Raw genomic sequence first — 57,671 nt, forward strand, 5'->3', positions numbered from 1 at the left:
AGGAAGATATCATTCGGGATATATTTTTCTCCCAGCGGAAGTGCATTTTCAATAATCGGGTGTCTGGCTTCTTTTAAGTCAATGGCATAGCCGTCATTCAAGACAGGCTTTGTATAACTCTCGGAAACAGCAAGCTCAGACAAACCGGAAGCTACATCAAGCTGAGCAATGATGTTGGAATTTCCTTGAATCTGATCAATATAAACCATCGTTTCCGCGCAAACATTTCTGTACAGTGAGGTTTCCAGAACGCCTATTTTTTCTTCAGCACCGAGGATCTGGTTTTCGTATTCTTTAAGCTCTTCCGTAATATATCTTTCAGCATTCACTAAGGTCTGCTTTCTTACCCAATCATCCGGAACTTTATCTTTATGGGTATTTCGAACTTCAATATAATATCCGAAAACGTTGTTAAAATCAATTTTAAGGCTGGTAATTCCTGTTCTTTCAATCTCTCTCTGGCACATTTCATCCAGGAAACCGCGTCCTTTGCTCTGAAGATTTCTCAATCTGTCAAGCTCTTCAGAAACGCCTTCTTTAATAACATTTCCTTTGGCAATATTTACCGGAAGCTCTTCATTAAGATGATTCTGCAGGAATTTAATCAGTTCTTCCAGATCAAATAAAGGATCTAACCAAGCCATCACATCTGCATGAGGATGCAGTAACGCTTTGATTTTATGAATATTAATTAAACTTTGGCGCAAATATCCCAGTTCTTTAGGTGAAATTTTCTCTGCTGCCAGTTTTCCCATTAATCGGTCAAGATCAGAAATTGATTTCAGAAGCTGGCTAATCTCATATTTAAGAGCATCATTTTCGTTTAAGAAATCAATCAGAGAAAGCCTTCTCATAATCTCATCCACCGATTTTAAAGGCAGAATAATTCTCCTTCTCAAAAGTCTTCCTCCCATCGGAGTAGACGTTTTATCAATGATATCCAGCAGTGATTTTCCCTGTGGATTGCTTGGGTAAACGATTTCCAGGTTCCTCAGGGTAAAATTATCCATCATCAGATAATCTTCCTGCGGAATGACCTGTAGTTTTGTAATATGGGCAAGCAGATTATGATGGGTATCTTCTACCAGATAGGCAAAAATAGCACCTGCTGCCGTGATTGCCGACGGAAGATTTTCCACTCCAAAACCTTTTAATGAATTGGTTTTAAAATGATTCGTCAGCTTTTCGTAAGCAAAATTATATTGGAAAGCCCAGTCTTCAAGTTTAAAGGCATTTTTATTTTTGATCTGTTCCGGAATCTGTGTGCTTCTCTGGAAAATAATCTCACTGGGATCAAAAGTATTGACGATGTGTAAAAGCTTTTCTAAATTTCCTTCGCTTACCAGAAACTCTCCCGTAGAGATGTCTACCAAAGCTATTCCATACTTCTCTTTTTCTTTATGTAATGAAAGAAGGAAGTTATTTTTTTTGGAATTTAACACCTGATCATTGAAGGTAACGCCGGGTGTTACCAACTCTGTAACACCTCTTTTCACAATTCCTTTCACCATCTTAGGATCTTCCAGCTGATCACAGATTGCCACCCTCATGCCTGCTCTTACCAATTTTGGAAGATAAGAATCTACAGAATGATGTGGAAACCCAGCAAGTTCTATATGCCCCTCACCATTGGCTCTTTTGGTAAGCACAATACCCAGAATCTGAGAAGTTCTGACAGCATCCTGCCCAAAAGTTTCATAAAAATCCCCAACCCTGAATAATAACAACGCATCAGGGTATTTCGCCTTGATGGTATTGTACTGCGTCATTAATGGGGTTTCTTTCTTCGCTGCTTTTGCCATAGTAAAAAATGAGCCCCAAATTTAGAAAAATAAATTCAGGGTAAGAGAATTGTTTGAGGGTTAATGTTCTATGTTTTTCTTTATCAGGAATTAATTGTATTTTCACCATCAAATCACATTATTCATGGAATTTCCTGTTTTAGAGACTGAAAGGCTTATTTTGCGTAAGCTTACTTTTAATGATACCCAAGACCTTTTTGAGTACTTTTCTTTGGATGAAGTGATGGAATATTATGACCTTGACACTTTCAAGACAGAAGAAGATTCCAGACACATTATCCAGCATTTCAACAGTGAATTCGAAAAAGGAAAAGGTTTCAGATGGGCTCTGGAACTGAAATCCACAGGAAAAGTCATTGGTACCTGTGGTTACCACAATTGGTACAGGGAGCATTTCCGGGCAGAAGTTGGCTATGAGCTCAATCCTAAATTCTGGCAGCAATCTTATATGAAAGAAGCCATTCTTCCTATTTTAACATATGGGTTTGAAACCATGAGACTTCACCGTGTAGATGCTTTCATAGATCCTTCCAATATTTCTTCCGAAAGACTGTTAACTTCTTTAAATTTCAGCAAAGAGGGAACATTGAAAGATTATTTTTTTGAAAAAGGAAAATTTGTTGATGCAACCATTTTCGGGCTGATTAATAAATAGGCAGGAAGTCTGAAGATGGGTGATGGAAGTTTATATTGGCCGTTTAATTACTGATCATCTTTAAATAAAAATGAAATCAAGTAATACTAAACTGTAAAGAGGCTTCCCTCTTCCAGCCTCCTTCTTCCTTCCCTTATTTTCCTGCTTTCATATGTTTTTTCAAAGCATTTGAGCTTTTCTTATAGGCCCATTTCTGCTTGTAATCCACCCATTTTGCTTTGAAAAGCTTACGCATCAGTTTATCTGTGTATCTCATAATGAAAACGTGATACAACATATTGGCAAAAACATTAGGTTTATTGGGCAACGCTCTCAGCGAAAGAGAAAAACCAGGTTCCAGATATCTATTGAAATGCCAGAAAGCACCTGGAATAAACAATGTGTCACCATGCTCCATGAAAATTTCATATCCTCTGGCATGTTTCAGGGCAGGAAATTTTTCGTAATCAGGGTTTTCATAATCTACCTCGTAAACGGTATGAACAGACAAAGGCACTTTATACAAAAACGGAGATTGCTTCTGGTCAAACAAAAGGATTCTTTTCTTTCCTTCGAAATGAATATGCATGAAATCACCCAGATCCACATCATAATGCATCAAAACATGAGCTTCACTTCCTCCGAAGAATAAAGTTGGCAGTCTTTTAAAGAATTTGATACCAAGATCCGGATAAGTGAAATTTTTCAGCAGCTCGGGAAGCCTGTCAGTAATGATATAGAAAAAGATACGAAGATCTGAAGGCTTACTTTTAATGGTATCAATATACTCCTTCATTTTCATATGGGTAACCGGAGCATCAGAGCTCTTCGCAGCATCAGCCGGTTTATTATCATACAGCGGAACTTCCTGATCTCCTGCTTTTTCGCGGATATAAGCCAGGTTCCATTTGTCAAAAGCATCCCATCGGCTGGCAAAATTCTTAATCAAAAGAGGTTTTTGCTTTTTAAAATAATTTTTCTGAAAATCTTCTTTACTGATATCATTTACAACATCTACGTTTTCGAGGATCATATACTTTGTATTTAATGCGAAATAAAAATAGTGTTTTTTTGAAACCCGAGAAAATTAAGATTAAAAGGGCTGGAAGCTGGAAGAGCGAAGCGGGAGTTAAGGTTGTCGCAAACACCTATACGTCATTCTATAAAAAGATTTTTATGGAAACTGACTTTTTCTTCGCCTTCAATACCACCCCTCTTCCAGCTTCAGACTTCCTCACTTTATTAGCAGAGCTCAGATGAAAAATTTATATTTGTGGTAATAAGCGAGTTTATGAGAGTCTACAATACCAAACATTTCATTAAAATTCTTTTTAGTTTACACAAAAGCGATACTCTAAAAATTCTTTTTCCAAGTATGATTCTTGTAGGGCTATATTCCTGGGGAATTCAATATCTGGAAGTGGAATATCTTCACCTTACGACTAAATCAGGAGTCAGCAATGTAGGAATGATTCACTCTCTGCTGGGCTTTGTCCTTTCCCTTTTATTGGTGTTCAGAACAAATACAGCCTATGACAGGTGGTGGGAAGGAAGAAAACTTTGGGGAAAATTGGTTAATGACACCCGAAACTTCGCCATAAAAATCAATACCATTTTGGGCGATAACCGTCAGGATGTTGACCAAATTGCAAGATATTTAAAATACTTTCCTCACTTTTTAGCCAAACATCTTTCAAAAGAATCTACAAGGCTCGCTTTGGATGAAGATTATTCTGAAATTGAAAGCTCTTTAAAACATCACGGGCCAAGCGAAATAATTATCCTGTTAAGCCATAAGCTGAATCAATTGAAAAAGGAAGGAAAAGTTTCTGAAGTTGAAATGTTATATTTAGACACCCAGCTTTCAGGGTTTCTGGATGTATGCGGAGGCTGCGAGAGAATCAAAAATACTCCGATCCCTTACTCTTACTCTTCTTTCATCAAGAAATTCATTATTTTGTATGTTTTTGCCCTGCCAATTGCATATGTTATTACGATAGGGCTTTTCATGATTCCACTAACGGTTTTTGTGTATTATGTACTGATGAGTCTTGAACTTATTGCAGAGGAAATTGAAGATCCGTTCAATAATGATGAAAATGACATTCCTATGGAAACCTTAGCTCAGAATATTGAGAAGAATGTTCATCAGATTATGAACAGAAAATAAAAAATCAAGCTGTTAAAGCTTGATTTCTTTGAGTTCGCCGTCCTGTTTTATTTCTACAAATTTGCTTTCCCTGTTGGCCGCAGAATATCCGTAGAAAAATGTACTGTATATAGGTGTTGAATACAGATAAGCTCCATATCCATTATAAGCATCTGAAGTTCCGGTCTGTTGCTGGTAGCTTGCTGTTGCTGTAAAATTAACGATGGTTTCAAGATAATATTTCCCAGGTTTCAGCTTTTCAAACTTAAACCTGCCGTGGTCATCCGTTAAAGCTTCTACTCTGTATTTAAAAGCTTCTTCAGACATATATACCGTTGTTTTTTTGTTTTCAAATTTCCTTCTCATATCATAAAATTCCTGAAAATAAGGAGTTACAGGAAAAAGCATGACAACGGTTCCTTTAGGTGCATAATGCTTCTCTCCAAGCAACGGCTTGATGCCCCAATTGTTTTTCTGTTTGGTAGAAGCCACTCCTTCAATGGTGGAATTTCCGAATCCGAGCATTTCTCTCGCCAGTTTTTTATCAAAAAAAGCTTGAGGATAATACGTATTCTGTGCACTCAGGTACATAAATCCCCATGTCAGTATGAATAATGTGAATAATTTTTTCATAGTATATTTTTGAGTCAAATATAAGTATTTTACTATTTTTGAAATAAAAATAGCTATGAAGTACATGTTTCTATTATTCTTTTCCACTTCTGCTCTGATCACGGCGCAGAAACCCTGTGGATATAAAGACGGATTACAGGAGGGATCCTGCAAAGAGTTTTATGATAACGGCCAGGTAAAAAATACGGTGGAATGGAAAAAAGGAAAACTGGACGGAGATGCCATTTTTTATCATGATAATGGAAAAGTACTGTCAAAAGGAGAATATAAAAAAGGATACAAAGTAAAAGAATGGTCCTATTTTGATAAAAACGGAGTGCTTACTTCCAAAGAAGCCTTCAGAAACGGAGAAAAGAATATTTATGACAATAGTCTTACGGCCACATTTTATTCTCCTGCGGGAAAAATAACTGAAATTTCCAATTATAAATTCAATAAATTACAGGGAGAAAGCAGAACCTTCCATGAAGACGGAAAATCAATAAAAGAAATAGGCCAGTATGATAATGGGCTTGCCACCGGAAAATGGAAAGTGCTTTATCCATCAGGAAAACTACAGCGCGAAACGGAATTCGCAAACGATAAAAGAAACGGAAGCAGGGTTCATTACCGTGAAGACGGGAGCATAGAAAAGACAGAGGTCTATAAAGACGGAAAATTAATCTCAACAAAATAATACAATTGGTACAGAAACTAAAACTGGAAGAGCTTAACAGAATAGATGTAGAAACATTTAAGAAGGTTGAAAAAATTCCGTTGGTCATCATTTTAGATAATATCAGAAGTATGCACAATGTAGGTGCAGCTTTCAGAACGGCAGATGCCTTTTTAATTGAAAAAATAATCCTTTGCGGAATTACCCCGCAGCCCCCCACCGTGAAATTCATAAAGCGGCATTGGGAGCAACGGAAAGCGTAGACTGGTCTCATGAAACAGAAACCAACGCTGCTATTGCCGATTTGAAAAGCAAAGGATACGAAATCATCGGAATTGAGCAGACTACCGGAAGCCAGCTTATCACGGATTTCACGATTGACCGATTAAAAAAATATGCTTTGATTTTAGGAAACGAAGTAGAAGGAATAAGCGATGAAGTTCTTCCTAATATTGATGTATTTTTAGAAATTCCACAGCTTGGAACCAAGCATTCTCTTAATGTAAGTGTGTGCGCCGGAATTGTAATGTGGGAATTTGCAAAAGCATTAAAATAAAAAAACTGCATATGTCCTTAGTAGACAGTGCAGTTTGAAATAAATCTAATAAAAAGTAAAAATGAAAGGCGACAAAGGTACTTTATTTTTCCTTACAAACAAATTTTGACAGCATTTTTTTTGATTCACATTAAAAAAAATAGGGTTTTCAGAAAAAGTTTCATTTAATTTTTTATAAATTAGCACAATGTTTATCAAGGACTATATCTCAAAAGACTTTCCGTGTTTTAGCCTGTCTGACTCCATCGAGTCAGCCAGAAATATGTTGGAGGATTTTGGATATTCCCATGTTTTCATCAAAAAATCCCATCACTTCTACGGAGCTCTTGCAATGGATTTTCTGTATGAGGAAGATGGAGGAACACTGAAGGATCTGGAACACCAGATTGAGCGCTTTGCCATTCTGGAAGACAATAATATTATGGACAGTATCCGTCTGTTTTATACTTTCACTTCCAATGTGATTCCGGTGATTAATAAAAATGAAAAATATCTGGGGTATATTACCTGTGAAGATGTTTTTCAGGATCTTTCCCGTTATCCTTTATTTTCAGAAACAGGAGCTATTCTTACAGTAGAAACTCCAGCCAGAAAATACTCTATGACGGAAATTACCAATATCGTAGAAAGCAATAACTCTAAATTTTACGGAGGATTTATAAGCTTTATGTCTGAAGAGGTAGTACAGGTCACCATAAAGATCAGCAATGAAAACCTTGCCTCAATAGACGCTACATTTGACCGGTACGACTACAGAATTGTTGAAAAATACTATTCTGATGAGAAATCCGATCTGTTTAAAGACCGTTTTGGGTTTTTACAAAAATTCATAGAAATATAACATGAAGGCAGCCATATATTCTCAGAAAAAAGATCTTGATACTTTTTTATATTTAAGCAAGTTTATCTCTGAACTTGAAAGCAGAGGGGTAAAATCTGTTCTGTATGATGAAATGGCTGAAGCACTTCAGTTTTCAAAAATATTCGAAACTTTCAATTGTAAGCAGGATCTTCTGGATAAAGAAGTGGATCTGTTCTTCACTTTCGGTGGAGACGGAACCATTGTAAACTCTTTAACTTTCATTGAAGATCTTGAAATTCCTGTTGTAGGAGTCAATACCGGAAGACTTGGTTTTTTGGCTTTCTTTACTAAAGAAGAAGCCTTTAAAGAACTGGATTCTATTTTGAAAGGAGAAGTTAAAACAAGCCGCCGCTCTGTTATTGAAGTGGTTTCTCCAAAACTGGAAGGAGCATTTCCTTATGCTTTGAACGACGTTACGGTTTCCAGAAAAGAAACAACTTCCATGATTACTGTGGATTCCTACATCAATGATGAATTTTTGAATGTTTTCTGGGGTGATGGTGTCATCATTTCAACCCCTACAGGTTCTACCGCTTACTCTCTGAGCTGTGGGGGACCTATCATTTCGCCAAACAACGAAAACTTTGTGATCACTCCAATTGCTCCTCACAATCTGAACGTGAGACCTCTTGTAGTGAATGATAAAGTAGAAATAAAATTCCGGGTGGAAAGCCGTGTACCTCAATATTCACTTTCCTTAGACTCCCGACTGATTCATATAGAAACCGACAAGGAAATCATCATTAAAAAAGCAAAATTTCAGCTTCTTCTGGTGCAGCCGAACAGTTTAAGTTTCTATGAAACCATCCGTCAGAAGCTGCTTTGGGGCAGAGACAAAAGAAATTAGTGATTTCTTAAAAATGATTACCTTTACACGAAATTAAAAACACCTAATAAATTTATAACAAAAAGTAAAACATGAGCAGAATTTTTCCGGCAGGAGTTGCCACAGGTCAGTTAGTTACTGATATTTTTCAGCATGCTAAAGAAAATAAATTTGCATTACCTGCAGTAAACGTAATTGGATCAAGCAACATTAACGCTGTGATGGAAACTGCAGCGAAATTGAACGCTCCTGTCATTATCCAGTTTTCAAACGGTGGAGCTATGTTCAACGCAGGAAAAGGATTAAACAACGACGGACAAAGAGCTGCCGTTTTAGGATCTATCGCCGGAGCAAAACATATCCACACTCTTGCTGAAGCTTACGGAGCAACAGTAATTTTACACACAGACCACTGTGCAAAGAAATTACTTCCTTGGATTGACGGATTAATGGATGCTAACGAAGATTTCTACAAGCAGACAGGAAAATCTCTTTATTCTTCTCACATGTTAGATCTTTCTGAAGAATCTTTAGAAGAAAACCTTGAGATTTCAGCTCAGTATTTCGAAAGAATGGCTAAGCTTCAGATGACTCTTGAAGTAGAAATCGGGGTAACTGGTGGTGAAGAAGATGGTGTTGACAACTCAGACGTTGATAACTCTAAATTATATACTCAGCCAGAAGATATCGCTTATACTTATGAGAAATTAAAAGCAATTTCTGATAACTTCACAATTGCTGCCGCTTTCGGTAACGTACACGGAGTTTACAAGCCAGGAAACGTAGTTCTTACTCCAAAAATCCTTGACAATTCTCAGAAATATGTTCAGGAGAAATTCGGAACAGCTGCTAAGCCTATCAACTTTGTATTCCACGGAGGTTCAGGATCTACTTTGGAAGAGATCAGAGAAGCTATCGACTACGGAGTAATCAAAATGAATATCGACACTGACCTTCAGTTTGCCTACACAGAAGGAGTAAGAGATTATATGGTAAACAACATCGACTATTTAAGAGCTCAAATCGGAAACCCTGAAGGAGAAGAAAAACCTAACAAGAAATTCTATGACCCAAGAGTTTGGGTAAGAAAAGGTGAGGAAACATTCTCTACAAGATTAGTGAAAGCATTTGAAGATTTAAATAACGTAGATACTTTAAAATAAGAACTGTACATTTGTATCAATGTAAAAAGTATTCATAGAAATACATTTACATTGGTACATTTTACATTTATACATTAATACACGCAAAAATGGCATTCGACTGGTTTAAAAGAAAAGCAAAAAACATTACCACTTCTACTGATGAGAAAAAGGACGTTCCCAAAGGGCTTTGGCATCAGACTCCATCCGGAAAAGTAGTGGAACATGATGAACTGAAGAGAAATAACTATGTTTCTCCTGAAGACGGATTTCATGTAAGAATAGGAAGTGCAGAATTTTTTGACATCCTTTTTGACGGTGGTAAATTTACCGAACTGGATGCCAATGTTGAAAGTATTGATATCTTAAATTTCAAAGATACAAAGCCTTACAAAGACCGTTTGAAAGAAGTAAAAGCTAAAACAAAGCTTACAGATTCTATCAGAAATGCGGTAGGAACTGTAAAAGGAACTGAAATGGTAGTTTCTTGTATGGATTTTGCTTTCATTGGTGGATCTTTGGGCTCTGTAATGGGGGAAAAGATCAGAAGAGCAGTAGATTACTGTATCGCAAACAAACTTCCGTATATGATTATCTGTCAGTCCGGAGGAGCGAGAATGCAGGAAGCTACGTACTCTTTGATGCAGCTGGCAAAAGTTCAGGCTAAATTAGCTCAGCTTTCTGAAGCCGGACTTTTATACATCGCTTATCTTTGTGACCCTACATTTGGAGGAATTACCGCTTCTTTTGCTATGACTGCCGATATCATTATGGCAGAGCCGGGCGCACTGATCGGTTTTGCAGGACCAAGAGTAATCCGTGAAACAATTGGTAGAGATCTACCGGAAGGATTCCAGACATCTGAATTTTTACAGGAAAAAGGATTTGTAGATTTCATTGTAAAAAGAACTGAAATTCAGGATACTGTAGCAAAAACAGTTAATTTATTAGCTGTAAAAGCATAGTATCTGTAACAAAAACAATACAATCTCTCTCTAATTAGGGAGAGATTTTTATTTATGAGGACTTTTAAGATATTTTTCAATACCATCCGAAGTATGAGTTTTAAAAAGATTATGCGTCTTTTATCACTCGTTCTTCCCCATCCTCTTTTCTCTCTATTAAGTTTCTATGCTACGGTGAAAGCTTTTACCATAGCACAAAAAAGATTCCCTAAAACAGCCTCTACTAACGGAATTGGAAATGCTTTCAGACATGCTTTGTGGTGCTGCTTCATTATGATGTACTGCTGCAAAATTTCTTCTCCTAAAAAAGCGCTGGATTTCTGCAAAAGAATTACGGATATGCATGAAGAACTGTTCCCGAATGAACCTTTAGAAACCAAAATGGATCTCCACAACAACAAAATCGGAATGGATTATTTCATGGAGCTTTTACCGGGTATTCATCGTCAGTTTTTTGAAAAAAGCTTTTTTGTAGACGCATTAATCAAAAAAATGGAGGAAGCCAAAGTTCTGAAGAATCTGGATGACAATTTTGATGGTTATCTTGTTTATCTGGAAGAGTAAATTATTTTATTTTAAACGCTAAATATGGCAAGGAAAATTTAAAAACTTAATGCATATTTCCGCCCACAAAGGCATTTCATTCAGCAATTTTCCATAATTGAAATTCTCGTTGTTTAGTGATAACGCCTTCGCGAACGAAAAATCACACATAATTACATTGCGCCAAAAATATATCTAAAGCCAGCAATCCATCATTAGTTTTCTTTCACAGCAGAATTACAAAAGACTTTAGTTATTTTTGTGGTTTAAAGTATTTTTGATAAGTTTAAACAATTAAATCAATCAGATGGTTCTCAGCAGAATTTGGTCGGCCTTCATTATTATCGCCATTGCCATTGCCAGTATAAAATATATTTCATCAGGTCACTACAAAACCATTTTCAATGATATGGTGGTGGGAAAAGGCGGTGATACGGTAAAGATTGCATCTCAGCCTATGAACAGCCTCTCTCCCATTGTCAGAGACAGTCTGATGAAAAAAAATGATTTTGCGGACAACAGAATTCATTATAAAACAGATTCTTTAAAACAAAATGTAAACGTTTACCGTGTTCAGGAAGCTGATGGAGTCATCGGAACCTCTGAAACTGCCGTGAAGATATGTTTGGGCCTAATCGGGATCATGACTTTGTTTATGGGATTCATGAGCATTGCTGAAAAAGCAGGTGGAATTAACCTTTTAAGCCGTTTGATCCAACCTTTCTTTTCCAAATTATTTCCGGATATTCCTAAGAACCACCCTGCATTTGGCCATATGCTGATGAACTTCAGTGCCAACCTTCTGGGATTAGATAATGCTGCGACTCCTTTTGGTTTAAAAGCCATGGAAAGTCTTCAAAGTTTAAATCCCAATAAAGATACCGCAAGCAATTCGCAGATTATGTTTCTGTGTCTTCATGCCGGCGGTATGACCTTAATTCCCGTTTCCATTATCGCTATCAGAGCGTCTATGGGCTCCAAAACACCTACAGACATTTTCTTGCCATGCATGATTGCTACTTTTGCCGCAACTTTAGCAGCGATGATCATTGTTTCTTTATATCAGAAAATCAATCTTCTTCGTCCTGTAGTGATTGCTTATGTAGGCGGAATTTCGGCGGTTATCGCTTTATTGGTGCTGTATCTTGTACAATTGGGTAAAGATGAACTGGATGACTTCAGTAAAGTACTGAGCAACGGTTTAATCCTTTTTATTTTCCTAGCGATTGTATTGGGTGCTGTTTATAAAAAAATCAACGTTTTTGATGCCTTTATTGAAGGAGCAAAAGAAGGTTTCACAACCTGTGTAAAGATTATTCCCTATCTGGTTGGGATGCTGATTGCGATTTCATTATTGAGAACTTCCGGTGTTTTTGATGTGATCATTGACGGAATGAAATGGGTAGCCAATGTTGCCAATATGGATCCGAGATTCGTGGACGGCCTTCCGACAGCATTAATCAAACCTTTATCCGGTTCCGGAGCAAGAGGAATGATGGTTGACACGATGTCGACATTCGGAGCAGATAGTTTTCAGGGGAAATTAGCAGCAGTTCTTCAAGGAAGCTCAGATACAACATTCTACGTGATCGCAGTCTATTTTGGCGCCGTAGCCGTTAAGAATACTAGATACACGGTAATTGCTATGCTTCTGGCCGATTTAGTAGGTGTTATTACTGCAATTGCATTAGCTTATCTATTCTTTGCTTAATAAAAGTGCTGGTTCAACCAATTGCGATTAACTTTAAACATTAAACTCAAAACCTTACATCTATTATGATTACAGATAAAGAATTCACCCTAAGGCTCATCCGCCAACTGACCCAGGCACTGGAAAAACTGATTCTGGACAAGCCTGAAGAAAGTTTAATGCAGAAAGAACTGGATTTTGATACGCTGATGAGAGATATTTTCAAGATGAGCTTCACCGAAGTTTCTTCCAAAACTAGGCAAGAAATAATTGCCATAGTCAATGAAAGACAGGAAAGGGATCATAAAGATTACTATGAAATGCTTGGAAATCTTTTTTATTTCAACAGCAGACATGATCAGAATAAAGATTTTCAGGATAAAGCAAAGACATTTTATGAGCTGTATCTTCAGACCAGCGGAATCTTTGCCCTACCGGTAATCAACAGAATAAATGAATTAAAAAAAGCACTTGAATAAAGTGCTTTTGTATTTTTAGAAGGTAATTTTATAGGTTCCGGTGGAAGAAGTGCTGGCTTTCTCTGCTTTAACATATTTCTTTACCCAGGCTACTGATGTAGAAGATACACAAGGATCTGAAACTCCTCCCGATCTCCTTGCAGATACCACGTTTCCTGCTTTATCTACGGTATAGGCAATGGTAATGGATCCGCTTGCGGTACAGCTGTGGGAAGGCTGTGCTCCACCTCTCCCCATTGTCCCGGGGATATAGCCTACCAATTTTCTGTCTATTCCTACTTTGCTGTCTCCATTTCCGTCTCCGCCTAAAGGATCTCCTGCATTTCCGATTCCATCACCAGTCCCCTGGCTTCCGGCTTTTGTTCCTCTTCCTTTGATCAGATTTCCGATCGCTGCATTTCCTTTTCCGTCTCCGTTTCCTGTTTTTGAATTGGATATTGCCGCTCCTGACTTCTTAGTATTTTTGGAAGCACTTGTACTTGTAGCTTCTTTCTTTTCAGCTTTTTTTGATTCTTCCTTTTTAGGAACTGTTGTTTTTGAATTATTTCCTGTGATAACTTTCTCCTTAACGTCTGCCTTCTTAGCCTCCGGAGTGGGTTCCGGCTTCACAATAGTCTTTGTTTCCGGAACCGGTGTTTCTGCCGGCTCAGGTGTAACTTCTTCTGTTGCAGCGGCAAGGCTTCCCGGCTGTTCGGCAGGTTCTTCAATACCTTTTCCGTTTCTGTTGTCTCCGAAGTTCACCAGCATGGTAGTAACCACTTCAGGATCTTTATCTAGTTCCGGTTTTAATTTATACAAAAAAACAAAAAGCAGAATAGCAGCCCAAATAAGAATAGAAAGCAGGGCGCTCTTTACTCTATCTTTGTTTTCCTCGTTTCTGTTTGCTGTATAGCTTCTCATCTTAAAAAGTAATTCTTTCCGTTATTTATCTTTAACCGTTGCAATCGCAATATTAAATTTATGTTTTTCAGCAATTTCCATCACAAAAACAACGTCCTTATGCAATGTATTTTCGTCCGCTCTTATCGTAAATGATTTGTTAGTCTGGTTTGCTAATTTATCTACAATAATCTGTTCCAGTTCTCCTTTATTTGCCGGATTATCATCTACAAAGAATGATCCGTCTGGCTTGATACTTACCGTTAAAGGATTAGGTATATTGTCATCAACAGCTCCGGCTTTCGGCAGATTCACATCAATAGCACTTTGATTGGCTGCAGAAGAGGTGATCATAAAGAAAATCAGCATCAACAGGATAACGTCTGTCATCGCTGCTAAACTGAACTCCGGGTTCGCTTTATTTCTTCTTTGAATTTTCATCGTAAGAAAGATTTATAAAGGTTTGTTGATAAGGTCTAAAAATTCTCCTGACATATTCTGTGCCTTCAGTACAAATTTATCAATCCTTGTCAAAAGAATGTTGTAACAGAAATTCGCAGGAATTGCCACGGCCAAACCTACAGCGGTCTGTCCCAAAGCGGTATAAATACCTTCAGAAAGTGTTTTCGGAGAGAAAGATCCTGTAGCATGGGATAGGTTGAAGAAAGCGATAATCATCCCGATTACCGTTCCTAAAAGTCCTAACATGGGTGCAATACTTGGTACTACGGCCAAAAGGTTCAGGTTTTTCTCCATATTGGCTACCTCTACCTGTGCCTGTGATTCCATAGCACTTACAATATCTGAAACGGGACGTCCCAGTCTTGAAATTCCTTTTTCTAAAATTCTTCCTTCCGGAGAGTTTTGTGTTTTGCAGTAATCTGCTGCTGCCTCTATTTTTCCAGCTTTAATAAAGTCTTCAATATTATTCATAAAGTTGGAATCTGTCTTTGAAGTGAGTCTTTTGATAAAGAAAAATCTTTCAAAAAACAGATATAGAGAAAATACGCCCAACAGCAATACGGTGACCATCACTATTTTAGCGAAAGCCCCTCCGTGGAACATGATCTTCCAGAAGGAAAACTCTAAATTGTCTGTAGCAACTGCGGGTGTAGCGATTTGTGCAAATAAAATCTGAGAAAGTTCCGTTAACAGCATTAAATGTGAATTTTATTAAATTTTCAACGACAAATGTAGTAGAATATTATGAGTTAGACTCTTAAAAATTGCTTAAAAACTACTTAAAATTTGTTACAATTGTATCAATAGCAAATTTCTTTCCAAAAAATAATCTTGAAAAGAAACTTTGTAAAAAAAGATAGAAGCTTTTTGTTAGTCTTCGTCTACCTCAATATCATCCTGCCTGAATTCGCATTTTAATCTAAAAGGAATCGGAGTATCTGATCCGGTATAGAAATCATCAATGGTTCCTTTCCAGACCACCTGAAGCTCTCCTTCTTCATTTTTTTCGAAAAGAAGCTCGTTATCATAGATATAAGCATCTTCATCATCGAAAAGATCTACTTCTGTATAGGTATCTTCCTCAGAATCATTGATTTTTATAGTTTTTCCTTCAATCTCCGCTGATTCGATAGGAAAATCGAACACCTCAAGTGAAAGTTGCGGAAAGTTGTACTGTAATGAATCATCATCTACGTGATCCAAACTGTCATCCGTAATAACTTCAACCTCTAAAAAATGCTGCTGGTTGCTGTAAACTGCCTTACAATAAGTATTTCTGATATTGTATTTTAGCGTTTCCTCCGGATGGTAAATTTTTAAAATCCCTTTCATTTTTTCTTAAAAAAGAACTGTAATAATATGATTGTTAAACGTTTTAGACAAAGATAAAAAATTGATTCAAAGTTGAAAGGATTTTGAAAATAATTTTTTAAAATCAGCTTCTACAATACTACTGAATATCCCAATAATACTTACTTTTGTTTTCATAAAGATTCTGAAAATGAAAAACATCTTATCAAAGGGTATTCTGGGATTGGGGCTGATAATTGGTCTTGCTTCATGCAAAAAATCGGACTCTCCCCTTACAAAAGTAACCCCCAGCAACCTGGATTCTATTGCTTCCAACTATTATGAGCAATACCTTAAGCTCTACCCGTTAGATGCTACCTCTCAGGGAGATACAAGGTACAACGACCAGCTTCCTATCAATATTGATAAAGATTTTATCTCAGGAGAAATAGCATTCTATAATTCTGTACAGAAGCAGTTGGATCATGTAGATTACAAAAGCCTTTCTGATGAAGACAAAGTGGTGTACGATGTACTGGATTATACTTTAAAAGATAAAATTGAGGCTTATGCCTATCATCCGGAATATATTCCTTTTACCCAATTCGGTGGTCTTCCGCTTACTTTTCCACTGTATGGAAGCGGACAAGGCAGCCAGCCTTTCAAAACGGAAAAAGACTATAGCGACTGGCTGAAAAGAATGGAAAAATTCCCTGAATGGATGGATGCTGCCACAGACAACTTCCGTGAGGGAATCAATAATAAGATGGTGCTACCTAAGAAACTTGTGGTCAAAATGATTCCTCAAATGAAAGCGGAAGAAATCACGACTTCTGACATGGAAAAAAATATTTTTTATGGCCCAATAAGAAATTTTCCGAAAAGCTTCACTCAGAACCAGAAAGACAAATTTTCAGCACTTTATAAGGATGCCATTATTAAAAAAATTATTCCTGCCTATACTAAAATGGGTGCTTTTCTTGAAAAAGATTACCTTCCAAAGGCAAGAGATACAGACGGATATAACAGCCTTCCTAACGGAAATGAAATTTACAGCTATTATGTAAAAAGCTGGACTACCACAAAGAAATCTCCTGAAGAGATTAATAAAATCGGACTACAGCAGGTGGCTATGCTTCGTGCAGAAATGGAAAAAGTAAAGCAACAGGTTGGCTTCTCCGGAACGCTGGAAGAATTCATCACTTTTGTAAAAACAGATCCAAAAGCAATGCCTTATAAGACTTCTAAAGAGGTTTTGAATGCATTTAATGGTATTTTAACGAAAATCACTCCAAAGCTGAAAACGATGTTTAATGTAACTCCAAAAACAAAGTTTGAGATCAGACAGACGGAGAAATTCAGAGAAGCGAGTGCCAGCGCAGAGTACATTCCGGGAACTCCGGATGGCAAAAGAGCAGGGATATTTTATGTTCCGCTTCCGGATCCTACCAAATTCAATGTTACTTCAGGAATGGAGTCTCTTTTCCTTCATGAAGCGATTCCGGGACACCATTACCAGGTTTCTCTGCAACAAGAGAATACTAAGCTTCCTAAGTTCATGAGATTCGGATGGTTTGGAGCATATGGAGAAGGATGGGCCCATTATTGTGAGACATTAGGTCCTGAGTTCGGTTTATATACAGATCCTTATCAGAAAATGGGATATTTGAGTGATCAGATGCTAAGAGCAGTAAGATTGGTAGTAGACACAGGACTTCATACCGGAAAAATGTCTCGTGAAGATGCTATTAAATATTTCCTAAGCAATATTTCTTATGACGAGGCTTCTGCCACAGCAGAAGTAGAAAGGTATATGGCCATGCCGGGACAGGCTTTAGGCTACAAAATAGGATCTTTAAGAATCCGTGAGCTGAGAGAGAAGTATCAGAAAGAGCTTGGAAACAAATTCAATCTGGCAAGCTTCCATGATGAAGTATTAAGTCAGGGATGCCTTCCTTTGGATGTTCTGAACAGAAAAATGGAGCTTTGGGCGAAAAAACAAAAATAAAATTATAGTAATAAAAAGGGTACTTCATTCAATCAGTACCCTTTTTTATTTCGTTCTTCTAAATAAACAAAATTGATATGATCACAGAAAGTATAAGATCTCTTTTCAACAGGGATTTAAATAAATTAAAAACAGAGATAGCAGCCTATAAGAATGAAGAAAACCTTTGGAGAATTGATAAAAGTATTGCCAATTCTGCCGGCAATCTTTGTCTTCATCTAGTCGGAAACATCAACCACTTTATAGGAGCACAACTAGGAAATACAGGTTATATTAGAAATCGTGAGCTGGAGTTTTCTTTAAAAGATGTTCCAAGAACGGAGCTTATTGAAAAAATTGAAGCTACTATAGCCATGATAGATTCTGTTCTGCCCCAATTATCTGAGGAAGACCTTAAAAGAGAATATCCTCTGGTTGTTTTTGAAAGTAAAATGACTACAGATTACTTCCTGATTCATCTGGTTGCCCATCTGGATTATCATTTGGGACAGATCAATTATCACAGAAGATTATTAGATAATTAATTTTTTTGCTTGAATATTACTATGTCAAGGTTTTGAAACTTTACATGGCAATAAAATCTTAGCGTACATAGCGCTAAAATAACTGAATTATTTCTCAAACATCATTTTCGTAATAAAGTCTTTCTCTCCTTTTCCTCTCGCCGGAGAATATTCTCTTCCATAGAAAATGATCTGAAGATGAAGCTTATTCCATACTTCTTCAGGAAATAAACTCTTTGCATCACGCTCCGTTTCCACTACATTTTTTCCTGAGGTAAGCTTCCACTGGGTCATCAGACGATGAATGTGGGTATCTACCGGAAAAGCAGGAAATCCAAATCCCTGGCTCATGACTACTGAAGCCGTTTTGTGTCCTACCCCCGGAAGAGCTTCCAATTCCTCATAAGTCTGGGGAACAATACCCTCATGTCTTTCCAGTAGAAGTTCGGCCATTCTTTTCAGGTTTTTGGCTTTTGTATTGGAAAGTCCTATTTCTTTAATCAATTCTTTGATTTCAAATTCTTCCAACTTGGCCATTCTTTGCGGAGTTCCTGCTACCGCAAAAAGATCGGGAGTAACCTGGTTTACTTTTTTATCGGTAGTCTGCGCAGAAAGGGCTACAGCAACCATCAATGTATAGGGATCAGTATGATCTAACGGAATGGGTGTGGTGGGATATAATTTATCCAGTTCTACCTGAACGAGCTCGGCTCTTTGTTTTTTTGTCATGTATGCCTTAAATTTGAACAAAATTAAATCATTATGCTGAAAGTTGGAGATAAATTACCTGAATTTGAAGGATTCAATCAAGACGGAGAAACAGTAACCTCATCAAAATTAATTGGAAAAAAACTGGTGGTCTTCTTCTATCCACAGGCCAATACACCAACATGTACAGTAGAAGCCTGCAACCTGAGTGATAATTATGCTAAGCTTAAAAAGGCTGGATTTCAATTATTGGGTGTAAGCGGCGATTCTGTAAAGAAACAGAAAAATTTCCACAGTAAATTTGCTTTTCCTTATGATCTTATTGCAGATGAAAATCGTAATATCATTGAAAAATTTGGGGTATGGCAGGAAAAAAAGACGTTTGGAAAAACGTATATGGGAATTGTAAGAACCACTTTTATTTTTGATGAAACTGGAGTTTGTACAAGAGTGATTGAAAAAGTAAATTCGAAAACTGCTGCAGAACAGATTCTGGAAGGATAATTATTTTTAATACAAAGATCACAAATGCTTTCACAATTAACACGATTAAAAAACTAACGTTATTTGTGAAAGCATTTTTATATGTTTTACTCTGTTTCGTAGTAATTTAATTCTTCCGTTTCACCAGGAAGTATAACGTGCTTTTTAAACTTCAGACCTAGTTTTTCGATGAGTTTTTGGGAAGAAATATTATCTTTTGAAATAATCGCGGATATCTTTGTTAACCCAAAATCATCCATTCCAATAGATTTAACCTTTTGAGCGGCTTCAAAAGCATACCCTTTCCCTTCAAACTCTTCCAATAGAGAATATCCAATATCTACAATATCAAGCCCTTCTCTTTCAAAGATTCCTACTGCTCCTACTTTTTCATTTCCTTCTTTGGTTACCAGAAGATAGTTTCCAAATCCCAGCCTTTCAATCTGTGGAGTAAATCTGTTGAGAATATAGTTTTCTGCATCTTCAATGCTGTTCACATTGCGGTTGCCGATATGTTGAATAAATTTCGGTCTGTTGTAAAGTTCAAAGACAAAATCTCTGTCTTCACGGGACATTGGACGAAGAATTAATCGCTCTGTCTCATAAATATTATCTGCGCTTGGGTGTTTTTTTAGGCTCATCTTTCTTGGGTTCTTCTTTCTTTTCGATTTTTAACAATCTTGGGTTATTAGCACACTTTTTATTATAAAGCTCAATGTAGGTTCCATTATCCTTTACATTGCCTACTGCTCCTGTAGATTTATTTACAGTCACTGTATAATGTGTTTTTTGATAGGGGCATTCCTTTGAAGTCAACTTTCCAAGATCCAGATAATAATTTAATTTATCTTCATGATAATTCCCTGCAAGATCCTTGAACTCCTCATCTACCATATACCCATCAGCAGCCAGCACAATAGCTGCTTCCTGAGCATTATCAATTCGATCCACAAACTTCTTAAGCCCCTCCAGATCGGTAACGTAGTTTACCTTACCTCCTTCCGAATAAGCAATGTAGTAAAAACTGTCTTCACTAGGAAAAAGATTGAATCCTGAAAACTGAGGGGTATAATCTACATTTCCCGAAATCTTTATTTCTTGCCCTTTTCCATAACTGTTGTATACCAATACCCAAGAGTTTACCTTACTGCTTGGTTCAATCTGTTGCAAAATATTGGGGATGTTTGAAAATTTTTTCTTCTCCTGAGAATATCCTAAGATTCCCAAAAGTAAAAATATAAGAATTGTAATTCGGGTTGCAGTTTTAATCATAATTTTAAAAATCAGCAGAAAATATACCAAATATTACATAAATTTCTCTCCTTTCTTAAAGCCTTTTAAGTCAAGAACATAGTCTTTAATGAGCTGGTCGTTATCTCGCGGGCAGATAAGAAGTGCTTTATCCGTATCTACAATAATATAGTCTTCAAGGCCATCAATGATAACGGCTTTATTATTATTTTTTAAACGAATGATATTTCCTTTTGAATTATAAGAAAGTAAATGTTTTAATTTTACTGCATTTCCGTTTTTGTCTTTTTCTGTATTTTCATATACGGACGTCCAGGTTCCCAGATCACTCCATCCTAAATCTGCAGGAATCACATATACATTTTTTGCTTTCTCTAAAATTCCGTTATCAATAGAGATTTTCTGAACCTTTGGATAAATGGTTTCGATACAGCTGTTTTCTTTTGCAGAATTGTATTCACACGCCATAAAATGCTGAGTCATTTCGGGAAGATAAAGGTCAAAAGCATGATGAATACTCTTTACATTCCACACAAATATCCCGGCATTCCATAGAAAATCACCACTTTCTAAAAAGCTCTGTGCAATCTCAAGAATAGGTTTTTCTGTAAATGTTTTAACTTTAAAATATTCGGAATCTTTCTTTTCTACAAACTGAATATATCCGTAGCCCGTATCAGGTCTTGTGGGAGTAATTCCCAATGTTATCAGATAATCATGCTTTGAAGCTAATTCAAATGCAAGCTCTACTTTTTCCAGAAACACATCTTCTTTAAGAATCAGATGATCTGCAGGGAGTACAATCATTGTTGCATCCGGATTAATTTCAGCAATCTTGTTAGCCATATACAGATTACAGGCCGCTGTATTTTTCATCAGAGGTTCACCCACAATGTTTTCTTCAGGAATTTCCGGAAGCTGCTGATGGGAAACGGCCACATATTCTTTATTCGTAATCACAAATATCTGCTCTCTGGGAATCAGCTTACTGATTCTGTCATAGGTCTGCTGAATCATGGTACGTCCAGTTCCTAAAATATCCTGAAACTGTTTGGGAAATTTCTGTGTGCTCATTGGCCAGAACCGGCTACCGATTCCTCCCGCCATTATAACGCAGTATCTATCTGATTTTAACATTCTTAGCTACATTTTTCTACCCTAGCCAAAGGCTTGAAAGAATACTTCCTTCCAGTAGCCAGGTTCTTACAAAGATAGTTTTTTTTAACCAGACCTTCTAATAAATACTTTTCGTTGCGATAGATAAAAAACTCACCTTTCTGAAGTTCCTCAATAAAATAGAGAGTATCATCTTGTTTTTCAGTGTGAAAATACCTCACCAAATCCGGGCTGGCCATGAAGTTTGCCTTAGGTGATTTTGAGAATTTTACAATGATCGGCTTTAGGTCTTCATCATAAATTTCAAGGCTTTCAAGGAGCATATTTCTGAAAGTTTCTTTCCATTCATTACCATGAGGAGAGATTCTTCTTCCGTATTTTTCAAAAGCGATCAGATGTGCCAGTTCGTGGGTCAGCACAAAGAAAAAAAGCTGTGGGGTAAGCGTAGAGTTTACCGTTATTTCATGAGAATTGTCCGGAAGTTTTCTGTAATCTCCCAGTTTTGAATTCCTGTTTCTTGTAACTTTTATATGTATATAGTAATCTGAAAACCAGATTCTTAAATATTTAAGTGTATTTTGAGGTAAATATTTTTCTAATGATTGGATAGACATTTTACAAACTTAATGGAATTCCTGCATAGAAATTCAATAGTTTAAGACTAAAAAGATAATTATATTTTGCCTGCGCTACTGATCCCTGTGCATTTGCATAATTATTTCTTGCCACATTTACGTCATAGATGGTGGTTCTTCCCGCAGCATAGCTTTTATCCGCAAAATCAAGTGCCAGCTTGGAACTTTTTTCTGCTTCCACGGCAGCCAGATAATTTTCATAATTGGCATCTGCATCAAACTGAGCTTTCTGTACATTCTGTCTTACCGTCTGCTTCTGCTGTTCCAACGCATTTTTGGCGAGGCTTTCGTTTAATTTGGATTGTTCTACCTGTAATTTAGTTTTTCCTTTATTGAATATAGGTACATTAAGTGATAATCCTACATTTTGTCCAAACTGATCTTTATATTGCTCAAAAAAAGTTCCCTGCACAACACCTGGCAGAACATTAAATTGTTTATTATAGAAAGTATTAAGTCCGGCACTGGCTGTTAATGTAGGCCAGTATGCTGTTTTACTTACTTCAGTTTGTGCTTCGGCAGACCTTATGCGGCTTTCCGCAGCTTTTATCTGAGGCTGTATCTCATATGCCGTTGCAAGCACCTCATCCACTGTAGCAAGCTGTAAATCAAGTTTTTCCGGAATATTCACATCTTCCACATCAAAACCCTTATAATCTGAAAGCTGTAAAAGCTGAACGATGGCAAACAAAGCACGGCCAACGTTTACTTCTGCTGTTTTAAGATTTTGTTTTTCTCTTGCCAATGCTGCTTCTGCCTCTGCCAGCACCGTCTGGGCAGTTGTTCCAACTTGAGTTGTAATTTTAGCTCTGTCATACTGTTTCTGGGCATTTCCTACTGCACTTTGAGAAATTTTTACAATCTCTTTATTCAACAAAGTAGTCAGATATTGTTGAGCAATCTGAAGAGAAATATCATTTTTAATGGTTTCAATATCATATTGGCTTGCTTCTACATCAAACTCAGCCTTTCTTACACTCTTCTCTAATCTCCCATTATTATAGACCAACATATCAGCACCCAGACCCACACTGTTATTGAATCTATCATTTCTATAACTTCCTGCTCCTAATGACCCTTGTCCGAAACTCACCCCACTCGTAACACTCCCAGATACGGAAGGCAAATATTCTTTATGGGCTGCTTTAAGATTGTATTCCTGGTTTTGTTTGTTATACTGATTTTGGATAACCTGAAGATTATGCTCCACTGCATAGCTTACACATTCTTTTAAGGACCATTTCTTCTGAGCACTTAAACCCAGATAACCTAATCCAAAAACGATGATCCAAACTTTTTTCATATTGTATATGTTTATTTGTTTTTAATGGTCATATAGAATCGCACTTTCTTCATCAGTATTGATATTGCCAAATGAGAGCGATTTCATATTAAGATTTTTCAATATTAGACGAATTAAATATAAAAAAGTTACAGATTGAAAAATTATATTTTATTTTAAAAAAACTTTTGGGAATTTTGTATCATGACAAACGAACAATATCAGGAAGCTATCGACTGGCTTTTCGTGCAGATGCCCAACTACCAGATAGATGGTCAGAAGGCTTATAAACCAGGATTAGACAATATTACAAAGCTTTGTGCATTCTTTGGGAATCCTCAGGATAAGATTAAATGCATTCATATTGGAGGTACCAATGGAAAGGGTTCTTCAAGCAATATGCTGGCATCCGTTCTTCAGGAAGCGGGCTATAAAACCGGATTATACAATTCTCCGCATCTTATAGACTTCACAGAACGTATTAAGGTCAATGGTAAAAATTGTAACAAAGAGTTTGTCTTTGATTTTATTCAAAAACTGAAAACTATTCCGGAAGACATCCGTCCTTCTTTCTTTGAGTTTACTACCATCATGGCTTTTGAATATTTTTATCAGCAGCAGGTAGATTTTGCCATTATTGAAGTAGGATTGGGAGGCAGACTGGATTCAACCAATATTATCAACCCTTTGATTTCTGCGATTACGAATGTTCAGCTGGATCATCAGAATATTCTTGGAGACACCATTGAAGAAATAGCAATGGAGAAAGCAGGAATTATTAAAAACAACATCCCGATTATTTCCGGTGATGAAAACCAATCCGTTAAAAATATTATACAAGACAAAGCAACTAAAGAAAATGCCCCGTTTATAGATGCTACTCTTATCCATACAAGCTTCGAATCTGATTTAAAAGGAAATTATCAGAAAAAGAATATCCGGGTGGTATTAGGTGCAGTAGAAGAATTAAGAAAACTGGACATATCTATTTCCGATGAAGCCCTTGAAAACGGACTTCTTCATGTTCATCAGAACACAGGATTTATCGGCCGTTGGTTTGAGTTTTCAAAAAACCCGCTTACCATTTGTGATACGGGACATAATCAGGCCGGATTGGAGTATGTTTTTTCGCAATTAAATTCAATTGACTGTCACAAGCATGTCATTTTGGGGTTTGTGAACGACAAAAAAATAGATGATGTGATGAAATTACTTCCTGAAAATTCTGAGTTTTATTTTGCAAAACCATCCATCAACAGGGGAAGGCACCCGGAAGATTATGAAAATCTGCTTCAGGAGGCGAAAATTTTTTATAAAATTTTTGATTCTGTACAGGAAGCGTATCTTGCTGCAAAAGAACGATGTACAAATGAAGAGATGATTTTTATCGGCGGAAGCAACTTTGTAGTGGGAGATTTTTTAGAAAAAAATTTGGAGATTAAGGAATAAGTCGTATATTTGCACCACTCTAAACAAGAGAACAAGTCTAGAGGGTTCTTAGCTCAGTTGGTTCAGAGCATCTGGTTTACACCCAGAGGGTCGGGGGTTCGAATCCCTCAGGACCCACAGAAAAGGAAACGAAACCTTTCAAAAAAATTCGGGTTCTTAGCTCAGTTGGTTCAGAGCATCTGGTTTACACCCAGAGGGTCGGGGGTTCGAATCCCTCAGGACCCACAAAAAATCTCTCAGATTTCTGGGAGATTTTTTTATGCTATTTCATTCTATTCATAGAATTTAATAATGGTAATCTCCATTTTAATACGTCTAATTTCTTCACCTTTATCATGTTTAAGACAATCTCCAGTTTCCCGATATCTTATAGATAATCTATACCAGATATAAGCCTCAGCACCTTTCTGATGTATTTTACAGTTCTAACATCAACAAATAAAATATTCATTATGAAGCATTCAAAGCACCTGCATTATTGCTTTAAGAACTGGAGATTAAAATATAATTTTATAGGGGCTTACAAGCAGTTAATAATTTATTTTTTTGTAAATTTCGGATTACATAAAACTTGAGGGTAATTTCAACTCATTTAATTTACATTTAAGCTAATGCTATCGTTTCTACAATCAAAACTATCATCTTTTTATAATTATATTTCATTTCATGGATTAGATGAATCGAGCAGTAATCGCGGTAGAGATTACTGTATCGTGATTAATCAATATGTATTTTTGCTTTCATTGATATTCCTGTCTCAAAGTGTATTAACTGTATATTTTATCGGGATTCAATTGAGTACAGTTATTTTATTTGGACTCTTCATATTCATTTTAGTATTCATTTTATGCTTAAAGAAATACCGTACTAATAAATACATTGTCCTTTCTGTATTTATTTATCTTACTTGTATCATTACCTACTACGCTTCATTAACCGGTATTGAAAGTGGCTGTTATATTTATTATTTTTCTGTTCTTACAGCCATCCCGATTTTTTATAGTATTAAAAAAGATGCAGGCTTTGTTTCATTTATTTTTTTGTTTGTATTAGGATGCTTTTATTTTTCCGCTTACAATAATTTTCAGTTATGGGGAGAAGAGGCTCAGCTGCCTTATAAAGAATTTCAGCATGACTTTTTATTGCTAAATATTTCGTGTAAATTGTCTTTACTTGGGATTAATTATTTTTTTATGGATCAAAAGCGGAACGATTATTATCATTCGCTTACCAAAAATATAGTGAAAAGAGAGCAAATTGAAACGCTTTCTCATGAGATTAAGCAGCTGAGAAGATTGGTTGATAAAAAACAATTATCAGAAGAAAACATCGTAGAGCTTCTGAGTGCAATCAATTTAAATGATACTTTATTTTTGGATCAGTTTGAAAAGTATTTTCCATTGTTCAGTAAAAACATATTGAAAGATACGGGAGTTGTACTTTCAACAGCAGAGCTTATTCTGTGTGCAGAGCTAAAACTTGGTCTTTCTACAAAAGAAATTGCCTTGTATAGCAATGCATCACTAAAAGCAGTTGAAGGCAGAAAATACAGATTGAGAAAAAAGCTAAATATCCCTTCAGAGGTAGATCTTGTCATCTGGTGTTCGAAATATTAAACCAATCTTTCCCCAGAGCCCCCCCATAGTCACATTTTTTCATTATTACACATTAATTTCCAGGTTTTATAACTTATTGATTTCTTAGGTTTTAAAAATAAAAATCTCCCATATTTTTCCTCGCGTGGGTTTAAAAGGGTCTTAAAATCATAATGCTAAATAAATTTGAATGTAGTTTTGCAGCCAATTACTACAGGCAATAATTATTCATAAATTAGTTAGCTGGTGAAGTTTATTTTCGACAATATATTCTAGAAAAATGTTGGATAGCTTCTCGCTTTTATCTGAACTTTTGATTCACAATAACAGGATTTCAAAAATTAAATAAGTAAGCCTAGGTCCCTCACTTAGGATTCAATTTTTTGTGAAATTCTTGGTGCAGGATACTTAAAAAACACAAAAACATATATAGTAATTACGAACTAACTCCATCCATAACCTGGGTGTTGAACTGCAAGAAGTTTTTAAATTGATTTAAGCTGTAAAAAGTATAAATCAGATTGATTTAAAGATTTGAAAAATTGCTGATGTTATCAAATCATATGTTTAATAAAGTGCCTGTAGTTATTATTAGCAGACTTTAAACTGCTAAAGCCTTAATTAATAATTAACATTTTAAAAAACAAATGAAAAAAACGAAATTATTTCTATTAGTGCTTTTCTGTTCATGCATTAATGCGATTGCTCAAGTGGGTATCAATACTCCAAACCCACAAGGAATTTTAAATGTAGATGGCGCTAAGAATAATGCAGCTACAGGAACTCCTACTTCGGTACAGTTGCAAGACGATTTTATTGTTACAAATACGGGTTCAATTGGTCTTGGGGTAATACCCGATAACTATGCAATGCTTGATGTTTCTGCATCCAATAAAGGAATTTTGGCACCACGAGTTAATTTAACCTCCAGTACGTTAGATTTAAATGCTGATGGTGACAATGTAGCGGCTAATCAGCCACAGGGTCTTTTGGTTTATAATATTGGGACAACTCTAAATAAAGGATATTATTATTGGAACGGATCAGAATGGAGGGTATTTGACAGTTCTACGGCCGTAGCTCCGGTATTGGGAAGCTTGGTTTGTGCATCTTCCACATTATCACCGGCCTCTTATTCAACAGGTGTACCTTACGCAGGAAATTTGAGGGTACCATATACAGGGGGTAACGGCGGTTCATATCAGCCTGGCACACCGATTACGGTACATGGGCTTACTTTCACACTTCGGGCATCAAAATTAGAATTTGGAGATGGTGAGCTGGTATTTTCTGTAGTGGGAACTCCGGATACCAATACAGATTTTACGGTTAACCTGACACCATCCGAAATCCCTTTCCTGGCTAGCGGTCAGCAATGTACAGTTACAGTTACGAACCAAACTACTGCAGATACTAAAAATGTTGCCTATGTAGGTACACTAGTTTCAACCTCGGATAATGGAAGAACAGGATATCATTTAGTAGGAACTACACCGGATGGACAATGGTCAGTAAGATGTTTTTTACCAACCAATACTGCATTCCAGGATGTTAATTTACAATTGAGATATAATGGCTCAGCATCTGATCCTGACACACGAGATATCATTCAAAATACAACATATATGTGGGGAGGGGGTGATACCAATTCAGGTAATCAGGTTACTTACCCAAAAAATATTTGGGCGGGATCCAATGCCAATACTTCTGCATTGAGTATAGCAACATCACAAACCGCTACAAATTTTCCCAATTGGGGCGATCCAGGTGTGTATGCAGCGGCAAGACCTGAATACAGATTATATCACTGGACTGATTATTCTGCCACGGGAACAAAAGTTTTCTACACAATGGAGTTTATGATGGGCTCCTCTACACCAGGTGCAAATGCCACAACAACAACTTGCCCTTCAGGAACCTGTATTTCCACAAAGGTATTTTTTAATCTGAGACAGATTACTGCTCCATAATATTTGTATATACAAATTAGAAATGGACTTTAAAGATTTTCATATCGGCAGTTTAATCAACCGCCGGGTTGCAGAATGTGGGATAGAAATATCCCGCATCTGTAATTTTTTACCCTGTAGTGCTGAAAGTGTTGAAAAGATGTACCAATCAAAAAGTCTGAATACTCAAACTCTTTTGAGATGGAGCAAGCTGCTGGAATATGATTTTTTTAGAATTTATTCGCAGCATTTAGTGCTTTATTCTCCCGTATCAAGCATTAAAGTTATACCAACTTTGAGAAAGAAAAAATCATCATTGCCAAGTTTTCGAAAAAATCTTTACACCAAAGAAATTATAGATTTTGTGTTAGAAAGAATCAGCTCAAATGAAATGACGAAGACCCAGGTAATAAAAAGATATAGAATTCCTAAGACAACATTGTACAAATGGTTATCTAAATATAGCTAATATTTGAAGGTATAAAATTTATGAAAAAAACAACCCCCGATTATATCACCATTTATAAAGATTTGGTTCAGCTTAAATTTCCAGAAAAAATAAAAGATCTGGAGCATTTTTTTCAGAAAGAGAAGTTGTCAGCAATGGAAGTTATTAAAATTAACTACATCCTTTTCGGTACCTCTAAAGAAGCAAACAATAGCCGGTTTAATTCATACAATAAAGACGATATTATGCATATTCTTGATTATCAAAAAAAGTATAAATTAAATAACTCGCAGGTAGCAATACATTTTAAAATGAGTAGAAATACGATTAGTAAATGGAAAAAATGTTTAAGTTTTAATGAAAACAGCCAACTAAAGAAGATAATTTAAAATAGAAATCCGGAATAAAAGCCCAGGTAGCTCAGTCATCTGGCACGCCAAGAGATCTCACCCTCTTAAACCCAGAAAAATACTTAAGATATGGGATTTTTTATTTAATCCAATAGTGATATTCTTATCTTTGTGGCTTTACAAAGCTAAATATTCTTCTTTTGAAGGAACTCCATATCATATCATTCAATTATCCCTACCCTCCTTCTTATGGTGGTATTATTGATGTGTATTATAAAATTAAGGCTTTGTCTGATCTGAGAATAAAAATTCACCTTCACTGTTTTATAGATCAGATTCCTTCAATGGTTGATCCGGAAATTAAAGAAATTACGGAGAATGTATTTTTTTATAGAAAGAAAAAGAACCCTCTTCTTTATTTTTCAGGAATACCTTTCGCAGCTGCCATAAGAGATTCTGAAGTTCTTCTTAAAAATCTGGAAAAGATCAATGCTCCTATATTGTTTGAGGGTTTGCAAACTACTCATATTGTTAGACTTTTAAAGAATAAAAGACATCAGCTCTACCTTCGCCACCACAATAACGAAACAGAGTATTATAAAGGACTTTCTTTGTCAGAAAAGAATATATTCAAAAAGATTATTTACAAGCTCGAATCACTAAAATATATCGGATATCAGAAAAAACTTTTAAAGAAATTTGAAACCGTTTTCTGCCTGTCTGAAAAAGAATATAAAGAAGTAGAAATTTATTCGGGAAACGCACAGCTGATTCACATTTTTCATGGCAATCAATCGGTTAAGCAACTGGACAAAAAGGGAAACTATTTTCTTTTTCATGGAGATCTTACGACTGCGGACAACAAAAGAGCACTGAATGAAACTATTGATTTATTTAAAACGCTGCCACAATACAAATTAGTTGTAGCTTCCGACCGTGCCAGCGAAGATATTAAAAGAAAAATTTCAGAAGTTGAGAATATCAGCCTCACTCCTATCCGGACTACGGAAAAACTTCATAGCCTTTTGGAAAATGCCCAAGGCAATATTTTAGTCTCTTACCAGAATTCAGGAACCAAAGTAAAGTTATTCAATACCCTTTACAACAGCCGTTTCGTTATTATTAACGAAAATATCACAGATGACCCTGTTTTGACAAATTTGTGCCTGTATGGAGCTGATATGACTGAAATTCGTCAACATATTATCACCTCAGCTGAAAAAGATTATCATGATGCTGAAAACAGAAAGAATATATTAGAAAATACCCACTCGGATAAAGCTAAAGCCGAAGAAATAATAAAGATTATTTTTAAGAATTAACCCTGTCTACCACGCCCTGAATATCAAACTCTTCAAGACAGGCCCAGTCTCCCCGGTAACATTCTTTATCTCCAAAAACAGAACATGGCCTGCAGCTAAGATCTTTCACCTGAACAACATCCTCTTCACTCTGCCCGAATCCTAAAAATCCGGCATAAGGATGAGTAGCTCCCCAAATAGAAATACATCTTGTTCCTACAAGACTTGCAAGGTGCATATTGGCAGAATCCATAGAAATCATCAGTTCCAGTTCAGCAATATGATTAAGTTCTTCTGTAAGACTTAATGTTCCGGCAAGGTTTTTTGTATTAGGAATTTCACGCTCCCATTTTTCCAGCGTTTCTTTTTCTTTCTTACCTCCGCCAAAGAAATATATCGTGTGTTTCTTAGCCAGAATTCTCACTAATTCATAAGATTTTTCCAGCGGAAGCATTTTCCCTTTATGTTGGGCAAAAGGAGCAAAACCTATCCCCGATTTATCCTCAGAAAGCGGCCTTAAGGTATGCGACAGCTCAACTTTGAATCCCATTTTTCGGAAAACATCAGCATAACGTTCTACCGTTTTTTTCAGTTGCACTTTTTCCAGGTTCCAAACGTCTGTGAGGTGTTCTTTTTCTTCTTTTCCTTTATCTATTTTGAAAACCTTAAGTCCTTTTCTTCTGTAAATCCTGTCTAAAATCTTGGTTCGGATTACATCATGAAGATTTGCAATACAGTCCGGATTAAACTCTTTGATCAGTTCATTACTGAGTCTGCTTAGTCCAAACAGTCCTTTATAATCATCAAGATCAATTCCTTTAAAGGTTACATTTGGAATTCCCGCAAACAGGGCTTCAAAATTTTTCCTGGAAACCATAATAATTTCCACACCGGGGTTCTGCTCCAGAAATTCTCTGAAGACAGGCACCGTCATCGCAACATCTCCGAATGCGGAAAAACGATATGCTAAAATTTTAGTCACAATTATGATTTCAGTTGGTAAGCAACTGCATAAAACTTGATCTGCTTCGTCATTGCCATCAATCCATTGGCTCTGGACGGGGAAAGAAATTCCTGTAATCCTATTTCTGCAATAAAATCGAAATCAGAATCCAGGATTTCCTGAGTGGAATGTCCACTATAAATACTTACTAAAAGAGAAACGATCCCTTTTGGCAGAATACCATCAGAATCAGCATTAAAGAAAAGCTTTCCGTCTTTAAATTCTGCATCAATCCAAACTTTGCTCTGACAGCCTTTAATCAGATTTTCTTCTGTTTTTCTTTCTTCCGGTAAGCCTTTCAGTTCTTTTCCAAGATCAATGATGTACTCATACTTTTGCTCCCAGTCTTCAAGAAAAGCGAATTCGTCGATTATTTCCTGCTGTTTTTCTTTAATGGTCATTTTAAATCAAATTTCTTTGTGCAAAGATAACCAATTTTGTAAAATTTATTAATGAGATGCTTTTTCAAAAAGCTGTAATATTTTTGTTTCCTCATTCTCCCAGCAAAATACATCCGCCGCTTTATTCAATTCACTCTGATAATGCATTCTTCCTCTTTTCAGAACAAGATTAATTGCTTTCTCAATCGTTTCAGGTTGGTGATCCGTAATAATTTCTCCTACATTGAACTGATTTTTTATGCGCTGCATCTCCGGGAAATTAATCATAACCAGCGGAACCCTGCTCTGAATATAATCGCAAACTTTATTAGGAAGAGAATAATAATAGCTCACTCCGTTATTTTCTTCAAGACTGAACCCTACATCTGCTGTTTTGGTAATTTCTCTGAGGTTTTCCGGTTTCAGTTTACCCAGGAAAAAAACTTTATCTTGTAATTTTTCCTGAGCAACAAGCTCTTCATATTCTTTTTTCTTTGGCCCGTCACCTGCAATTTTCAAAACAGCATCTTTAATATGATGCATGGCAACAATCATTTTCTCAATTCCTCTGGACTGATTGATTGCTCCCTGATACAGAATAATTTTAGGATGATTGTCCGGAATTTCAGGAGCAGAAAGTATTTTTCTCGGAATATTTCTGACAACTATTGGGTTCACATTGTATTTTTCGTGAAACCATTCGGCATAGCTTTCACTTTCCGTCATCATGAATTTTACATGAGGAACCAGGCTTCTCTCAACTACCCTCCAGAATTTCTGTGAAAAGCGGTTTTGTACCGATGGCATTTCTGTAAAAATTTCATGGCTGTCAAAGACCAATGGAATATTCAGTTTTTTGGCAATGAGATAATTTGGCAGAAGTGCATCGATGTCATTGGCATGAAGGATAGTATCTTTGTCAGCTTTTTTCTTAAGTTCTTTATATAATTTCCAGTTGAACTCAAAATAGGCGGTCTTTAAACTTTTAGACTTTAATCCTATTCTGGAAAAAGGATAAGGACGCTCCATTTTCTCATTTCCTTCCCAATCATTTCCTATAAGATCTATAGAGTATCCATTATCAAAAAGGGTTTTGCACACCTTTTCTATCCTTTGGTCCGTATACAGGTTACTAAAAGCCGAAGTAATTACTTTTTTCCTCATCCCTTTTTTTTACCTAGTATTAAATGATAGATCTGAATGAAACAGATCAGTCCGTTTGGAATAATAACCGGCCATAAAGGCCCACTAAAAAACCCATAAATGACAAAACAAAAACAGCCAATCATGTTGACAATTCTAATTTTTCTTACATCTTTCAGTATGAAACTCAGCACGATAAAAACTGAGGCGGAATATCCGATGTAAGTAGTAATTTCAGGGCTCATGAGACATTTTTAAGGATAACAAACTTAATCATTTTCAATAAGATAATAAAATTTTTTACTGCCATAAAGTCATTAATTGATTTTTGGTAAAATATTTGTAATTTAGATAATGAATAAAAGGTAATGTTGCCTTTGTTCTAATGAGATATATTATGGATTATAAGTTTTCACAAGGTTTGAGCCAGGTGTTCAAACAAAGCAAAAGCGAAGCTAAAAGGCTCAAAAGTGAATTTCTTAATACAGAACATCTACTTTTAGGTATTATAAAAACGGAAAACTCTGCAAAAGAAATCCTTCAAAACCTTAATGCGGATTTAACACAAATCAGAAGAAAAATTGAAACTTTAAATACAGCAAGTCTAAATCCTATTTCTGAAGAGGTTACCAATATTTCTTTCACCAAGATGGCAGATCATGCCATTAAACGTGCAGAGTTAGAATGCCGTCAATATAAAAGCAATGAAATTAATACCGTTCACCTGCTTTTAGGTATTCTTTATAAATATGAGGACCCTACTTCAAATATTCTGGGAGCTTATGATATCGACTACGAAGGAGTTTCAAGAGAATACCAGACTATGCTTAAAAATTCAGGCCAGTCTCCTCAGATGAGCGCATATGACGATGATGATGAGAGAGAGGAATTTGAGCAAATGAGAAAGCCTACAGGAAATTTAGGTTCTGCAAAAAGTAAAACCCCTACATTGGATAACTTTGGTAGAGACCTTACTTCCTTGGCCAGAGACGGAAAACTGGACCCAGTAATCGGGCGTGAAAAAGAAATTGAGAGAGTTTCTCAGATCTTATCACGTAGAAAGAAAAACAATCCTCTTCTTATCGGGGAGCCGGGAGTTGGTAAATCTGCCATTGCTGAAGGGTTAGCATTAAGAATTCAACAGAAAAAAGTATCCAGAGTTCTTTACGGAAAACGTGTGATCACTCTAGATCTTGCAAGTTTAGTTGCAGGAACTAAGTACCGTGGTCAGTTTGAAGAAAGAATGAAGGCGATTATGACAGAACTGGAAAAAAACAGAGATGTCATCTTATTCATTGATGAGCTTCATACGATTGTAGGAGCGGGAAGTTCTACGGGAAGTTTAGATGCTTCCAATATGTTCAAACCGGCTTTGGCAAGAGGTGAAATTCAATGCATCGGAGCCACTACTCTGGATGAGTACCGTCAGTATATTGAAAAAGACGGAGCTTTAGAAAGAAGATTCCAGAAAGTAATGGTGGAACCTACTTCTATTGATGAAACTGTTCAGATCCTGAATCAGATCAAAGATAAGTATGAAGAACATCACAATGTAATCTATACTCCGGAAGCAATTCTGGCTTGTGTCAATTTGACATCAAGATATATTACAGACCGTTTCCTACCGGACAAAGCAATTGATGCGATGGACGAAGCAGGATCCCGTGTTTACATCAAGAATATGAAAGTTCCTACAGAAATCATTGATTTTGAAAAGAAAATCGAAGATATCAAAGAACTGAAGCAGAAAGCTGTAAAAGCTCAGGACTACCTTGAAGCAAGAAAACTGAAAGATGAGGAAGAACGTCTTCAGATGGAACTGAATGCTGCTCAGGAAAAATGGGATAAGGATGTAAAAGAGAAAAAAGAAACCGTAACAGAAGAAAATGTAGCGGAAGTTGTTTCTATGATGAGCGGTGTTCCGGTAACGAAAGTTGGTAAGAACGAGCTTGACAAACTGGCCCAGATGGATGAAAAACTGAACGGAAAAGTAATCGGTCAGGAAGATGCTGTGAAGAAAGTTGTTAAGGCTATTCAAAGAAACAGAGCAGGTCTTAAAGATCCTAACCGCCCTATTGGTACCTTTATTTTCCTTGGAACAACCGGGGTTGGTAAAACTGAATTGGCGAAGGTAATGGCAAGAGAGCTTTTCGAATCCGATGAATCTCTGATCAGAATTGACATGAGTGAATACATGGAGAAATTTGCCGTTTCAAGATTGGTGGGTGCGCCTCCGGGATACGTAGGATACGAAGAAGGTGGTCAGTTAACCGAAGCGGTAAGAAGAAAACCTTATGCAGTGGTTCTTTTGGATGAGATTGAAAAAGCTCACCCGGATGTATTCAATATTCTGTTACAGATTTTGGATGAAGGACATGTTACTGACAGCTTAGGCAGAAAGATTGACTTCAGAAATACCATCATTATTCTTACTTCAAATATCGGAACAAGAGATCTTAAAGATTTCGGCGACGGTGTAGGATTCGGAACTTCTGCAAAGAAAACTACTTCAGACTCCAGAGCGAGAAGTACGATTGAAAGTGCCCTTAAAAAAGCATTTGCTCCGGAATTCCTGAACAGAATTGATGATATTGTGATCTTCAACTCTCTTGTACAGGATGATATCAAGAAAATCATTGATATTGAACTGAATAAGCTTTATGGCAGACTAGAAAAATTAGGATATAAAGTAGATCTTACTGAAGACGCTAAAGACTTTATTTCTGAAAAAGGATGGGATAAAGATTTCGGTGCAAGACCATTGAAACGTGCGATCCAGAAATACATTGAAGATTTATTGGCAGAAATGCTGGTAAACAAACAATTGAATGAAGGAGAAACCGTAGTTCTTGACCTTAACGAGGCTAAAGACGGATTGATCGGGAAAACACAGAAAGCAAAAAAATCAGCTGAAAAGTCTTCTCAATCTTAATTCAATAAATAATTTAATTTTAAATAGAAACACCCCGGAAAATTTTCCGGGGTGTTTTTTATATGTTTTGGCTAAAGCTCCTTCTTATTGATAAAATCATAAAATTAAAGTCCCACTACAAAACCAATATTAGGAATCAGACCGCTCGTAAATACACTGGAATTTTGTTTCCAAAGTACATTGTACATCAACCCCAGCTGCATAAAGGAATTATTCCCGATTCTCTGCATATAGCCTCCACCCAGATACAATGCATTTTCTTCTGTATTGTATTTATAATCGTAATATTTGTCTTTATAGTTGATGAAAAAATGCTGATAATTAGCCCCTACATAAAACGATCTGGCAAAATAGTAATTCAAAAACGGTCCCACTCCAAACATGGTAGATTTATAGGAATTAGAAGTCTGCCATGATACACTTCCTATCACTCCGCCCTCAAGATCATCTGTAAGCCTGTATCCTACTCTTGGTGATGCCTGCAGGTTAAAAGAGCTATTGCTTCCGAATCCCAATCCGATGCCTCCTCCGAATGTCCATCTGTTGTTTTCCTGCGCCTGTGTTCCTATTGAAACCTGGGAAAAAAGCGATCCTGATCCTATCAGCATCATAGAAATAATAAACTTTTTCATATGTAATATTTTGTTTTAAAAATTATATACTCTTCTGTTTCCATTTGCAGAGAGACTGATAAAAGGTGATGTGATAGTATATCGTTTTTATCAATGTTTAAAATTATGGTTTTTTTACGAATTTATTTAGTTGTATTTTTGCCGCATCAAACTAAGAACTCCCGTTAAGAGTTTCGTAAAATTGAAATACAATGAAAGTAGTAGTAGGCCTCTCCGGAGGTGTAGATTCTAGTGTTACAGCTTATTTGCTTCAGCAGCAAGGCCATGAAGTTGTGGCTTTATTTATGAGAAACTGGAACGATGCTTCCGTAACATTAGAAGATGAATGTCCCTGGATTGAGGACAGTAATGATGCCCTTATGGTGGCGCAAAAGCTTGGAATTCCTTTCCAGGTGATAGACATGAGTGAACTTTATAAAGAGCGTATTGTTGATTATATGTTTGATGAATATCAAAAAGGAAGAACTCCCAACCCTGATGTACTGTGTAACAGAGAAGTAAAATTCGATGTGTTTATGAAAACCGCAATGTCTTTAGGAGCAGATAAGGTTGCTACAGGACATTATGCAAGAGTAAATTCTACTTTTGATGAAAGCGGAAAAGAAATTTTCCATCTTCTGGCCGGGAAAGATAATAATAAAGATCAGTCTTATTTCCTTTGCCAGCTAAGCCAGGATCAGCTTTCAAAAGCATTATTTCCTATCGGGGAACTTACAAAACCTCAGGTAAGAGAAATTGCAAAAGAAATCGGATTGGTAACGGCAGATAAAAAAGATTCCCAGGGATTATGTTTTATCGGGAAAGTAAGTCTTCCACAGTTTTTACAACAGCAATTAAAGCCCAATGAAGGAGAAATCGTAGAAATTTTCAAAGATTCACCCCTATTTTCGGAAGAAAAACCTGAATTTTTATCTAAAGAAGAAGAACTTGAATTTTTATCAAGAAAAATCAATTATAAAAAAGCTGACGGAAAAGTAATCGGGAAACATCAGGGAGCCCAGTTTTTTACCATCGGACAAAGCAGAGGTCTTGGGATAGGCGGTCATAAAGAAAGCTGTTTTATCGTCTCCAGAGATATGGAAAACAATATCATTTTTGTGGGCGAAGGAAGCCACTTCCCCGGACTTCATAAAAAAGCACTGAAAATCGATAATTCTGAATTGCACTGGGTACGTGAGGATATGAAACTTCAGAATGGAGAATCTATGGAAGTAATGGCCAGATTCAGATACAGACAATCTCTGCAGAAAGCAACGCTATTTCAGTTTGAAAATGCTTTGTATGTTGAATTTGATGAGCTTCAGTCTGCTATTGCGGAAGGACAGTTTGCATCATGGTATATTGATGATGAATTGATTGGCAGCGGAGTTATTGCATAAAAAAACAGCAGTAACCCTATCATAATAAAAAAGAGACCTGAAAATAATTTTCAGGTCTCTTTTTAAATTTAATCTCAATACTGTTTTATTGAATAATGATTTCTTTTTCGCTTGTTGTATGGGCTGAAAAATACCCAAGTGCTCCGTTACTGATGTTACTTGGCGGATTTGCAGAAACAGTGGTATTAAATTCCGGATCATTCAGGCTTTTCTGAGCTTTGAAATAGTTGTAAACAGCCTCATCTATGCACTGCATTTCTACTTTTACTTTACTATTTGGGGGATTTGTTGAACCATTAAGTACTCTATTATTCACCTGCCCGTTTACCGAATAATCAGAAAATAAAGTAATCTCCTGAATACCAAGATATCCTTGAGATTTAAACAAATAATAATTTCCTTTTATCTCGGGATCCGTAAAAACCGGAATCACTTTTTTCTCAATATAATATTCGTCGGGGATGTCCTTTTGTTTCAAAGCTGTAAACTCTACATATTCAGGCATTTTGCTTGTCGCTTTATAGATAACGCCATCTATGGTTACAGATAGGGTATAAACATCTCCATAATGGGTGGTAAGATGGGTTGTTCTGTATTCTCCCTCAGTATATTTTAAAGTATCGGATTGCCCGTGGTTATCACTGATGACAACAACAGCATCTGTAACCGGTTTTGGATATGATGCAGCATTAATTTTCTCAGATCTGGTGATTTTCACACTGTAAGGTCCGTTTTTATCCGTAACGTTTCCTTCAATTACTATGGTTCCGCTTAAGTCTTTCAAAGGCAGATCTATATCTCTTTCATCAAAGCAGCTCAACAGAGAAAACACAATTGGAAAGGCTACCAGGTATTTTATATTTTTCATCAGTAAAATTTAGAATTTGAAATTGTACGTTATATTAGGAACCCATGAAACGAAAGAAGTTTGTTTAGGCTGAACAATTCCTTGGTTACTATCAAATGAAATCCTGTATGGATTATGTCTTCCATAAACATTATAAACCCCAAATGACCATGAGCTTTTGAACCTTTTATCGGTTTTTGGTTCGTAAGTTGCGTTGATATCCAATCTGTGTGATGCAGGTATACGGCCACCGTTTCTTTCTCCATACTGAAGATATTCCCGATCACCGATCACATATTTTGCTCCAGGATAAGTGATTGCATTACCGGTAGCATAGACAAATGCGCCGGATAGTGTCCATTTCGGAGTTAATTGATAGTTGGCAACCAATGATAAATTATGTGTTCTGTCATAAGAAGCATTATACCAGCCTCCATTATTGATCTCATTATTTTGCCTCTGAGTTTTGGATAATGTGTATGAAAACCAACCTGTGAGTTTTCCTGTTGTTTTCTTAGCCATAATTTCCAACCCATAGGCTCTTCCTTTTCCATTATACGCCAGATTTTGCTCTACATCATCCAGAATATTGATTTCAGCGCCGTCTTTATAATCAACAAGGTTTGACATTTTTTTGTAGAAGACATCCGTACTCAATTCATATCCCTCATTGAACTTTTTAGTAAACCCAACGTTCATCTGATCAGCAATCTGAGGTTTTCTTACATCCATCCACAAATCATTGTTAAGTGATCCATTAAGACTGTTCAGCGTATATATATTTTGGGTATTCCTATTGTATCCTAGGGTTAATGCATTGTTTTCATTAAAATTATAACCGACAACGATTCGAGGCTCAATATTGAAATAGCTTTTCTTAAAATCATTTCCGGAGTGATCCGTATTTTTTCTGTCTGAAGAAAACAATGATGCCCTCAAGCCATAGTTGATGAACAGCTTATCATTAAGTTTAAAATCATCATTAATGTACAGCGCATTTTCCCACATTGTTCTATTATTTCTCAGAAAGTTGGAAGTTATAGATTCAGGAAGATCCCGTGTAGAGAAAAAATATTGAGAGGTCTGGAAACCATAGCGCAAAGTATGCTTTAAGCCAACATAATGAGTGAAATCCTGCTTGATACCAATATTTCTGATATTTGGTTTTATTTCTACAAATTCATCATTACTATTCTGAACCGTTGTTTTATACCCGTAATTACTGTAAATCAAAGAAGTATTTGAGAATAATTTACTGCTTATAATGCTGTTCCATCTAAGAGTTGCGGCTGTATTTCCCCAATCATTATTGAACTCTTTAAAAGCTAAGACATCTTTGCCAAAATAGCTGGATAAATGAATACTGTTATTTTCATTTAACTGAAAATTAGCTTTTGCATTAAGATCATAAAAATTAAGCTTAATTTTTGATCCGTCCTGTGGTGGTATGAAAAGATCTGCGTAAGTACGTCTTCCAGATATAATGAAAGACGATTTCCCTTTCTGAATAGGACCTTCAACACTCAGCCTGCTGCTGACAAGTCCTAAACCTCCGCTTACATTATATGCCTGATTATTTCCTTCTTTCATCTTTACATCTACAACTGAGGATAATCTGCCACCATACTGCGATGGAATATTACCTTTATAAACAGTTACATTTCTCAGTGCATCACTGTTAAATGTACTGAAGAAACCCAGCAAATGAGAATTATTAAAAACAGGAGCCTCATCCACCAGCATAAGATTCTGATCTGGGCTTCCTCCGCGTACACTGAAGCCGGATCTTCCTTCCTGAGAACTTATGCCGGGCAAGTACTGTATTGTTTTAAGAATATCTTTCTCCCCCAATAAAACCGGAAGTTTTGAAATACCTTCCACATCCAGAACCTCAGCACCCGTTTTAGATCTGGCGGACACCGCCGTTTTATTTTTTTTCAGTTGTACTGTCTCTATAAGATTTTCTTGTCTTATAAGATTCCAGTCTATTTTTACTGTTCCGTTCAAATGAATCTCCTTACTTTCACTTTTACGATTGTTATGACTGATAATCAATGTATAATTTTTCTCAGGTAGGGATAGGGAATAAAAACCATACTCATTGGTCTCTGCAAAAATTTCAGGCTTTTCTTCTATCTTTATGATAGCCCCTGAAACAAATTCTCCTGTGTCTTTATCCTTTACCACCCCGCTGATGGAGTAAACGCTTTGCGCATAAGAGAAAGTGGAGAATAGAATTGTAGAAATAGTAATTCTGATCATTTTTCTTTTAATTTTCCGCAAAAGTACATTTAAACCCAATCCGTTTAGAAAACATGATATCAGACAGCTTTTAAGCTCGTAAATTAAAAAAAACCGTTAAAATTATTATTTAAAAGCATTTTATACTACAATAAAGCAATGAAGATATTTTTTAATTATACATAAATTCATTTTATCATCTAATCAAACGATTTAAAGTATTAATAAATTAACAATAAATTAACCATTTCTTTGTGTCATTGAAAGCACATGTTAATTTTTTTAACTAATTAAAAGAATTAATATAAAAGTGCGAAAATATGATCTGAAATAAATACATTCATATCGCTAAAAATGATACAGTTAAGTGAATTTATATGTACTAGTAAGACTCAGATTTCAATATGAGATATTGCGCAAATTATAAATCAAAAAGAAAAATAATACTGAAAAATTTTCATTACTATTATTTTAAATTATTCTGTAACGTTTTTTAAATTGTGATACTCACTGAGCAAATAACAATAAAAAATACTCCTATGAGAACATCTGCAAGAATCCGGTACGCTTATGTGAGCAATATTCTGATTACTATTGTATCCGCTGTTTTTGGCTATAATTTTTACCAGGCCATTGCACATCCGGAAAAATTGCAGTCAGCCTTATTTTGGCAGTACTTACTTCCGCTATGGTTAGAAAATATGGCTACCAGACCGTGAAAGAAAAAAAGAAAGATATGTAATCTCAACAAAACATAATAAAGCCCGGAACATTTTGTTTCGGGTTTGTTTTTTATACTGGTTTACGAGTTCATCTTTTTATTGATATGATTCAATATAAATACCAATATAACAATAACTTCTGCTATTAAAATCATGATTAAAAATCCTATTGGTTTTTCTAACATAATTCCTCTTATGAGTTTGATAATTCCCAATAAGAAAACAGATCCTGCAAAATAAAGTGTAATTCTTGAAATGGTTTCTTTCAAAGAATTTAAAATAAAAATTGAAGCATAGAATCCGAAAACCAGGATAAGATAAAACTTTAGGAAGTCTGGTCCTTTAAGGATAACCGGATTGAATGTCTGGTGAATTGCCATAAGCCACGTAAAACTTATAGCAACCGGAACTGAATGTATGATGACTTTCTTCATAATGATTCGTTTTTTATTATCCGCCACAGCCACCGCATCCCCCACAACCTCCGCAACCACCTCCACAGCCGCCTCCGCCTACGCTGCAACTAGCGCCGCCACAGCTTCCTCCTCCGTCATTATTCTGCTTATCTTTTCTGTTAGGATCTGTGACTTCACTATCTCCTACTATTGATGCAATAGCTCCCAAGATGAAAATAATTGCAAATATTACTCCCGTGACGAGCAATCCTGTAAAACCGCCTCCTTCTGTACACGAGAACAAAAGCAGTACAATAAGAATTGGAGAAAAAAAAGCCATCTTTCTCAAACAGGTTCGTATTTTAGGCTTTTTACTAAGTTCCTGCCACATTTCTTCAGGAGCTTCCTGTTGAAATACTTTTTGATAACTTGTTAAAGTGTCTTCAAACCAGTTTTGATGTTTTTTTCTTTCTGCAGTTCCTCCTTTAGATGGATGATGATGAAGCGGTCTTTTCAAAATGTGAGGACAGAATTCTTCCCAATAATTCTGGGTGTAGATCAGATGCATATGCCATACTTTATCTACTATTTCACTGGGTGAAGCTCCATTGGGAAGAATACAGCAGAGATAAACAAACTTTTTATACTCTTCTATTGCTTTTCTTGCGAAATCAATGCTCCAGCGTTCTTCTTTTGCCAGTTTTTTTGAGAAAGGAAAATCAGCGCCGGGAGCATCCAGGGAAAACTCTTGTATTCGGTTCCAAAGAGATTCGTCTTTTAATACCATTTTTGTTTCCATTGTTTTGATTTTTATTTTTCTACTCAAATATCAATGGATTATAAAATATAAAAGTCTTTGAAAAGTCTTTTTTGGTTTGATAAAAATCTTAAATTAGTCTTACAAATAAATGCCATGAAAAAGGAAGATATTCTACATCTTGAGAAGCTGATGAATTTCTTAAGCCGCCAGTTTTTAAAGAAAAACCATTGGGAAGATGTTACCAAAACCGAATGGACTTATATAAGCGCTGAACTGAATGATTTGATTATCAGTGATCATTCCGACAAAGAGATCAAAAAAGAACCTGATCTTCTGGGGAACAACTACCTTTATGAACATCTGATTATCAATAAACTAAAGAAATTCAAACACAATGAAAATGCAGTTCTTAGCAGACCCAACCTTGCCAAGCTGAGTCAGATTGTGAAGGTTTTGGGGTATTCAAATTATATAGATTTCATTAATTCCAATACGGAATCCTTTAATTTTAATGATCTCAAAATTGAGATGAATAATGTAAATCTGAATACAGCTCTTTTAGACCGTTTGGTGGGCTGTTGGTATTCTTATAACAGAAATCTGCCCGACAATCCTTTGATGGCAAAAGAAGACCGGATATGGCGTTCTGCTATGGAAATTTATAAATCTGAAACTACCGGAGAATATTTTATTGAAAGAAGCGGAGGGGATCATCATAAATATTACGGTAAGGTAACGGCTTATTCGGATTATGTTTTTATTATCATGAACAGCAATACTTTTATCCGACAAAGGCATTTTATTTCAAGAATAAAAGATATTAAAGAAAAACTTAAAAACCCGGACTATAAACTCCACGAAATCCACTTCATAAGTACTTGTATCAGTTTCAATCAGGAGCCGATTGCTTTGTTTGAAATTTTCAGAAAAGCGGACAGAAAAAATTTTATTTCAGATTCTATCAGCTTCCCAATTGATAGTGATGAAATTCCAGAAAGCATTGTTAAACAACTTGAAGATACTGAGTCTAACAGAATCGATTACAGATAGTTATACCAAAATATAATACATATTGAATGCCCTTGAACTAGCAATATTCCAGGACTCATTCATTTCTCTTATGCCTAGAATACATTTAACCATTAAAAATCAGTTAATTACAGCAATATTTCTCTAAATTGATAGTTCTAAATAGGAACCCTTCAACCCTCTTGCTATGGAATATTATGAATTGTATGAAGTTTTGAAAAATCATTTTGATTCCGGAAAAGACAGGGCTGAACTCAAAGAACTGAATACAACTATTGAGTCAATTCCTTTTGAATCTAAAGTTTGTGATTTCCTTTACGGTTCAGAAAATCAAAATTGCAGCAAACACCAGCAAGCTCTTGAAATCAACAAAAATGGCTATCTCTTTTATGACCAGCCAGCCGTAGATATCAAAGATTTTGATATTGAATGCAACAAAAAATTTGAATATCATATTCTGAAACGGGCAGATATTGAAACAACCCAGGGAGCCATATTTTTCTTCCATGGGCTGAATGAAAAGAAATGGGATAAATATCTTCCTTGGGCGTATAAACTGGCTCAAAGAACGCAAAAAGCCATTATTCTTTTTCCTATTGCATTTCACATGGACCGTGCAGAACCCATCTGGAGTGATCGTCATCATATGATGGAAGTAGTGGATTTCAGGAAGAAAAAATATCCGGAAAATATGAATTATTCCTATGTGAATGCAGCCATAAGTTCCAGGCTGGAAGCCCATCCTCAAAGAATATTTTGGTCCGGATTACAGACTTATTCTGATATTACAGAAGTAGTAAAAGATATTAAAAATGGTAAAATAAAGAGTATTTCTTGCGAAGCAGATCTGGATTTGTTCGGGTATTCTATAGGATCTTTTCTTTCACTGATTATCAAAATGGCAGATCCTCATCATTATTTCAGCCAATCAAAAGTTTTTTGTTTTTGTGGTGGGATGACCATCGACAGGATGTTTCCGATCTCCAAATACATCATGGATACTCAGGCAACGGTAAAAATGCAGTCTGTTTTTACAGAGTTGCTGAGCTCTGATTTTAAGTCTGATAAGAGATTAAAACATTATCAGAACGAAGATTTACATCCTCAGGAAAGCTGGTTCAAAAAGATGCTCCGTTACAATTATTTTCAAAAAGAAAGGGAAGAAAGAATTCAGGAAATTCAGTCTCAGATCAAAGCGTATGTGCTGGAAAAAGACAGTGTAGCTCCTCCAATGGAAGCATTAAATACATTACAGGGAGGTTACAGGAATATCAATGTGGATGTTGAAATCAAAGATTTTCCGTTTGAATATTCCCATATGGTTCCGTTTCCGCTTAGCCATAAGCATGCAAAAGAGGTAACTGAAGCTTTTGATCAGTTTGTACAATCTGCGAGCGATTTTTATAATGCCTGATTATCATTCTCTCAGGTATAAAAAAGCGAAAGGAATAGTTTAAAAATCAACAATATAAGATCCATGGTGTTAGTTTTTAAGTTATGAGGAAGTACATTTAATCATATACCTTCCTTATTGATCAACTGACCAGCCAGTCTTTGAAATCTTTCACACGGTCTCTGCTGACCGTAATTTCCTCTTCCGGCTGAAATTCCAGATCCACTTTGTAATAAGGTGAAGTGTGGATATTTTTGATAAAATCTGAGCTTATAATAAACTGTCTGTTCACACGGAAGAATTTTTTCTGATCCAGAACATCTTCCAGCTCATCCAACGTAAAATCTGACGGATAAGTACGGTCTTCCGTCTGAAGATAAACGATTTTATTTTCACTGAAAAAGCAGCTTATTTCATCCGTCTGAATGATCTTAAGGTTATAGCCTATTTTAACCAAAACTCTGGAAAGCGTGGATTTTTCTTTTCTGATCAGCTGTTTGATATCCTGAGAGCCATTGGTATCATTAGCCGGAATGAAAGATTTAAATTTCTCTACTGCGCCTTGCAGATCTTCATCAAGAATAGGCTTTAAAAGATAATCAATGCTGTTCAGCTTAAAGGCTTTCAGGGTATACTGGTCGAAAGCTGTGGTATAAATAATAAAACCTTTTGTAGGTACTTTTTCAAAAATGTCAAAAGACAGTCCGTCACCTAAAACAATATCAGAAAAGATCAGCTGTGGATGTTCGTTTTCAGAAAACCAGGCTACGCCTTCTTCTACAGATTCTATTTTTGCAACTACTTCTATTTCAGGAAAATTACTCAGCATTCTCTCTAATTTCCTTGAAGCAGGTTTTTCGTCTTCTATAATGACAGTTTTGATCATTGAGCTTTAATTTTGGTTTTCAGATTTTAGGAACTAAAGTTAGATAAAAGCGGACAAATTATTAATAATCCATTGGGTTTTTCTCTTTTTTGAGCTCTTTTTGAATCATTTCTCTTTCCCACTCGGAATCAAAAAGAAACAGTTTTACAGCTTTCACAATAATAATAAATCCCCAAATTCCTAGAATTGTATATCTGTCAAACAATCTGAATTGCACAATATGTTCACCAAAAATATCATCAGGAATGATAAGTACAGCAAAAATGGCAAATATAAAAATGCTTTTATAGAATTTTCTGATGCTGTTTGTTCTTGCAGAGGCAGTTTCGTAATCCATGATCGTATATGTTTTTTAGTTATGATTATTGTTTATAGTGTTTTTATTTTTTGCTTTTCATCTTTCTCCATCAGTTCTTTTATTTTTCTTTCTTCCCAGCTTTTTCCTATCCCAAATACATTTATTGCATGAAACGCAATTCCTATTCCCCAGCCTAATGCCGGCCATAAAAACCATAAATACCCCGGAGCCGTCATAAGATTCAGTATCGCTAAAAATGGAATAACGATACAGTAAGACGTAAGGTTTCCGTAAAATTCTTTTAATTCTTTTACTCTTCTTGATGCTTTTCTGTAAGCAATGGTCTCTTTATTTGGTAAAATTTCCATAATGTTTTGTTTTAAAGGTTGATTTGTTTTTTTCTTGAATCAAAGGTAAGTCAGGAAAAGGCCTTCAATCAATTTTATATTACCCAATGGTAGATTATGCTATCCGAATCGTAAAAATGGGTCATCAATAGATAAACGGGATCAGTTTCTTTGTGGTTTTTCTGTATTCTCTATATTCTTCCCCGAACTGTTCTTCCAAAGCCTGTTCTTCCACCTTAATTCTGTACGCAAAAGCTAAAAACGGAGGCACAAAAGCAAAAATTAATGACAGCCAGTTGTTCAAATACAAACCAAGCCCAAGAGAAGTCAAAAGAGAGAAAGCATAAGAAGGGTGTCTCAGGTATCTGTAAAATCCTTCTTTTTTGATTTTATGATCCTGCCTGATGGTAACATCAACTGTGAAATACTTACCCAGCGATCTGATGATGATATACCTGACAATAATCCCGATAAGAATAAAAAGCTCCCCCAAATAAAGAATCCAGATGGTATTCACAATCGGAAAATGCGTATTATAAGATACGATGATAGAGGTAACTATGGAAAAAGGAATGGCCAGCCAAAGAAGATTAAGAGTAGACTTATCTTTGTTTTTCTGATCTTCTTTTCCGGATTTCAGTATGTTCTTATAAAGAAACTCTGTGAGAAACCACGCAGCCATTGAAATATAGAAAATTGTTGATAAAGCATTCATTTTCAATCAGTTTTTAAGGTTAGAAGTGTTTTAAAAAATATTTTCTTTCTAATGCTCATTCTGTTTATCCATTAGTTCTTTAATCTTATTATCTTCCCACTTTTTGATAAAGCTGAAGCGTGGCAGGAACACTGTAAGGGCATGAGCTACCAGTCCTATTCCCCAGAAAGTAGCTGTAAAAAAGTTTTTAAACTGGAAGTAACTTTCACCGGGTTTCAAATGCATGCAATTGTAAACCACAATCATAGCATTTACGGCAACATAGGCAAATAAATGTCCGTAAAAACCTCGTAATCTGTCTACCTGCCTTCTGGCTCGTTGATATTCAATATCATTTTCGTCAAATCTTTCCATCACTTTATTTTTTTGTTTGTTCATAATTTCACGAATTTTCTTTTCCTGCCAGGATTCTCCTACTCCAAACACCTGGAAGGCATGGGAAGCAACCCCAATTCCCCATCCCAGCACCGGAAACCAAAACCATTGGTTTCTGCTGCTTGTATAAAGATTGATAAAGATCAAAAAGGAGCATACGGTGCAGTAAGAAATGAGATTCATATAAAAGCTTTTTATTTCTTTCACCCTTTTTTGAGCATGCTTGTAGGCTGCTGTTTCATCTTCAGGTTTTGTACTGGAAATATGTGGCTTAGCCAAAAGCATCGGCAGTTTTACTTTAAAATGATCTTCTGATTTTTCTATGAAGACATTTCTTTCAGTAAGCAATGAATAACGCTGTACAATATTAGCAAGACCGATCCCGGAACTTTCTTTGATCTGTTCTCTTACCTGGAGATTATTTTCTATGCATAATGTATTTCCGTCTGAAAAAATTCTGATGATTAAAGGTTTTGATGACGTGGCAAAATTGTGTTTGATACAATTCTCCAGCAACAGCTGCAAAGCCAATGGAACTACATATTTCTGATAATCTTCTGTCGCCACATCAAAAGTAAAATCTACACTGTCTTCAAACCTTGTTTTTAAAAGTTCACAATAGGTTTTGGCAAATTCTATTTCATCTTCTACGGTTACCAGCTCTTTATCTTTCTGTTCAAGTACATACCGGTAAATCTTTGACATTGAAGCGGTAAACTTTTGAGCCTGGCGTGGATTTTCATCTATCAGAGAGCTTAACACATTCAATGAATTGAAAAGAAAATGCGGATCCAACTGGTTTTTTAAACTTTCAAACTGGGCATTGGCAGATTTGGCAATAAGCTTCTGTTCTACCACTTCTTTTCTGGAAGTTTTTTTCAGTTCTTCCATGAAACTTCTGGCATGAAGAAAAGCTGAGATCAGCAAGGCGATATTGATCGTAAACCAATTGAGGAAATTATATTTTCCCAGAAAAAACTCTTCTGTAGTGGCTGCTTTTTGAATAAGCACAAAATTGACATAATTGCAAAAATAAACCAACACAAAGTTGGCTACAATAATTGAAATAATACTGATAACCGCTCTTTTGGTTGTAGCTTCAGACCATGGGATTTTTTTATTCAGAAAGCTATTCAGCATTCCGTTTCCTCCTCCCAGCACAAAGGAATAAATAAAAGAGATTAGAATGGTATATAAAAAGTTCTCAAGATTCTTTTCTTCTGTAAAGACAAAAAAGAAAAACATAGAGACAGCAAGTGATACCCAGAATAATATGATAAAATTTTTCCGTTTCATGATCTATTTTCTTGACTCAAAATTAGTTTTTATTAAAGGTATCAAAAATTAATTCTTACCGAAAGGCTGTTTTTTCTCACTGAACAGTATAAAAAAACCTCCACGAATGAAGGTTGATTTTTTTGAAATATAGAGAAAATTATTTTGCTTTTTCAGCAGGCATGCTTAGAAAATAATCAGCTTCTGCTTTCCCCCAGTTAGGATCCAAAGCTGTCTTGGGTTTGTATGCATTAAATTTTGCCTGAGCGTCTTTAAACATTTCCAATCCTTTGGTTTTGCTTCCCCCGTATTGTTCCGGGGTAAAATACACATCTTCCGCTTTGATAAGGGCAACTCTTGGGTTTGCCGGGTCCAGCTTTTCTGCAGCATTCATTTCCTCGGCAGCTCTTGCACCATCTGTCATATAACGCTGTGCAGGGTTCACCATCATTCTCAGGGAATAAGACATTTTTCTCAACAGGTGAATTTCTGCATTATCTGCACCAGCCAGATTCTGAGCCATAGACAGGTGTTTCTCTGCCTGATCTGCAATCACATCCAGTTCCTGCATCTTCCCGTCCCTCATCAAGGTTCTTCCTTTTTGGATATAAGAAAAAGCAGCGTAGTACGCCGGAAGCCATTTTGTACTTTCTTTACTCCCGATTCTCTGGAAATCATTGGCAAGAGTCTGGAAGTCTTCCGGTGTTTTGCAGGTTTCTATTTTTGCAATTTTTTCAGTCATTATTTTGTCATAATTTGCCTGTGCAAAAGCCGTTAAGCTTACAAAAGCTAAAGCAAAGCTTAAAAGGTATTTTTTCATACTGTCAATTTTTTAAAAGTTAGTTGTATTGTTTGTTCTAAGATATGTTTTTATAAATTATTATTGATGGCATCATCCGTTTTATCTACTCCAAAACTTATAAATGCCCCTATGAAAACAAAAGTATTAACCGGCGGCACAATGGCTGAGCTTCTGGAGCCATCTGCAGAAAAATTATAGCCATACACGTTTTTTGATCCTAAAATATTGCTGACACTCAATACAAATACCGGAAACGATCTCGCATCTTTTTTGCCAATATTCGGAAGATAATTGATGCTGAAATTCAATGCGTTATAATCTTTTAATCTTCCTTCATTTCGGGTATAATTAATGGCTTTTCCATTATCAAATGTAGAAGCAATATCATAATAAGGACGTCCTTTTGCATAAGTGTAAGACAAATTTACTCCCAGTTTCCATTCCGGAATAAATCTTTTGGCCACTGCTGAAAGGGTGTGTTGAGCAGCAAAACTTGGCTGCAGGCTTACAGGATAATTCAGGAAATCTCTTTTGGAATCCAGGTAGGAGTAGCTGATCCAATAGTCTATATTTTCAAATGTTTTTTTATTATCTCTCCAGAAAAACTCCACTCCTTTTGCGTATCCGTATCCATCATTATTTAAAGCAGTTTGAATCTGCTGATTCTGTTCTTTATCAGGTGTTACATTAAAGGTTTTGATCAACTGGTCATATTTTTTATAAAACGCCTCAAAACGTAAAGTTCTGCCTTCTGAAGCTCTCTGAACCTGGAAAATATAATGTTGGGATTTCTGGAAATCAAGATTTGCCGGGCCATTAATGTATTTACTTTCCGGGTTCTGATAAAAAAGTCCGTAAGCTAATGAAGTCGTCCAGTCTTTTGCAAGTCGGTAAGCAATCGCAAAACGTGGGGCAATATTGTTTTTTCCTAAAAAGGAAGAATGCTCTGCTCTTACTCCAATTTTTGCTGACAATGCATTGCTGAAGCCAAGATCCGTTTCCATGAAAGCGGAAGAAATTAAATCTTTGTAATGCTTCTGTACGGCTTCAAAATTTAGATTTTCATCGGTATTATTCAATTCAATTCCTCCTCTTACTGCACTTATTCTGTTGATTTTTCTTTCAAGAACTGCCTTAAAGTTCAGATAGTTTCCATCGGTCAGAAGCTGGCTTCTGTTGGATTCAATATCATTGGTTTCTGTAGAAAAATGAAGATCAGATCTGTTGTATGAGTAAGACCCGCCTACATTCAGAAGATATTTTCCAAATTTCTGTTTAAAAGACAGGTTGTGAAATGTATTTTTCCCGTTAAGCTTTACCAGACTGAAATCATATCCCGGCTCAAGACTTTCAGATTTCACACCCATTTTATTGGAGTTGAACATTCCGTAATATTTGAAAAAGCCCCCTGATTTTGTTTTAAATCTGAAATTAAGATCTCCGTTAAGCCCTTGTGGTGCTTCTACAAAATCTGTATTAAACTTAAAGACTTTCTGCATCAGGCTTAAAAGAGAATATCCAGCTGTAGCTCCGTAAGAATAGTTTTTATTATCCCCTAGCTTCTGAAATCCGGCACTCAGGAAAATAGGTGAAATACCAAAATTATAAGACGTTTCATCCGGAAGATCCACACTTTCCAGCATCAATGCTCCCGAAAGCGCCTGCCCGTACAACGCAGAATAGCCACCACTTGAGAAGATATTTCCTTTAAATAGAGAAGTATTGAACTGGTCTCTTCCTGCAATCCCGGGAACAGAATTGGAGAAATAATTATTGATAAGGCTTCCATCCATAAAGATTTTAGATTCCGTTCCGGTACCTCCACGGATGAACAATCCTTCAGTTCCTCCTACTTTCTGTACTCCCGGAAGATAGGTTAATGCTGAAGAAATCTGTCCGTCCGCACCTGCTGTTGTATAAATATCAATGGGTGTAAGCAAAGCGGTTGCTCTTTTCTTATCGCTGGCTTCAATAGATCCTGCAGAAACTACTACCGCATCAATCTCACTGATCTGTTCTTTAAGATCAACATTCAAAGAAATATCCTGATTCTCAATAGAAACTGTCCTTTCAATATTTTCATATTTTGGATGGGTAAAAGTAATGACATGGGTTCCTTTTTCTGAAGTTTCAAATGTAAAATTACCCTGAGCATCTGTTGTAGTGCCATCGTAGGTTTCTTTCAGTGTTACATTTACTCCTGCTACGCCTTTATTTTTGAAGGAAACTTTTCCTGATATTTTCACCTGGGAATATCCCATGATGGAAATGAGAAGGAGAATCAGAAAGAGTATGTTTTGTCCTTGTGTTTTCATTTTTATTGTTTTCTGGGTCAAAAATAGTACGGAAAATGCCTTTCTGTAAAAAAATTATTACTGAAAGGCATTCTTTTGTTCCCGAATGGTAATTAATGAACCGGAATGCAAAAATCCACGATCATCTTTCCTTCCGGATGTTCTTTAAAATTAGTGTGATAAATCTCATAAGGAAAGGTTCTTCTTATAGAATAATTATTCTCATTCATCCATAAAAATAAAGAAACCCAGCACTGCTCAAAATCATCGAGCGTCACTTCACCGCTTCCCACAATGTATTTTCCGCCCTCTAAGGTTTCGGGAAATACTTCTCCCTCCTGCCGGGGCAGTTTTTCATCCAAAAGCATGCAGGCATGAATTCTCACTTTGTCAAGAGGAGTGATCTTGCAACTGTCATGATAAACGGAAATCATTTTAACATTCTCCCTTGGAAACAGGTTTTTCTTTTTTGCCCAATCTATCAAGATGTTGAAAGAGGGTTCTACATTGGCCATTCCTAGGCTCATTACGGATGCCAGATTCATTTCGGGCATTTGTTTTATTTCGATTTTTAAATTCATTTTGGTCCAGTTTAACAGGTTTTCAATGTTGCAAATGTATTGGCTGAAAACTGTATCCACCTGTCCGTTCTTGCTTTGTCTTTGTAAAATCTTGTGAAATTTCTCCGGAGCCGATTTTCGGAATTCTGTAGGTGCCAGACCATAATATTTTTTGAATGTTTTGCAGAAGACTGAGTGATTGGAGAACCCAAGATCCCAATAGATATCCTTGATTTTCATATTCTTATGAACTGCCAGGTGAAGGGCACTTTTTTCTGTTTTCTTCCTGACAATATAGTTCTGAAGGGTTTCTCCTGTGACCAGCTTAAATATTCTGTGGAAATGAAACGGTGAATAAGCACTTACCTCTGAAACTTTTTCCAGAGACAGATCTGCATCAATATGGTTATCAATGTATTGAATTGTTTTTACAATCCGCTTTTTATATTCTTCCACTTCAAAATTGTTAATTCACAAAGATATTTTTCCGGAGCTAAATTTTGTTGTCATTTATTGCGGTTATCCGAAAATTGCTTCATATTTTACATTAAATCTCCACTTCAAAATATGTAATAAGAGGTATTTCCTCTTTCATTTTCTGATCTGATGAAGCAATATAACTGTGGTAGTCTTCATGAATAAAAATCTCTTTGGTAAAGAATTTTTCACCCTCAATAACGCATTCATTATTCAACACTTCAAAGGATTCCAGAGGAAGCATCATTCCTGCTCCGTGGGCTTTTATTACAGCTTCTTTTCTTGTCCAATAGGTAAAGAAACTCTTTATTTTATCTTCAGAATCATGGACTTCCTGAAACTCATCAGCAGTCATCTGAAATGTAAAATCCAGATAACTGACTTTAGAATCACTGAATTCTACATCGATACCCAAAGGATAATCCGCAATTGCACAGACCACAAGATCTTTAGAATGCGATATATTAAAATGAAGATTATGACCTTTTAAATAAGGCTTTTTGTTAGGTAGAATCCCTATTTCTGCATCTGGGATGTTGTAATACGTTTTCAATCCATATTGTAAGAGAACCTTTCCCAGTAAAGAAAGCAGTGCATCCTGCCACCTCCTGTACCTCAGAATATTCTGCTTGATCTCCTGAGAAAACGCAGATAAATACCTGTCAAGAATAGACTGGTACTCTTTTTCACTGATGAATGTATACAGAATAATCATTTTTTTCCCTGTAGAGAAGCCTGATTTATAAATTGCTTTCTAACCACTAAAATAAGCTTTTTTTCGCCTCTTTTTAAAGAAGTTAGCCTATATGATAAAGTTTCAGAATTGAGGATTAAACGAACCCTGATTATGTTGATCAATCAAAGTAACTTTTTAAAAAAGACCAAGATCATAAAGCGCTTTGAAAAATCTTTTTTAAATTTATCGTAAAATCACTATAAATCATTTAAAAAATGAAAGTACAAACATTAGCATTATTGGCAGGATTTGCAGTTTTAGCTGTTTCATGTGGAACCACAAAAACATATTCTGTAAATGCCAAAAGCGGAACACAGACAGGAGGAACTGCAAAGTTTACTCAAAACGGGAATGAAGTAACAATGAAGCTGGATATCACGAACCTTACTCCCGGAATCCATGCGGTACACATTCATGAAAAAGGAGACTGCTCTGCAGCAGACGGAACTTCTACAGGGGGCCACTGGAATCCTTCCAAGAATGATCATGGTAAATGGGGTGCTGAACATTTCCATATGGGAGATATAGGAAACCTGGTTGCTGATCAGAGCGGTACAGCAACATTAACTTTCAAGACAGACAAATGGTGTTTAGGCTGTACAGATGAGTCTAAGAATATCATAGGAAAGGGTCTTATTGTACACGCTGCAGCAGATGATTTCCATACTCAGCCGACTGGAAATGCAGGAGGAAGAGTAGGATGTGTAGAAATTAAGTAATTCTTTCACGCCATAAAAAAACCGCTAATTTTCATTAGCGGTTTTTTTATAGTTAGGGTTTAGCTCCCATATCTGTTACAATGTTCATTGCTTCCTGCAGGTAAAGATCTTTTTTCAGATTCTTGATCCACATTTCAGATTTTTTCTTGAAAGCTTCGTCTTTTTTCTCTCTTTCAATCTCACTTGGATACATTGTAAACTGAAGACCGTTCTCAAATTTAGTTAAAGCTTTAAACTTTTCAATCTGAGATTTTCTGTTTTTCATCAGTTCATTGAATTTATTAATATTCAAAGTGATATTTTCTTCTTTATCCAGTTTCTCTCTCCACTGAGCAGATTCTAATAGTAGCTGATAATTGCTGTTTTTAGCCATTCTTCCAGCACTTGCTTTTTCAAGCGCCTGAATATTGAAGTAATTCAGTTTCTGGAATTTTGTAGGCGGTATTTTATCCCAGGCTAAAGCATAATCATCATATCTTTCTCCTACTTCAGCATAAGTAAAGAAATCTTTCATCTGAATATCAGATACAATTCCTTTTCTCTGTGTAGATTCTCCGGTAATTCTGTAGAATTTCTGGATAGTAAGCTTTAAAGATCCGAAATCATCTTCCGTGTTCAGGAATCTGTTTAAGTCTACAAAAGTCTGGACAGTACCCTTTCCGAAAGACTGCGGAGATCCGATAATCATTGCTCTTCCGTTATCCTGCATTACTCCTGCAAGGATTTCTGAAGCTGAAGCCGAAAGTTCATTTTGCATGATCACAAGCGGACCAGTCCAGATTGGAGTTTCGTTTTTATTCTTAAGCGTCTGTATTTTTCCGTTTCCGTCTTTCACCTGAACGTAAGGACCTGCTTCCATGAAAAGACCCATGATATCTCCTACTTCAGTTAATGAACCTCCTCCGTTATTTCTAAGGTCAAGAATGATTCCCTCAATGTTCTGTTCTTTCAGTTTAATGATTTCATTTTTAATGTCATCAGAAGCGTTTCTTCCTTTGGCATTTTCAAAATCAGCATTAAAGCTTGGAAGGTTAATGAAACCATATTTCTTACCGTTTGGAGCATTTACTACGATACTTCTTGCGAAAGTATCTTCAATAGCCACTTCTTCACGGATCATGGTTACATCTTTGATGGTTCCGTCTTTTTTCTGAACCGTAAGTGTTACCGGTGTTCCTTTCTCTCCTCTGATCAGTCTTACTGCTTCATCAGAAAGCATTCCTACCACGTTTACAGCGTCTTCTTTCGGTTTAGATCTTACTTTCAGTATTTTATCTCCTTCAGAAAGCTGTTTAGACTTCCATGCCGGTGCACCAATAGTAAGAGCTCCCAGGTAAAGATTTCCTTTTTTCTCCTGAATCAGTGCTCCGATACCAATTACTTTTCCGGTAAACTGGGTGTCAAAATCTTCTTTATCTTTTGGAGAATAATAGTTGGTGTGCGGATCGAATACTTCTGTATATGCATTCATATATACTGTAAACCAATCCATTTTCTTTCTCTTTTTGAATCTGGTAAAGGTATCTTTCACAAGATCTTTTACTTCATCAGTCGCTTTTTTGATCTTTTCATCCTGAGTAAGCGGCTTAAATTTGATAGTATCTTTCAGTTTGTATTTCTGAACAGAGTCTTTCTTTTCTTTCTGAGCTTCTTCTTTGCTGTTCATCGATTCAACTTCCTGAAGGATATTGTATTTGATGAATTTTTTCCACTCATTATACTGTTCCTGCTTGTTGGCAGGTACTTTTTTTAGCTTTGGCTCTAAAGTAAGCGTTTCATCTTCCTGAAGATTGATTGGCTTGCTGAAAATATCCTGAGTGATTTTATCAATCTCATCTACTCTCTGGTATAGCCTGTCAATCGTAAGCTTATAGAAGGTAAGATCTCCCTGGCCGATATAATCATCAAGCTTTGTTTCGTGCTTACTGAATTCATCCATATCAGACTGCAGGAAATATCTTTTTGCCGGATCTACCAATTCGAAATAATGCTTATAAACGTCCTTCGAATAGGCATCATTGATGGTTTTCGGGCTATAATGCAGATAAGAAAGTGTGTTTTTTACGCTCACCATGATCGTCTGCATCTTTTCATCGTCATTCTTAGGCGAGTTGAAACAAAACATCAGACTGGTTAATGGAATAAGAAGTAAAAATTTATTCAGTTTGAAATTTTTCCACATAAACTGTCTTTAATTTATTAATTTTTTTAAATAAGTATAGTAATTAGTAGCAGTAAGTTTGGTACCGTTACAAACGATCAAATTTAATACCTTATTTGCAATTATCAGATAGTTTTAAATATTTTTTTGTTAAAGAAATAAAAATTCTGTTTATTCAGAGATAATCTTGTAGAAGAAAAACTTTGGTAAAGATTATTGTACATTCTTTAGTACAAATAATCGCGCTGATAAAAACAGATATGCTCTGAATCTATTATCAAAAAAACTATATAAGATCTTATTATTATTTTTTACGTAATCAATAACCTATTTTAACAAAAAATTAAAAATAAATCTATTATAACAAGGATACTCTTTAAAAAAAACATTTTACATTGAGCATTTATCCCTTTGCATTGATATAAAAACAGACACATCTATTTTTTTTGTAATATTTTACAGTTGTAAATCAAATAGTTAAAACAATATCATATCTAAATAATATCAAATGTCCGTGAAAAATAA

At 36.0% G+C, this 57,671-nt stretch carries 58 protein-coding genes, 2 tRNA genes and 1 pseudogene (1 of these 61 running past the window's edge); 29 read left to right on the plus strand and 32 right to left on the minus strand.

What is annotated here, in order from left to right; all coding sequences use genetic code 11:
* On the minus strand, positions 1 to 1,802 hold the 5' portion of the coding sequence (mutS, locus tag CLU97_RS03190; RefSeq protein WP_121486663.1) for a DNA mismatch repair protein MutS. It extends 790 nt beyond the left edge of the window; 1,802 of the gene's 2,592 nt are visible here — the first part of the coding sequence; it begins with the start codon at positions 1,800 to 1,802; its stop codon lies beyond the left edge, outside the window.
* A gap of 124 nt (positions 1,803 to 1,926) precedes the next feature.
* Here mutS and CLU97_RS03195 point away from each other — a divergent pair, with 124 nt between their 5' ends.
* A complete protein-coding gene (locus CLU97_RS03195) occupies positions 1,927 to 2,457 on the plus strand; it encodes a GNAT family N-acetyltransferase (protein WP_121486664.1) in 531 nt (176 codons plus the stop codon).
* Between the two features lie 133 nt (positions 2,458 to 2,590).
* On the opposite strand, the gene CLU97_RS03200 is transcribed toward CLU97_RS03195, so the two are convergent.
* A complete protein-coding gene (locus CLU97_RS03200; protein WP_121486665.1) occupies positions 2,591 to 3,469 on the minus strand; it encodes a cupin-like domain-containing protein in 879 nt (292 codons plus the stop codon).
* Between the two features lie 38 nt (positions 3,470 to 3,507).
* Between CLU97_RS03200 and CLU97_RS03205 the strand changes: the two genes are divergently transcribed.
* Both CLU97_RS03205 and CLU97_RS03210 read left to right on the plus strand, forming a co-directional pair.
* Positions 3,508 to 3,696: a hypothetical protein gene (locus CLU97_RS03205; protein ID WP_147436432.1), complete on the plus strand. Its 189-nt coding sequence runs from the start codon at positions 3,508 to 3,510 to the stop codon at positions 3,694 to 3,696.
* A 31-nt stretch (positions 3,697 to 3,727) separates the two neighbouring features.
* Positions 3,728 to 4,606, plus strand: a complete 879-nt coding sequence (locus tag CLU97_RS03210; RefSeq protein WP_121486667.1) for a bestrophin family protein — start codon at positions 3,728 to 3,730, stop codon at positions 4,604 to 4,606.
* 12 nt (positions 4,607 to 4,618) lie between these two features.
* Here CLU97_RS03210 and CLU97_RS03215 read toward each other — a convergent pair whose 3' ends face one another.
* The gene (locus CLU97_RS03215) at positions 4,619 to 5,218 is read right to left on the minus strand and encodes a hypothetical protein (RefSeq protein WP_228437498.1); all 600 of its coding nucleotides are present in this window, start codon (positions 5,216 to 5,218) and stop codon (positions 4,619 to 4,621) included.
* 55 nt (positions 5,219 to 5,273) lie between these two features.
* Here CLU97_RS03215 and CLU97_RS03220 point away from each other — a divergent pair, with 55 nt between their 5' ends.
* The 9 genes and pseudogenes from CLU97_RS03220 (at position 5,274) to CLU97_RS03260 (ending at position 12,936) form a co-directional block, all read left to right on the plus strand.
* The gene (locus CLU97_RS03220; RefSeq protein ID WP_121486668.1) at positions 5,274 to 5,894 is read left to right on the plus strand and encodes a toxin-antitoxin system YwqK family antitoxin; all 621 of its coding nucleotides are present in this window, start codon (positions 5,274 to 5,276) and stop codon (positions 5,892 to 5,894) included.
* Between the two features lie 5 nt (positions 5,895 to 5,899).
* Positions 5,900 to 6,429, plus strand: a pseudogene (locus CLU97_RS03225) (RNA methyltransferase).
* Positions 6,430 to 6,616: 187 nt separating this feature from the next.
* Positions 6,617 to 7,270 carry a CBS domain-containing protein gene (locus CLU97_RS03230; RefSeq protein WP_121486669.1) on the plus strand — a complete coding sequence of 218 codons (654 nt, stop codon included), beginning with the start codon at positions 6,617 to 6,619 and terminating at the stop codon, positions 7,268 to 7,270.
* Between the two features lies 1 nt (position 7,271).
* On the plus strand, positions 7,272 to 8,138 hold the full coding sequence (locus CLU97_RS03235) for an NAD kinase (RefSeq protein ID WP_121486670.1): 867 nt from the start codon (positions 7,272 to 7,274) through the stop codon (positions 8,136 to 8,138).
* Between the two features lie 71 nt (positions 8,139 to 8,209).
* Positions 8,210 to 9,280, plus strand: a complete 1,071-nt coding sequence (fbaA, locus tag CLU97_RS03240) for a class II fructose-bisphosphate aldolase (protein WP_121486671.1) — start codon at positions 8,210 to 8,212, stop codon at positions 9,278 to 9,280.
* An 89-nt stretch (positions 9,281 to 9,369) separates the two neighbouring features.
* Positions 9,370 to 10,224 (plus strand): acetyl-CoA carboxylase, carboxyltransferase subunit beta, encoded by an 855-nt coding sequence (accD, locus tag CLU97_RS03245; RefSeq protein ID WP_121486672.1) that lies wholly within the window; start codon positions 9,370 to 9,372, stop codon positions 10,222 to 10,224.
* 54 nt (positions 10,225 to 10,278) lie between these two features.
* Positions 10,279 to 10,788 carry a DUF6973 domain-containing protein gene (locus CLU97_RS03250; RefSeq protein ID WP_121486673.1) on the plus strand — a complete coding sequence of 170 codons (510 nt, stop codon included), beginning with the start codon at positions 10,279 to 10,281 and terminating at the stop codon, positions 10,786 to 10,788.
* Between the two features lie 286 nt (positions 10,789 to 11,074).
* The gene (locus tag CLU97_RS03255) at positions 11,075 to 12,478 is read left to right on the plus strand and encodes a nucleoside recognition domain-containing protein (protein ID WP_121486674.1); all 1,404 of its coding nucleotides are present in this window, start codon (positions 11,075 to 11,077) and stop codon (positions 12,476 to 12,478) included.
* 65 nt (positions 12,479 to 12,543) lie between these two features.
* Entirely contained in the window at positions 12,544 to 12,936 is a 393-nt protein-coding gene (locus CLU97_RS03260; RefSeq protein WP_121486675.1) for a hypothetical protein, read from the plus strand.
* 15 nt (positions 12,937 to 12,951) lie between these two features.
* On the opposite strand, the gene CLU97_RS03265 is transcribed toward CLU97_RS03260, so the two are convergent.
* The 4 genes from CLU97_RS03265 to CLU97_RS03280 all read right to left on the minus strand — a co-directional run bounded on the left by CLU97_RS03265 (position 12,952) and on the right by CLU97_RS03280 (position 15,609).
* Entirely contained in the window at positions 12,952 to 13,836 is an 885-nt protein-coding gene (locus CLU97_RS03265) for a ferric siderophore ABC transporter substrate-binding protein (RefSeq protein WP_121486676.1), read from the minus strand.
* A 21-nt stretch (positions 13,837 to 13,857) separates the two neighbouring features.
* Positions 13,858 to 14,256: an ExbD/TolR family protein gene (locus CLU97_RS03270; protein ID WP_065399940.1), complete on the minus strand. Its 399-nt coding sequence runs from the start codon at positions 14,254 to 14,256 to the stop codon at positions 13,858 to 13,860.
* Between the two features lie 12 nt (positions 14,257 to 14,268).
* Positions 14,269 to 14,973, minus strand: coding sequence for a MotA/TolQ/ExbB proton channel family protein (locus CLU97_RS03275; RefSeq protein WP_121486677.1), 705 nt, complete (start codon positions 14,971 to 14,973; stop codon positions 14,269 to 14,271).
* Between the two features lie 174 nt (positions 14,974 to 15,147).
* Positions 15,148 to 15,609: a hypothetical protein gene (locus CLU97_RS03280; protein ID WP_121486678.1), complete on the minus strand. Its 462-nt coding sequence runs from the start codon at positions 15,607 to 15,609 to the stop codon at positions 15,148 to 15,150.
* Between the two features lie 169 nt (positions 15,610 to 15,778).
* Here CLU97_RS03280 and CLU97_RS03285 point away from each other — a divergent pair, with 169 nt between their 5' ends.
* Both CLU97_RS03285 and CLU97_RS03290 read left to right on the plus strand, forming a co-directional pair.
* A complete protein-coding gene (locus CLU97_RS03285; protein ID WP_121486679.1) occupies positions 15,779 to 17,575 on the plus strand; it encodes a DUF885 domain-containing protein in 1,797 nt (598 codons plus the stop codon).
* A gap of 77 nt (positions 17,576 to 17,652) precedes the next feature.
* Positions 17,653 to 18,099 (plus strand): DinB family protein, encoded by a 447-nt coding sequence (locus CLU97_RS03290; RefSeq protein ID WP_121486680.1) that lies wholly within the window; start codon positions 17,653 to 17,655, stop codon positions 18,097 to 18,099.
* Between the two features lie 87 nt (positions 18,100 to 18,186).
* Here CLU97_RS03290 and CLU97_RS03295 read toward each other — a convergent pair whose 3' ends face one another.
* The gene (locus CLU97_RS03295; protein WP_121486681.1) at positions 18,187 to 18,807 is read right to left on the minus strand and encodes an endonuclease III domain-containing protein; all 621 of its coding nucleotides are present in this window, start codon (positions 18,805 to 18,807) and stop codon (positions 18,187 to 18,189) included.
* 33 nt (positions 18,808 to 18,840) lie between these two features.
* On the opposite strand from CLU97_RS03295, the gene bcp reads away from it, so the two are divergent.
* Positions 18,841 to 19,290 (plus strand): thioredoxin-dependent thiol peroxidase, encoded by a 450-nt coding sequence (bcp, locus tag CLU97_RS03300; protein ID WP_121486682.1) that lies wholly within the window; start codon positions 18,841 to 18,843, stop codon positions 19,288 to 19,290.
* Positions 19,291 to 19,376: 86 nt separating this feature from the next.
* Here bcp and CLU97_RS03305 read toward each other — a convergent pair whose 3' ends face one another.
* The 5 genes from CLU97_RS03305 to CLU97_RS03325 are packed head-to-tail and all read right to left on the minus strand — an operon-like array spanning position 19,377 to position 23,574.
* Positions 19,377 to 19,910 carry a GNAT family N-acetyltransferase gene (locus CLU97_RS03305; protein ID WP_121486683.1) on the minus strand — a complete coding sequence of 178 codons (534 nt, stop codon included), beginning with the start codon at positions 19,908 to 19,910 and terminating at the stop codon, positions 19,377 to 19,379.
* Positions 19,879 to 20,541 (minus strand): hypothetical protein, encoded by a 663-nt coding sequence (locus tag CLU97_RS03310; RefSeq protein ID WP_121486684.1) that lies wholly within the window; start codon positions 20,539 to 20,541, stop codon positions 19,879 to 19,881. Before CLU97_RS03310 ends, CLU97_RS03305 begins: the two co-directional genes overlap by 32 nt.
* Before the next feature lie 33 nt (positions 20,542 to 20,574).
* Positions 20,575 to 21,657: a mannose-1-phosphate guanylyltransferase gene (locus CLU97_RS03315; RefSeq protein WP_228437500.1), complete on the minus strand. Its 1,083-nt coding sequence runs from the start codon at positions 21,655 to 21,657 to the stop codon at positions 20,575 to 20,577.
* Between the two features lie 2 nt (positions 21,658 to 21,659).
* On the minus strand, positions 21,660 to 22,250 hold the full coding sequence (locus tag CLU97_RS03320) for a SprT-like domain-containing protein (RefSeq protein ID WP_121486685.1): 591 nt from the start codon (positions 22,248 to 22,250) through the stop codon (positions 21,660 to 21,662).
* 1 nt (position 22,251) lies between these two features.
* Positions 22,252 to 23,574, minus strand: coding sequence for a TolC family protein (locus CLU97_RS03325; RefSeq protein ID WP_121486686.1), 1,323 nt, complete (start codon positions 23,572 to 23,574; stop codon positions 22,252 to 22,254).
* 183 nt (positions 23,575 to 23,757) lie between these two features.
* Between CLU97_RS03325 and CLU97_RS03330 the strand changes: the two genes are divergently transcribed.
* From CLU97_RS03330 to CLU97_RS03365, 8 genes are all read left to right on the plus strand, one after another.
* A complete protein-coding gene (locus CLU97_RS03330; RefSeq protein ID WP_121486687.1) occupies positions 23,758 to 25,002 on the plus strand; it encodes a bifunctional folylpolyglutamate synthase/dihydrofolate synthase in 1,245 nt (414 codons plus the stop codon).
* A 42-nt stretch (positions 25,003 to 25,044) separates the two neighbouring features.
* A tRNA-Val gene (locus CLU97_RS03335) sits at positions 25,045 to 25,119 on the plus strand.
* Between the two features lie 33 nt (positions 25,120 to 25,152).
* A tRNA-Val gene (locus CLU97_RS03340) sits at positions 25,153 to 25,227 on the plus strand.
* 968 nt (positions 25,228 to 26,195) lie between these two features.
* A complete protein-coding gene (locus CLU97_RS23475) occupies positions 26,196 to 26,618 on the plus strand; it encodes a helix-turn-helix transcriptional regulator (protein WP_147436434.1) in 423 nt (140 codons plus the stop codon).
* A gap of 626 nt (positions 26,619 to 27,244) precedes the next feature.
* Positions 27,245 to 28,567 (plus strand): hypothetical protein, encoded by a 1,323-nt coding sequence (locus CLU97_RS03350; RefSeq protein ID WP_121486689.1) that lies wholly within the window; start codon positions 27,245 to 27,247, stop codon positions 28,565 to 28,567.
* 22 nt (positions 28,568 to 28,589) lie between these two features.
* Positions 28,590 to 29,015: a transposase gene (locus CLU97_RS03355; RefSeq protein WP_121486690.1), complete on the plus strand. Its 426-nt coding sequence runs from the start codon at positions 28,590 to 28,592 to the stop codon at positions 29,013 to 29,015.
* A 20-nt stretch (positions 29,016 to 29,035) separates the two neighbouring features.
* Positions 29,036 to 29,383 carry a helix-turn-helix domain-containing protein gene (locus tag CLU97_RS03360; RefSeq protein ID WP_121486691.1) on the plus strand — a complete coding sequence of 116 codons (348 nt, stop codon included), beginning with the start codon at positions 29,036 to 29,038 and terminating at the stop codon, positions 29,381 to 29,383.
* Between the two features lie 161 nt (positions 29,384 to 29,544).
* Positions 29,545 to 30,666 (plus strand): hypothetical protein, encoded by a 1,122-nt coding sequence (locus tag CLU97_RS03365; protein WP_121486692.1) that lies wholly within the window; start codon positions 29,545 to 29,547, stop codon positions 30,664 to 30,666.
* Here CLU97_RS03365 and CLU97_RS03370 read toward each other — a convergent pair.
* Genes CLU97_RS03370 through CLU97_RS23955 form a run of 4 tightly spaced genes read right to left on the minus strand, consistent with a single transcriptional unit; the run spans position 30,656 to position 33,416 of the window.
* The gene (locus CLU97_RS03370; RefSeq protein ID WP_228437502.1) at positions 30,656 to 31,627 is read right to left on the minus strand and encodes a glycosyltransferase family 9 protein; all 972 of its coding nucleotides are present in this window, start codon (positions 31,625 to 31,627) and stop codon (positions 30,656 to 30,658) included. The two genes, CLU97_RS03365 and CLU97_RS03370, sit on opposite strands and share 11 nt — an antisense overlap.
* A gap of 2 nt (positions 31,628 to 31,629) precedes the next feature.
* Positions 31,630 to 32,049, minus strand: a complete 420-nt coding sequence (locus CLU97_RS03375) for a SufE family protein (protein ID WP_121486693.1) — start codon at positions 32,047 to 32,049, stop codon at positions 31,630 to 31,632.
* Between the two features lie 48 nt (positions 32,050 to 32,097).
* Positions 32,098 to 33,192: a glycosyltransferase gene (locus CLU97_RS03380; RefSeq protein ID WP_121486694.1), complete on the minus strand. Its 1,095-nt coding sequence runs from the start codon at positions 33,190 to 33,192 to the stop codon at positions 32,098 to 32,100.
* On the minus strand, positions 33,189 to 33,416 hold the full coding sequence (locus CLU97_RS23955; RefSeq protein ID WP_121486695.1) for a uroporphyrinogen decarboxylase: 228 nt from the start codon (positions 33,414 to 33,416) through the stop codon (positions 33,189 to 33,191). The genes CLU97_RS03380 and CLU97_RS23955 overlap by 4 nt, the downstream gene beginning before the upstream one ends.
* 152 nt (positions 33,417 to 33,568) lie before the next feature.
* Here CLU97_RS23955 and CLU97_RS03390 point away from each other — a divergent pair, with 152 nt between their 5' ends.
* Positions 33,569 to 36,103, plus strand: a complete 2,535-nt coding sequence (locus tag CLU97_RS03390; protein ID WP_121486696.1) for an ATP-dependent Clp protease ATP-binding subunit — start codon at positions 33,569 to 33,571, stop codon at positions 36,101 to 36,103.
* A gap of 104 nt (positions 36,104 to 36,207) precedes the next feature.
* Here CLU97_RS03390 and CLU97_RS03395 read toward each other — a convergent pair whose 3' ends face one another.
* On the minus strand, positions 36,208 to 36,735 hold the full coding sequence (locus tag CLU97_RS03395; RefSeq protein ID WP_121486697.1) for a hypothetical protein: 528 nt from the start codon (positions 36,733 to 36,735) through the stop codon (positions 36,208 to 36,210).
* A 191-nt stretch (positions 36,736 to 36,926) separates the two neighbouring features.
* On the opposite strand from CLU97_RS03395, the gene mnmA reads away from it, so the two are divergent.
* Positions 36,927 to 38,114: a tRNA 2-thiouridine(34) synthase MnmA gene (gene mnmA, locus CLU97_RS03400; protein ID WP_121486698.1), complete on the plus strand. Its 1,188-nt coding sequence runs from the start codon at positions 36,927 to 36,929 to the stop codon at positions 38,112 to 38,114.
* Between the two features lie 85 nt (positions 38,115 to 38,199).
* Here the strand turns inward: mnmA and CLU97_RS03405 are convergent, their stop codons facing one another.
* Both CLU97_RS03405 and CLU97_RS03410 read right to left on the minus strand, forming a co-directional pair.
* On the minus strand, positions 38,200 to 38,982 hold the full coding sequence (locus CLU97_RS03405) for a DUF4249 domain-containing protein (RefSeq protein WP_121486699.1): 783 nt from the start codon (positions 38,980 to 38,982) through the stop codon (positions 38,200 to 38,202).
* A 9-nt stretch (positions 38,983 to 38,991) separates the two neighbouring features.
* Positions 38,992 to 41,223, minus strand: a complete 2,232-nt coding sequence (locus tag CLU97_RS03410; RefSeq protein ID WP_228437504.1) for a TonB-dependent receptor domain-containing protein — start codon at positions 41,221 to 41,223, stop codon at positions 38,992 to 38,994.
* 518 nt (positions 41,224 to 41,741) lie between these two features.
* On the opposite strand from CLU97_RS03410, the gene CLU97_RS03415 reads away from it, so the two are divergent.
* Positions 41,742 to 41,921: a hypothetical protein gene (locus tag CLU97_RS03415; RefSeq protein ID WP_121486700.1), complete on the plus strand. Its 180-nt coding sequence runs from the start codon at positions 41,742 to 41,744 to the stop codon at positions 41,919 to 41,921.
* 83 nt (positions 41,922 to 42,004) lie between these two features.
* Here CLU97_RS03415 and CLU97_RS03420 read toward each other — a convergent pair whose 3' ends face one another.
* Positions 42,005 to 42,358 carry a hypothetical protein gene (locus CLU97_RS03420; protein WP_121489640.1) on the minus strand — a complete coding sequence of 118 codons (354 nt, stop codon included), beginning with the start codon at positions 42,356 to 42,358 and terminating at the stop codon, positions 42,005 to 42,007.
* A 16-nt stretch (positions 42,359 to 42,374) separates the two neighbouring features.
* A complete protein-coding gene (locus CLU97_RS03425; protein WP_121486701.1) occupies positions 42,375 to 43,118 on the minus strand; it encodes a glycine-rich domain-containing protein in 744 nt (247 codons plus the stop codon).
* Between the two features lie 114 nt (positions 43,119 to 43,232).
* Between CLU97_RS03425 and CLU97_RS03430 the strand changes: the two genes are divergently transcribed.
* Positions 43,233 to 44,129 carry a hypothetical protein gene (locus tag CLU97_RS03430; protein ID WP_121486702.1) on the plus strand — a complete coding sequence of 299 codons (897 nt, stop codon included), beginning with the start codon at positions 43,233 to 43,235 and terminating at the stop codon, positions 44,127 to 44,129.
* 166 nt (positions 44,130 to 44,295) lie between these two features.
* On the plus strand, positions 44,296 to 45,522 hold the full coding sequence (locus CLU97_RS03435; RefSeq protein ID WP_121486703.1) for a DUF6051 family protein: 1,227 nt from the start codon (positions 44,296 to 44,298) through the stop codon (positions 45,520 to 45,522).
* 121 nt (positions 45,523 to 45,643) lie between these two features.
* Here CLU97_RS03435 and CLU97_RS03440 read toward each other — a convergent pair whose 3' ends face one another.
* The 9 genes from CLU97_RS03440 to CLU97_RS03480 form a co-directional block, all read right to left on the minus strand.
* Positions 45,644 to 46,387, minus strand: a complete 744-nt coding sequence (locus CLU97_RS03440; RefSeq protein WP_121486704.1) for a LytR/AlgR family response regulator transcription factor — start codon at positions 46,385 to 46,387, stop codon at positions 45,644 to 45,646.
* 61 nt (positions 46,388 to 46,448) lie between these two features.
* Positions 46,449 to 46,724, minus strand: a complete 276-nt coding sequence (locus CLU97_RS03445) for a 2TM domain-containing protein (protein ID WP_121486705.1) — start codon at positions 46,722 to 46,724, stop codon at positions 46,449 to 46,451.
* 32 nt (positions 46,725 to 46,756) lie between these two features.
* Positions 46,757 to 47,053, minus strand: coding sequence for a 2TM domain-containing protein (locus CLU97_RS03450; RefSeq protein ID WP_121486706.1), 297 nt, complete (start codon positions 47,051 to 47,053; stop codon positions 46,757 to 46,759).
* A gap of 124 nt (positions 47,054 to 47,177) precedes the next feature.
* Complete coding sequence (locus CLU97_RS03455; RefSeq protein ID WP_121486707.1) at positions 47,178 to 47,747, minus strand: methyltransferase family protein; 570 nt, start codon at positions 47,745 to 47,747, stop codon at positions 47,178 to 47,180.
* A gap of 48 nt (positions 47,748 to 47,795) precedes the next feature.
* Positions 47,796 to 49,418: a 2TM domain-containing protein gene (locus tag CLU97_RS03460; RefSeq protein ID WP_121486708.1), complete on the minus strand. Its 1,623-nt coding sequence runs from the start codon at positions 49,416 to 49,418 to the stop codon at positions 47,796 to 47,798.
* Between the two features lie 139 nt (positions 49,419 to 49,557).
* Positions 49,558 to 50,217 carry a hypothetical protein gene (locus CLU97_RS03465; RefSeq protein WP_121486709.1) on the minus strand — a complete coding sequence of 220 codons (660 nt, stop codon included), beginning with the start codon at positions 50,215 to 50,217 and terminating at the stop codon, positions 49,558 to 49,560.
* Positions 50,218 to 50,267: 50 nt separating this feature from the next.
* Entirely contained in the window at positions 50,268 to 52,514 is a 2,247-nt protein-coding gene (locus CLU97_RS03470; RefSeq protein ID WP_121486710.1) for a TonB-dependent receptor, read from the minus strand.
* 92 nt (positions 52,515 to 52,606) lie between these two features.
* A complete protein-coding gene (locus CLU97_RS03475) occupies positions 52,607 to 53,509 on the minus strand; it encodes a GyrI-like domain-containing protein (protein WP_121486711.1) in 903 nt (300 codons plus the stop codon).
* Positions 53,510 to 53,600: 91 nt separating this feature from the next.
* Positions 53,601 to 54,245, minus strand: coding sequence for a 4'-phosphopantetheinyl transferase family protein (locus tag CLU97_RS03480; RefSeq protein WP_121486712.1), 645 nt, complete (start codon positions 54,243 to 54,245; stop codon positions 53,601 to 53,603).
* A 236-nt stretch (positions 54,246 to 54,481) separates the two neighbouring features.
* On the opposite strand from CLU97_RS03480, the gene CLU97_RS03485 reads away from it, so the two are divergent.
* The gene (locus CLU97_RS03485) at positions 54,482 to 54,985 is read left to right on the plus strand and encodes a superoxide dismutase family protein (protein ID WP_034694065.1); all 504 of its coding nucleotides are present in this window, start codon (positions 54,482 to 54,484) and stop codon (positions 54,983 to 54,985) included.
* A 52-nt stretch (positions 54,986 to 55,037) separates the two neighbouring features.
* On the opposite strand, the gene CLU97_RS03490 is transcribed toward CLU97_RS03485, so the two are convergent.
* Positions 55,038 to 57,167 (minus strand): carboxy terminal-processing peptidase, encoded by a 2,130-nt coding sequence (locus tag CLU97_RS03490; RefSeq protein WP_121486713.1) that lies wholly within the window; start codon positions 57,165 to 57,167, stop codon positions 55,038 to 55,040.
* Between the last annotated feature and the right edge of the window lie 504 nt (positions 57,168 to 57,671).

The organism is Chryseobacterium sp. 7 (genome assembly GCF_003663845.1).
Taxonomy (GTDB): domain Bacteria; phylum Bacteroidota; class Bacteroidia; order Flavobacteriales; family Weeksellaceae; genus Chryseobacterium.

Coding starts and splice junctions, on each gene's coding strand:
- CLU97_RS03435 (WP_121486703.1), top strand. CDS start 44,296: ATGGAATATTATGAATTGTATGAAGTTTTGAAAAATCATTTTGATTCC.
- CLU97_RS03265 (WP_121486676.1), bottom strand. CDS start 13,836: ATGAGAAGCTATACAGCAAACAGAAACGAGGAAAACAAAGATAGAGTA.
- bcp (WP_121486682.1), top strand. CDS start 18,841: ATGCTGAAAGTTGGAGATAAATTACCTGAATTTGAAGGATTCAATCAA.
- CLU97_RS03375 (WP_121486693.1), bottom strand. CDS start 32,049: ATGACCATTAAAGAAAAACAGCAGGAAATAATCGACGAATTCGCTTTT.
- CLU97_RS03255 (WP_121486674.1), top strand. CDS start 11,075: ATGGTTCTCAGCAGAATTTGGTCGGCCTTCATTATTATCGCCATTGCC.
- CLU97_RS03320 (WP_121486685.1), bottom strand. CDS start 22,250: ATGTCTATCCAATCATTAGAAAAATATTTACCTCAAAATACACTTAAA.
- CLU97_RS03390 (WP_121486696.1), top strand. CDS start 33,569: ATGGATTATAAGTTTTCACAAGGTTTGAGCCAGGTGTTCAAACAAAGC.
- CLU97_RS03290 (WP_121486680.1), top strand. CDS start 17,653: ATGATCACAGAAAGTATAAGATCTCTTTTCAACAGGGATTTAAATAAA.
- CLU97_RS03455 (WP_121486707.1), bottom strand. CDS start 47,747: ATGAATGCTTTATCAACAATTTTCTATATTTCAATGGCTGCGTGGTTT.
- CLU97_RS03315 (WP_228437500.1), bottom strand. CDS start 21,657: ATGTTAAAATCAGATAGATACTGCGTTATAATGGCGGGAGGAATCGGT.
- CLU97_RS03215 (WP_228437498.1), bottom strand. CDS start 5,218: ATGAAAAAATTATTCACATTATTCATACTGACATGGGGATTTATGTAC.
- CLU97_RS03295 (WP_121486681.1), bottom strand. CDS start 18,807: ATGACAAAAAAACAAAGAGCCGAGCTCGTTCAGGTAGAACTGGATAAA.
- CLU97_RS03260 (WP_121486675.1), top strand. CDS start 12,544: ATGATTACAGATAAAGAATTCACCCTAAGGCTCATCCGCCAACTGACC.
- CLU97_RS03420 (WP_121489640.1), bottom strand. CDS start 42,358: ATGAAGAAAGTCATCATACATTCAGTTCCGGTTGCTATAAGTTTTACG.
- CLU97_RS03485 (WP_034694065.1), top strand. CDS start 54,482: ATGAAAGTACAAACATTAGCATTATTGGCAGGATTTGCAGTTTTAGCT.
- CLU97_RS03200 (WP_121486665.1), bottom strand. CDS start 3,469: ATGATCCTCGAAAACGTAGATGTTGTAAATGATATCAGTAAAGAAGAT.
- CLU97_RS03415 (WP_121486700.1), top strand. CDS start 41,742: ATGAGAACATCTGCAAGAATCCGGTACGCTTATGTGAGCAATATTCTG.
- CLU97_RS23475 (WP_147436434.1), top strand. CDS start 26,196: ATGGATCAAAAGCGGAACGATTATTATCATTCGCTTACCAAAAATATA.
- CLU97_RS03230 (WP_121486669.1), top strand. CDS start 6,617: ATGTTTATCAAGGACTATATCTCAAAAGACTTTCCGTGTTTTAGCCTG.
- CLU97_RS03325 (WP_121486686.1), bottom strand. CDS start 23,574: ATGAAAAAAGTTTGGATCATCGTTTTTGGATTAGGTTATCTGGGTTTA.
- CLU97_RS03275 (WP_121486677.1), bottom strand. CDS start 14,973: ATGCTGTTAACGGAACTTTCTCAGATTTTATTTGCACAAATCGCTACA.
- CLU97_RS03280 (WP_121486678.1), bottom strand. CDS start 15,609: ATGAAAGGGATTTTAAAAATTTACCATCCGGAGGAAACGCTAAAATAC.
- CLU97_RS03360 (WP_121486691.1), top strand. CDS start 29,036: ATGAAAAAAACAACCCCCGATTATATCACCATTTATAAAGATTTGGTT.
- CLU97_RS03380 (WP_121486694.1), bottom strand. CDS start 33,192: ATGAGGAAAAAAGTAATTACTTCGGCTTTTAGTAACCTGTATACGGAC.
- CLU97_RS03410 (WP_228437504.1), bottom strand. CDS start 41,223: ATGATCAGAATTACTATTTCTACAATTCTATTCTCCACTTTCTCTTAT.
- CLU97_RS03425 (WP_121486701.1), bottom strand. CDS start 43,118: ATGGAAACAAAAATGGTATTAAAAGACGAATCTCTTTGGAACCGAATA.
- fbaA (WP_121486671.1), top strand. CDS start 8,210: ATGAGCAGAATTTTTCCGGCAGGAGTTGCCACAGGTCAGTTAGTTACT.
- CLU97_RS03310 (WP_121486684.1), bottom strand. CDS start 20,541: ATGATTAAAACTGCAACCCGAATTACAATTCTTATATTTTTACTTTTG.
- CLU97_RS03470 (WP_121486710.1), bottom strand. CDS start 52,514: ATGAAAACACAAGGACAAAACATACTCTTTCTGATTCTCCTTCTCATT.
- CLU97_RS03250 (WP_121486673.1), top strand. CDS start 10,279: ATGAGGACTTTTAAGATATTTTTCAATACCATCCGAAGTATGAGTTTT.
- CLU97_RS03430 (WP_121486702.1), top strand. CDS start 43,233: ATGAAAAAGGAAGATATTCTACATCTTGAGAAGCTGATGAATTTCTTA.
- CLU97_RS03445 (WP_121486705.1), bottom strand. CDS start 46,724: ATGGATTACGAAACTGCCTCTGCAAGAACAAACAGCATCAGAAAATTC.
- CLU97_RS03480 (WP_121486712.1), bottom strand. CDS start 54,245: ATGATTATTCTGTATACATTCATCAGTGAAAAAGAGTACCAGTCTATT.
- CLU97_RS03235 (WP_121486670.1), top strand. CDS start 7,272: ATGAAGGCAGCCATATATTCTCAGAAAAAAGATCTTGATACTTTTTTA.
- CLU97_RS03330 (WP_121486687.1), top strand. CDS start 23,758: ATGACAAACGAACAATATCAGGAAGCTATCGACTGGCTTTTCGTGCAG.
- CLU97_RS03220 (WP_121486668.1), top strand. CDS start 5,274: ATGAAGTACATGTTTCTATTATTCTTTTCCACTTCTGCTCTGATCACG.
- CLU97_RS03450 (WP_121486706.1), bottom strand. CDS start 47,053: ATGGAAATTTTACCAAATAAAGAGACCATTGCTTACAGAAAAGCATCA.
- CLU97_RS03460 (WP_121486708.1), bottom strand. CDS start 49,418: ATGAAACGGAAAAATTTTATCATATTATTCTGGGTATCACTTGCTGTC.
- CLU97_RS03355 (WP_121486690.1), top strand. CDS start 28,590: ATGGACTTTAAAGATTTTCATATCGGCAGTTTAATCAACCGCCGGGTT.
- CLU97_RS03465 (WP_121486709.1), bottom strand. CDS start 50,217: ATGAAAAAATACCTTTTAAGCTTTGCTTTAGCTTTTGTAAGCTTAACG.
- CLU97_RS03440 (WP_121486704.1), bottom strand. CDS start 46,387: ATGATCAAAACTGTCATTATAGAAGACGAAAAACCTGCTTCAAGGAAA.
- CLU97_RS03195 (WP_121486664.1), top strand. CDS start 1,927: ATGGAATTTCCTGTTTTAGAGACTGAAAGGCTTATTTTGCGTAAGCTT.
- CLU97_RS03350 (WP_121486689.1), top strand. CDS start 27,245: ATGAAAAAAACGAAATTATTTCTATTAGTGCTTTTCTGTTCATGCATT.
- CLU97_RS03270 (WP_065399940.1), bottom strand. CDS start 14,256: ATGAAAATTCAAAGAAGAAATAAAGCGAACCCGGAGTTCAGTTTAGCA.
- accD (WP_121486672.1), top strand. CDS start 9,370: ATGGCATTCGACTGGTTTAAAAGAAAAGCAAAAAACATTACCACTTCT.
- mnmA (WP_121486698.1), top strand. CDS start 36,927: ATGAAAGTAGTAGTAGGCCTCTCCGGAGGTGTAGATTCTAGTGTTACA.
- CLU97_RS03405 (WP_121486699.1), bottom strand. CDS start 38,982: ATGAAAAATATAAAATACCTGGTAGCCTTTCCAATTGTGTTTTCTCTG.
- CLU97_RS03305 (WP_121486683.1), bottom strand. CDS start 19,910: ATGAGCCTAAAAAAACACCCAAGCGCAGATAATATTTATGAGACAGAG.
- CLU97_RS03285 (WP_121486679.1), top strand. CDS start 15,779: ATGAAAAACATCTTATCAAAGGGTATTCTGGGATTGGGGCTGATAATT.
- CLU97_RS23955 (WP_121486695.1), bottom strand. CDS start 33,416: ATGAGCCCTGAAATTACTACTTACATCGGATATTCCGCCTCAGTTTTT.
- CLU97_RS03490 (WP_121486713.1), bottom strand. CDS start 57,167: ATGTGGAAAAATTTCAAACTGAATAAATTTTTACTTCTTATTCCATTA.
- CLU97_RS03395 (WP_121486697.1), bottom strand. CDS start 36,735: ATGAAAAAGTTTATTATTTCTATGATGCTGATAGGATCAGGATCGCTT.
- CLU97_RS03210 (WP_121486667.1), top strand. CDS start 3,728: ATGAGAGTCTACAATACCAAACATTTCATTAAAATTCTTTTTAGTTTA.